General features: G+C 68.8%; 57 protein-coding genes and 1 riboswitch (2 of these 58 running past the window's edge). Of the genes, 34 read left to right on the forward strand and 23 right to left on the reverse strand.

Annotation, left to right across the window (positions count from 1 at the left end; translation table 11 throughout):
- Nucleotides 1–1,618, forward strand: the 3' portion of a protein-coding gene (gene clpB, locus QRN16_RS13100) for an ATP-dependent chaperone ClpB (RefSeq protein WP_285187311.1). Its footprint begins 929 nt before the window's first position; 1,618 of the gene's 2,547 nt are visible here — the last part of the coding sequence; its start codon lies beyond the left edge, outside the window; the stop codon is at nucleotides 1,616–1,618.
- A gap of 10 nt (nucleotides 1,619–1,628) precedes the next feature.
- Here clpB and QRN16_RS13105 read toward each other — a convergent pair whose 3' ends face one another.
- The 3 genes from QRN16_RS13105 to QRN16_RS13115 form a co-directional block, all read right to left on the reverse strand.
- On the reverse strand, nucleotides 1,629–2,804 hold the full coding sequence (locus tag QRN16_RS13105; RefSeq protein WP_285187312.1) for a GTP-binding protein: 1,176 nt from the start codon (nucleotides 2,802–2,804) through the stop codon (nucleotides 1,629–1,631).
- Between the two features lie 22 nt (nucleotides 2,805–2,826).
- Nucleotides 2,827–4,599 (reverse strand): EAL domain-containing protein, encoded by a 1,773-nt coding sequence (locus tag QRN16_RS13110; protein ID WP_285187315.1) that lies wholly within the window; start codon nucleotides 4,597–4,599, stop codon nucleotides 2,827–2,829.
- Between the two features lie 65 nt (nucleotides 4,600–4,664).
- The gene (locus QRN16_RS13115) at nucleotides 4,665–6,260 is read right to left on the reverse strand and encodes an MFS transporter (protein WP_222638862.1); all 1,596 of its coding nucleotides are present in this window, start codon (nucleotides 6,258–6,260) and stop codon (nucleotides 4,665–4,667) included.
- A 280-nt stretch (nucleotides 6,261–6,540) separates the two neighbouring features.
- Here QRN16_RS13115 and QRN16_RS21845 point away from each other — a divergent pair, with 280 nt between their 5' ends.
- Together QRN16_RS21845 and QRN16_RS13120 are read left to right on the forward strand one after the other, a co-directional pair.
- Nucleotides 6,541–6,636, forward strand: coding sequence for a hypothetical protein (locus QRN16_RS21845; protein WP_502944003.1), 96 nt, complete (start codon nucleotides 6,541–6,543; stop codon nucleotides 6,634–6,636).
- A gap of 32 nt (nucleotides 6,637–6,668) precedes the next feature.
- Nucleotides 6,669–8,201 carry an HNH endonuclease signature motif containing protein gene (locus QRN16_RS13120; RefSeq protein ID WP_285187316.1) on the forward strand — a complete coding sequence of 511 codons (1,533 nt, stop codon included), beginning with the start codon at nucleotides 6,669–6,671 and terminating at the stop codon, nucleotides 8,199–8,201.
- A gap of 18 nt (nucleotides 8,202–8,219) precedes the next feature.
- Here the strand turns inward: QRN16_RS13120 and QRN16_RS13125 are convergent, their stop codons facing one another.
- The gene (locus QRN16_RS13125; protein ID WP_027506428.1) at nucleotides 8,220–9,626 is read right to left on the reverse strand and encodes an amino acid permease; all 1,407 of its coding nucleotides are present in this window, start codon (nucleotides 9,624–9,626) and stop codon (nucleotides 8,220–8,222) included.
- A gap of 118 nt (nucleotides 9,627–9,744) precedes the next feature.
- Between QRN16_RS13125 and QRN16_RS13130 the strand changes: the two genes are divergently transcribed.
- Entirely contained in the window at nucleotides 9,745–10,605 is an 861-nt protein-coding gene (locus tag QRN16_RS13130) for a hypothetical protein (protein ID WP_285187317.1), read from the forward strand.
- An 82-nt stretch (nucleotides 10,606–10,687) separates the two neighbouring features.
- Here the strand turns inward: QRN16_RS13130 and QRN16_RS13135 are convergent, their stop codons facing one another.
- The gene (locus tag QRN16_RS13135) at nucleotides 10,688–16,156 is read right to left on the reverse strand and encodes an ATP-binding protein (protein WP_222633152.1); all 5,469 of its coding nucleotides are present in this window, start codon (nucleotides 16,154–16,156) and stop codon (nucleotides 10,688–10,690) included.
- Nucleotides 16,157–16,370: 214 nt separating this feature from the next.
- On the opposite strand from QRN16_RS13135, the gene QRN16_RS13140 reads away from it, so the two are divergent.
- From QRN16_RS13140 to pyrE, 4 genes are all read left to right on the forward strand, one after another.
- On the forward strand, nucleotides 16,371–17,000 hold the full coding sequence (locus tag QRN16_RS13140) for a TtfA family protein (protein ID WP_285187587.1): 630 nt from the start codon (nucleotides 16,371–16,373) through the stop codon (nucleotides 16,998–17,000).
- Nucleotides 17,001–17,055: 55 nt separating this feature from the next.
- Entirely contained in the window at nucleotides 17,056–17,844 is a 789-nt protein-coding gene (locus tag QRN16_RS13145) for an SDR family NAD(P)-dependent oxidoreductase (RefSeq protein WP_285187319.1), read from the forward strand.
- A gap of 69 nt (nucleotides 17,845–17,913) precedes the next feature.
- Complete coding sequence (locus tag QRN16_RS13150; protein WP_222633151.1) at nucleotides 17,914–18,480, forward strand: hypothetical protein; 567 nt, start codon at nucleotides 17,914–17,916, stop codon at nucleotides 18,478–18,480.
- 24 nt (nucleotides 18,481–18,504) lie between these two features.
- Nucleotides 18,505–19,041 carry an orotate phosphoribosyltransferase gene (gene pyrE / locus QRN16_RS13155; RefSeq protein WP_037186299.1) on the forward strand — a complete coding sequence of 179 codons (537 nt, stop codon included), beginning with the start codon at nucleotides 18,505–18,507 and terminating at the stop codon, nucleotides 19,039–19,041.
- Between the two features lie 3 nt (nucleotides 19,042–19,044).
- Here the strand turns inward: pyrE and thiD are convergent, their stop codons facing one another.
- From thiD to QRN16_RS13175, 4 genes are all read right to left on the reverse strand, one after another.
- Nucleotides 19,045–19,833 (reverse strand): bifunctional hydroxymethylpyrimidine kinase/phosphomethylpyrimidine kinase, encoded by a 789-nt coding sequence (gene thiD / locus QRN16_RS13160; protein ID WP_056443661.1) that lies wholly within the window; start codon nucleotides 19,831–19,833, stop codon nucleotides 19,045–19,047.
- A gap of 75 nt (nucleotides 19,834–19,908) precedes the next feature.
- On the reverse strand, nucleotides 19,909–21,384 hold the full coding sequence (locus QRN16_RS13165) for a hypothetical protein (protein WP_285187320.1): 1,476 nt from the start codon (nucleotides 21,382–21,384) through the stop codon (nucleotides 19,909–19,911).
- Nucleotides 21,385–21,589: 205 nt separating this feature from the next.
- The gene (locus QRN16_RS13170; RefSeq protein ID WP_222638856.1) at nucleotides 21,590–22,831 is read right to left on the reverse strand and encodes an MFS transporter; all 1,242 of its coding nucleotides are present in this window, start codon (nucleotides 22,829–22,831) and stop codon (nucleotides 21,590–21,592) included.
- On the reverse strand, nucleotides 22,828–23,274 hold the full coding sequence (locus tag QRN16_RS13175; RefSeq protein ID WP_056444311.1) for a MarR family winged helix-turn-helix transcriptional regulator: 447 nt from the start codon (nucleotides 23,272–23,274) through the stop codon (nucleotides 22,828–22,830). The genes QRN16_RS13170 and QRN16_RS13175 overlap by 4 nt, the downstream gene beginning before the upstream one ends.
- 76 nt (nucleotides 23,275–23,350) lie before the next feature.
- On the opposite strand from QRN16_RS13175, the gene QRN16_RS13180 reads away from it, so the two are divergent.
- On the forward strand, nucleotides 23,351–24,049 hold the full coding sequence (locus tag QRN16_RS13180; RefSeq protein WP_285187322.1) for a lysoplasmalogenase family protein: 699 nt from the start codon (nucleotides 23,351–23,353) through the stop codon (nucleotides 24,047–24,049).
- Here QRN16_RS13180 and QRN16_RS13185 read toward each other — a convergent pair.
- Both QRN16_RS13185 and QRN16_RS13190 read right to left on the reverse strand, forming a co-directional pair.
- Entirely contained in the window at nucleotides 23,970–24,476 is a 507-nt protein-coding gene (locus tag QRN16_RS13185; protein ID WP_285187323.1) for a methylated-DNA--[protein]-cysteine S-methyltransferase, read from the reverse strand. The two genes, QRN16_RS13180 and QRN16_RS13185, sit on opposite strands and share 80 nt — an antisense overlap.
- On the reverse strand, nucleotides 24,473–24,883 hold the full coding sequence (locus QRN16_RS13190; protein ID WP_027506420.1) for a hypothetical protein: 411 nt from the start codon (nucleotides 24,881–24,883) through the stop codon (nucleotides 24,473–24,475). Before QRN16_RS13190 ends, QRN16_RS13185 begins: the two co-directional genes overlap by 4 nt.
- A 110-nt stretch (nucleotides 24,884–24,993) precedes the next feature.
- On the opposite strand from QRN16_RS13190, the gene QRN16_RS13195 reads away from it, so the two are divergent.
- From QRN16_RS13195 to QRN16_RS13205, 3 genes are read left to right on the forward strand one after another with little or no spacing between them, the layout of a single operon-like run.
- Nucleotides 24,994–25,782, forward strand: coding sequence for an SDR family oxidoreductase (locus QRN16_RS13195; RefSeq protein WP_027506419.1), 789 nt, complete (start codon nucleotides 24,994–24,996; stop codon nucleotides 25,780–25,782).
- Between the two features lies 1 nt (nucleotide 25,783).
- Complete coding sequence (locus QRN16_RS13200; protein ID WP_027506418.1) at nucleotides 25,784–26,458, forward strand: TrmH family RNA methyltransferase; 675 nt, start codon at nucleotides 25,784–25,786, stop codon at nucleotides 26,456–26,458.
- Between the two features lie 47 nt (nucleotides 26,459–26,505).
- The gene (locus QRN16_RS13205; RefSeq protein ID WP_222638853.1) at nucleotides 26,506–27,603 is read left to right on the forward strand and encodes a glycoside hydrolase family 76 protein; all 1,098 of its coding nucleotides are present in this window, start codon (nucleotides 26,506–26,508) and stop codon (nucleotides 27,601–27,603) included.
- A 10-nt stretch (nucleotides 27,604–27,613) separates the two neighbouring features.
- Here QRN16_RS13205 and QRN16_RS13210 read toward each other — a convergent pair whose 3' ends face one another.
- Both QRN16_RS13210 and QRN16_RS13215 read right to left on the reverse strand, forming a co-directional pair.
- Nucleotides 27,614–28,291: a DedA family protein gene (locus QRN16_RS13210; protein WP_051613508.1), complete on the reverse strand. Its 678-nt coding sequence runs from the start codon at nucleotides 28,289–28,291 to the stop codon at nucleotides 27,614–27,616.
- Between the two features lie 15 nt (nucleotides 28,292–28,306).
- A complete protein-coding gene (locus QRN16_RS13215; RefSeq protein WP_231476412.1) occupies nucleotides 28,307–29,140 on the reverse strand; it encodes a DedA family protein in 834 nt (277 codons plus the stop codon).
- A 191-nt stretch (nucleotides 29,141–29,331) separates the two neighbouring features.
- Between QRN16_RS13215 and fbaA the strand changes: the two genes are divergently transcribed.
- The gene (gene fbaA / locus QRN16_RS13220) at nucleotides 29,332–30,372 is read left to right on the forward strand and encodes a class II fructose-bisphosphate aldolase (RefSeq protein WP_027506415.1); all 1,041 of its coding nucleotides are present in this window, start codon (nucleotides 29,332–29,334) and stop codon (nucleotides 30,370–30,372) included.
- A gap of 51 nt (nucleotides 30,373–30,423) precedes the next feature.
- Here fbaA and QRN16_RS13225 read toward each other — a convergent pair whose 3' ends face one another.
- Nucleotides 30,424–30,951 (reverse strand): Rv0361 family membrane protein, encoded by a 528-nt coding sequence (locus tag QRN16_RS13225; RefSeq protein WP_285187330.1) that lies wholly within the window; start codon nucleotides 30,949–30,951, stop codon nucleotides 30,424–30,426.
- Nucleotides 30,952–31,008: 57 nt separating this feature from the next.
- Here QRN16_RS13225 and QRN16_RS13230 point away from each other — a divergent pair, with 57 nt between their 5' ends.
- The 8 genes from QRN16_RS13230 to QRN16_RS13265 all read left to right on the forward strand — a co-directional run bounded on the left by QRN16_RS13230 (nucleotide 31,009) and on the right by QRN16_RS13265 (nucleotide 37,482).
- A complete protein-coding gene (locus QRN16_RS13230) occupies nucleotides 31,009–31,425 on the forward strand; it encodes a DUF3151 domain-containing protein (RefSeq protein WP_027506413.1) in 417 nt (138 codons plus the stop codon).
- A 10-nt stretch (nucleotides 31,426–31,435) separates the two neighbouring features.
- The gene (locus QRN16_RS13235) at nucleotides 31,436–32,608 is read left to right on the forward strand and encodes an FUSC family protein (RefSeq protein WP_204869801.1); all 1,173 of its coding nucleotides are present in this window, start codon (nucleotides 31,436–31,438) and stop codon (nucleotides 32,606–32,608) included.
- A 154-nt stretch (nucleotides 32,609–32,762) separates the two neighbouring features.
- Complete coding sequence (locus QRN16_RS13240) at nucleotides 32,763–33,635, forward strand: type IV toxin-antitoxin system AbiEi family antitoxin domain-containing protein (protein WP_285187335.1); 873 nt, start codon at nucleotides 32,763–32,765, stop codon at nucleotides 33,633–33,635.
- 129 nt (nucleotides 33,636–33,764) lie between these two features.
- The gene (locus QRN16_RS13245) at nucleotides 33,765–34,679 is read left to right on the forward strand and encodes a cation diffusion facilitator family transporter (RefSeq protein ID WP_222633144.1); all 915 of its coding nucleotides are present in this window, start codon (nucleotides 33,765–33,767) and stop codon (nucleotides 34,677–34,679) included.
- A 57-nt stretch (nucleotides 34,680–34,736) separates the two neighbouring features.
- Nucleotides 34,737–34,883: riboswitch (adenosylcobalamin (AdoCbl) riboswitch) on the forward strand.
- Nucleotide 34,884: 1 nt separating this feature from the next.
- Complete coding sequence (locus QRN16_RS13250) at nucleotides 34,885–35,568, forward strand: energy-coupling factor ABC transporter permease (protein ID WP_204869804.1); 684 nt, start codon at nucleotides 34,885–34,887, stop codon at nucleotides 35,566–35,568.
- Nucleotides 35,561–35,887, forward strand: a complete 327-nt coding sequence (locus QRN16_RS13255; protein ID WP_027506409.1) for an energy-coupling factor ABC transporter substrate-binding protein — start codon at nucleotides 35,561–35,563, stop codon at nucleotides 35,885–35,887. Before QRN16_RS13250 ends, QRN16_RS13255 begins: the two co-directional genes overlap by 8 nt.
- Nucleotides 35,888–36,643 carry a cobalt ECF transporter T component CbiQ gene (gene cbiQ / locus QRN16_RS13260; RefSeq protein ID WP_285187339.1) on the forward strand — a complete coding sequence of 252 codons (756 nt, stop codon included), beginning with the start codon at nucleotides 35,888–35,890 and terminating at the stop codon, nucleotides 36,641–36,643.
- Complete coding sequence (locus QRN16_RS13265; protein ID WP_037186296.1) at nucleotides 36,640–37,482, forward strand: energy-coupling factor ABC transporter ATP-binding protein; 843 nt, start codon at nucleotides 36,640–36,642, stop codon at nucleotides 37,480–37,482. Before cbiQ ends, QRN16_RS13265 begins: the two co-directional genes overlap by 4 nt.
- Here QRN16_RS13265 and QRN16_RS13270 read toward each other — a convergent pair.
- The gene (locus QRN16_RS13270) at nucleotides 37,479–38,141 is read right to left on the reverse strand and encodes a hypothetical protein (protein WP_285187341.1); all 663 of its coding nucleotides are present in this window, start codon (nucleotides 38,139–38,141) and stop codon (nucleotides 37,479–37,481) included. The two genes, QRN16_RS13265 and QRN16_RS13270, sit on opposite strands and share 4 nt — an antisense overlap.
- A 292-nt stretch (nucleotides 38,142–38,433) precedes the next feature.
- On the opposite strand from QRN16_RS13270, the gene QRN16_RS13275 reads away from it, so the two are divergent.
- From QRN16_RS13275 to yczR, 3 genes are all read left to right on the forward strand, one after another.
- Entirely contained in the window at nucleotides 38,434–39,723 is a 1,290-nt protein-coding gene (locus tag QRN16_RS13275) for an adenylosuccinate synthase (RefSeq protein ID WP_027506406.1), read from the forward strand.
- A gap of 127 nt (nucleotides 39,724–39,850) precedes the next feature.
- On the forward strand, nucleotides 39,851–40,213 hold the full coding sequence (locus QRN16_RS13280) for an LGFP repeat-containing protein (RefSeq protein ID WP_051613506.1): 363 nt from the start codon (nucleotides 39,851–39,853) through the stop codon (nucleotides 40,211–40,213).
- 44 nt (nucleotides 40,214–40,257) lie between these two features.
- On the forward strand, nucleotides 40,258–41,721 hold the full coding sequence (gene yczR / locus QRN16_RS13285; RefSeq protein ID WP_285187344.1) for a MocR-like transcription factor YczR: 1,464 nt from the start codon (nucleotides 40,258–40,260) through the stop codon (nucleotides 41,719–41,721).
- Between the two features lie 32 nt (nucleotides 41,722–41,753).
- Here yczR and QRN16_RS13290 read toward each other — a convergent pair whose 3' ends face one another.
- On the reverse strand, nucleotides 41,754–41,915 hold the full coding sequence (locus tag QRN16_RS13290; RefSeq protein ID WP_155957078.1) for a hypothetical protein: 162 nt from the start codon (nucleotides 41,913–41,915) through the stop codon (nucleotides 41,754–41,756).
- 167 nt (nucleotides 41,916–42,082) lie between these two features.
- On the opposite strand from QRN16_RS13290, the gene QRN16_RS13295 reads away from it, so the two are divergent.
- Complete coding sequence (locus QRN16_RS13295; protein WP_027506404.1) at nucleotides 42,083–42,316, forward strand: DUF3072 domain-containing protein; 234 nt, start codon at nucleotides 42,083–42,085, stop codon at nucleotides 42,314–42,316.
- On the opposite strand, the gene QRN16_RS13300 is transcribed toward QRN16_RS13295, so the two are convergent.
- Nucleotides 42,313–42,711 (reverse strand): winged helix-turn-helix transcriptional regulator, encoded by a 399-nt coding sequence (locus QRN16_RS13300; protein WP_197027821.1) that lies wholly within the window; start codon nucleotides 42,709–42,711, stop codon nucleotides 42,313–42,315. The genes QRN16_RS13295 and QRN16_RS13300 overlap by 4 nt on opposite strands.
- Before the next feature lie 144 nt (nucleotides 42,712–42,855).
- Between QRN16_RS13300 and QRN16_RS13305 the strand changes: the two genes are divergently transcribed.
- Nucleotides 42,856–43,713 carry an NmrA family NAD(P)-binding protein gene (locus QRN16_RS13305; RefSeq protein WP_197027820.1) on the forward strand — a complete coding sequence of 286 codons (858 nt, stop codon included), beginning with the start codon at nucleotides 42,856–42,858 and terminating at the stop codon, nucleotides 43,711–43,713.
- Between the two features lie 9 nt (nucleotides 43,714–43,722).
- Here QRN16_RS13305 and QRN16_RS13310 read toward each other — a convergent pair whose 3' ends face one another.
- Nucleotides 43,723–45,657, reverse strand: coding sequence for an acetoacetate--CoA ligase (locus QRN16_RS13310; protein ID WP_285187348.1), 1,935 nt, complete (start codon nucleotides 45,655–45,657; stop codon nucleotides 43,723–43,725).
- A gap of 207 nt (nucleotides 45,658–45,864) precedes the next feature.
- On the opposite strand from QRN16_RS13310, the gene QRN16_RS13315 reads away from it, so the two are divergent.
- Nucleotides 45,865–46,227, forward strand: coding sequence for an STAS domain-containing protein (locus QRN16_RS13315; protein ID WP_056443708.1), 363 nt, complete (start codon nucleotides 45,865–45,867; stop codon nucleotides 46,225–46,227).
- Between the two features lie 8 nt (nucleotides 46,228–46,235).
- Here QRN16_RS13315 and QRN16_RS13320 read toward each other — a convergent pair whose 3' ends face one another.
- The 3 genes from QRN16_RS13320 to QRN16_RS13330 are packed head-to-tail and all read right to left on the reverse strand — an operon-like array spanning nucleotide 46,236 to nucleotide 49,474.
- Entirely contained in the window at nucleotides 46,236–47,417 is a 1,182-nt protein-coding gene (locus QRN16_RS13320) for a zinc-dependent alcohol dehydrogenase (RefSeq protein ID WP_027506400.1), read from the reverse strand.
- A gap of 35 nt (nucleotides 47,418–47,452) precedes the next feature.
- Complete coding sequence (locus QRN16_RS13325) at nucleotides 47,453–48,367, reverse strand: SDR family oxidoreductase (RefSeq protein ID WP_285187354.1); 915 nt, start codon at nucleotides 48,365–48,367, stop codon at nucleotides 47,453–47,455.
- Nucleotides 48,368–48,412: 45 nt separating this feature from the next.
- Entirely contained in the window at nucleotides 48,413–49,474 is a 1,062-nt protein-coding gene (locus QRN16_RS13330) for an NAD(P)H-binding protein (RefSeq protein WP_222638843.1), read from the reverse strand.
- Nucleotides 49,475–49,569: 95 nt separating this feature from the next.
- Here QRN16_RS13330 and QRN16_RS13335 point away from each other — a divergent pair, with 95 nt between their 5' ends.
- Nucleotides 49,570–50,274 carry a GAF and ANTAR domain-containing protein gene (locus QRN16_RS13335; RefSeq protein WP_285187357.1) on the forward strand — a complete coding sequence of 235 codons (705 nt, stop codon included), beginning with the start codon at nucleotides 49,570–49,572 and terminating at the stop codon, nucleotides 50,272–50,274.
- A gap of 9 nt (nucleotides 50,275–50,283) precedes the next feature.
- Here QRN16_RS13335 and QRN16_RS13340 read toward each other — a convergent pair whose 3' ends face one another.
- The gene (locus QRN16_RS13340; protein ID WP_222646742.1) at nucleotides 50,284–51,198 is read right to left on the reverse strand and encodes a DAPG hydrolase family protein; all 915 of its coding nucleotides are present in this window, start codon (nucleotides 51,196–51,198) and stop codon (nucleotides 50,284–50,286) included.
- Nucleotides 51,199–51,425: 227 nt separating this feature from the next.
- On the opposite strand from QRN16_RS13340, the gene QRN16_RS13345 reads away from it, so the two are divergent.
- The 6 genes from QRN16_RS13345 to QRN16_RS13370 all read left to right on the forward strand — a co-directional run bounded on the left by QRN16_RS13345 (nucleotide 51,426) and on the right by QRN16_RS13370 (nucleotide 54,192).
- Nucleotides 51,426–52,010 (forward strand): TetR/AcrR family transcriptional regulator, encoded by a 585-nt coding sequence (locus tag QRN16_RS13345; RefSeq protein WP_027506396.1) that lies wholly within the window; start codon nucleotides 51,426–51,428, stop codon nucleotides 52,008–52,010.
- A gap of 101 nt (nucleotides 52,011–52,111) precedes the next feature.
- On the forward strand, nucleotides 52,112–52,789 hold the full coding sequence (locus tag QRN16_RS13350; protein ID WP_027506395.1) for a methyltransferase: 678 nt from the start codon (nucleotides 52,112–52,114) through the stop codon (nucleotides 52,787–52,789).
- A 49-nt stretch (nucleotides 52,790–52,838) separates the two neighbouring features.
- Nucleotides 52,839–53,012 (forward strand): CDGSH iron-sulfur domain-containing protein, encoded by a 174-nt coding sequence (locus tag QRN16_RS13355; RefSeq protein WP_082544411.1) that lies wholly within the window; start codon nucleotides 52,839–52,841, stop codon nucleotides 53,010–53,012.
- A gap of 46 nt (nucleotides 53,013–53,058) precedes the next feature.
- The gene (locus QRN16_RS13360; protein WP_222646741.1) at nucleotides 53,059–53,517 is read left to right on the forward strand and encodes a Fur family transcriptional regulator; all 459 of its coding nucleotides are present in this window, start codon (nucleotides 53,059–53,061) and stop codon (nucleotides 53,515–53,517) included.
- Nucleotides 53,514–53,951 carry a hypothetical protein gene (locus QRN16_RS13365; protein WP_027506393.1) on the forward strand — a complete coding sequence of 146 codons (438 nt, stop codon included), beginning with the start codon at nucleotides 53,514–53,516 and terminating at the stop codon, nucleotides 53,949–53,951. Before QRN16_RS13360 ends, QRN16_RS13365 begins: the two co-directional genes overlap by 4 nt.
- Before the next feature lie 16 nt (nucleotides 53,952–53,967).
- Nucleotides 53,968–54,192, forward strand: a complete 225-nt coding sequence (locus QRN16_RS13370) for a hypothetical protein (protein ID WP_027506392.1) — start codon at nucleotides 53,968–53,970, stop codon at nucleotides 54,190–54,192.
- A 110-nt stretch (nucleotides 54,193–54,302) separates the two neighbouring features.
- On the opposite strand, the gene QRN16_RS13375 is transcribed toward QRN16_RS13370, so the two are convergent.
- A protein-coding gene (locus QRN16_RS13375; RefSeq protein ID WP_285187362.1) for a lipase family protein crosses the window boundary here: on the reverse strand, nucleotides 54,303–55,379 show its 3' portion. Its footprint extends 252 nt past the window's final position; 1,077 of the gene's 1,329 nt are visible here — the last part of the coding sequence; its start codon lies beyond the right edge, outside the window; its stop codon occupies nucleotides 54,303–54,305.

Genomic DNA, 55,379 nt, shown 5'->3' on the forward strand with positions numbered 1-55,379 from the left:
GTTGGTGGGCGCCACGACGCTCGACGAGTACCGCAAGTACATCGAGAAGGACGCCGCACTCGAGCGCCGGTTCCAGCAGGTGTTGGTCGGTGAGCCGTCCGTGGACGACGCGGTCGGCATCCTGCGCGGCCTCAAGGAGCGGTACGAGGTGCACCACGGTGTGCGCATCACCGACTCCGCCCTGGTCGCCGCCGCCACACTGTCGGATCGCTACATCACCTCACGGTTCCTGCCGGACAAGGCCATCGACCTCGTCGACGAGGCCGCGTCCCGCCTCCGCATGGAGATCGACTCGCGTCCGGTCGAGATCGACGAGATCGAGCGTGTCGTGCGCCGACTCGAGATCGAGGAGATGGCGCTGGCCAAGGAGACCGACGACGCGTCGAAGACCCGTCTCGAGAAGCTGCGCGGTGAGCTGGCGGACAGCAAGGAGAAGCTGGCCGAACTGAGCACGCGCTGGCAGAACGAGAAGAACGCCATCGATTCGGTGCGCGACCTCAAGGAGCAGCTCGAAGCGCTGCGCGGCGAGTCCGAGCGGGCCGAGCGCGACGGTGATCTGGGCAAGGCCGCGGAGCTGCGCTACGGACGCATCCCGTCGCTGGAGAAGGAGCTCGCGGAGAAGACCGCGGCCACCGTTCCCCGGGGTGACGTGATGTTGAAGGAGGAGGTCGGTCCGGACGACGTCGCGGACGTGGTCGCGGCGTGGACCGGTATCCCCGCGGGCCGGATGCTCGAGGGTGAGACGGCGAAGCTCCTCCGCATGGAGGACGAGCTGGGCAGGCGTGTCGTCGGTCAGGACGACGCGGTCCAGGCCGTGTCCGACGCGGTGCGCCGCGCTCGTGCCGGGGTGTCCGATCCGAACCGGCCCACCGGGTCGTTCCTGTTCCTCGGACCGACGGGCGTCGGCAAGACAGAGCTCGCGAAGTCGTTGGCGGACTTCCTGTTCGACGACGAGCGTGCCATGATCCGCATCGACATGAGCGAGTACAGCGAGAAGCACTCGGTGGCTCGACTGGTCGGTGCCCCGCCCGGATACGTCGGGTACGAGGCCGGTGGTCAGCTGACCGAGGCCGTGCGTCGTCGGCCGTACACAGTGGTGCTGTTCGACGAGGTCGAGAAGGCGCACCCGGACGTGTTCGACATCCTGCTCGCCGTGCTCGACGAGGGCCGTCTGACCGACGGTCAGGGCCGAACGGTGGACTTCCGCAACACGATCCTGATCCTCACCTCGAATCTCGGTGCGGGTGGCGACAGGGACCATGTGATGGCGGCGGTGCGTAGCGCATTCAAGCCGGAGTTCGTGAACCGGCTCGACGACGTGGTCGTCTTCGACGCCCTGAGCGAGGAGCAGCTGCAGTCCATCGTCGACATCCAGCTGCTGCAACTGCAGCGCCGCCTGTCGGCTCGTCGACTCACGCTGGACGTCACGCCGTCGGCCCGGTTCTGGTTGGCCGTACGGGGTTACGACCCGCAGTACGGCGCCCGGCCGCTGCGTCGCCTCATCCAGCAGGCCATCGGCGATCAGTTGGCCAAGCTGCTGCTGGCGGGCAAGGTCGTCGACGGTGACACGGTCACGGTGGACACGTCGGAGGACGGCGCGACGCTCGAGCTGAGCTGAGATCGACGCGTCAACCGTGCACGTGAACATCGATCGTCCACTCGGGCAACGGGTCCGGATAGCCCCTCCAGGCGTCCGGACCCGCTGTCACCTCCGCGTCTGTCAGCAGTGCGGTGTCGAGAAGGTCACGAACCATGTCCGGGCGTAGTCGTACTCCGATGACAACGATCTCCTGGCCGGCCGGAACGTCGATCTCCGACCACGGTTGCGCACCGTCGATGGTGAGGTTCGGGCCCGCTTGCGACCACACCGCCGCCCGGTCCGGTCGCGACGCGATCCAGCAGAAACCTTTGCTTCGCAACACATCGTGCAACCGGTCGAGTGTTCGGTTCAGGCGCGTGGGGTGGAACGGCCGGTCGGCGGTGTAGACGAAGCTCGAGATGCCGAACTCCTCGCTCTCCGGCACGTGGGTGCCGGTGAGCTCGTCGTCCCAGCCCGGGGCGAGTAGCGCGGCCTCGGGGTCGTAGAGACCGGTATCGAGGATTCGGGCGGGGTCGATGACCCCGTTGATCGTGCGCACGACCTCGGCGCGGGGATTGAGCCGTCGCACGGCGGCGTCGGTGGCTCCGGCGAGAGCGTCGGAGACGAGGTCCGTCTTGCTGATCAGCACGATGTCGGCGAACTCCACCTGGTCCACGAGGAGGTCCGAGATGGATCGCTCGTCACCCTCGGCGACATCGAGCTCACGGTCGTCGAGTGTGTCGCCGCGGGAGATCTCCGTGAGGAAGGTGGAGGCGTCCACGACCGTCACCATCGTGTCCAGGCGGGCCAGGGTGCCGAGGCTGACGGGCGCATCGCTCTGCGGCTCCAACCCTCGGGGCTCGAAGACCCAGTCGAACGACGCCGCGACGGGCATGGGCTCGGAGACACCTGTCGATTCGATCAGCAGGTAGTCGATGTCGCCTGCCGATGCCAGCGTGCCCACGGTCTCGATGAGGTCGTCGCGAAGCGTGCAGCAGATGCAGCCGTTGGTGAGTTCGACCAGCCGCTCCTCGGTGCGGACCAGCGTGGTCGACCCGGTGACCGACCCGTCGATGAGCCTCGCGTCGATGTTGATCTCGCTCATGTCGTTCACGATGACCGCGACCCTGAGACCCTGCCGGTTCGCGAGCACGTGTTCCAGGATGGTGGTCTTGCCGGCGCCGAGGAAGCCGGACAGGACGGTGACGGGGAGCAGAGGTGCCATGCCGTAATGATAATCATTGTCATCAAGAAGTCGGGTGGGGGGTGTCCCTCACGAGCAGTTCCGAGGCGGGTGCGGGGCGGCCGAGCAGGTATCCCTGCACCAGATCCGCTCCCACCTCGCGCGCCGTGGCGAGTTCCTCGGCGGTCTCCACGCCCTCGAAGATGCAGACGGCACCGATCTCCCGAGAGAACGTGACGATGCTGACGGCGGCGGCACGACGCATGGGGTCGGTGTCGATGCCGCGCACGATCGAGGCGTCGAGTTTGACCACGCCGGGACGCAGTTCCACCAGTTGGCGCAGGCCCGAGTAGCCGGTTCCCACGTCGTCCACCGAGATGAGGACGCCCGCCGAGCGCAACATCTCGACGGCGACGCCCATCCCGTCGTAGTCGTCGATGCGGTCGTGTTCGGTCACCTCCACGATCCAGCGCCTGCCCCTGTCACCGCGCCCGATCAGGTCCGCGGCGAGATCGCTGGACAGGATGGTGTCCGCCGAGGTGTTGACCGCCACGAAGGCGCCCGATGGCAGCACGCTGGACGCGGTGATCGCCGCGTGGATGGCACTGAGTTCGAGGTCCACGCGCAGGCCGACGGTCGACGCGTCGGTGAACCACGTCTGCGGTGAGCCGTACCCGTCGGGGAATCGCGACAATGCCTCGTAGCCGACGACGGCTCCCGTGTCGGTGGTGCAGACGGGCTGGAAGACGATGCTCGGGCCGCCCGACGCGATGAGCGCCGCGATGCGGTCGCGGAGGTCCGCCGACACGGACGCCCGACTGGCGTGGCGACGCTGCATCGTCGCCTCCGCGCGCGTCATCAGGTGGTGCAGGGTGGTGCCCACGTCGGCATGCGGGTCGACGGTCTCCGCCACCGAGCCCGTCAGAACCGTGACCGGTGCGCTGCGCAGAGGGGTGCTCTCGAGTCCGGTGGCCAGATCTCGCATCGCGCGATCGGCGGAACCGTCCGGACCGACGAGAAGTACACACAGGAACTGCGAGGTGCTCAACCGTGCCGCGACGGCGTCCGCCGGAGCCTCGGTGGTGAGCCGCTCGGCGATCTCCTCGAGCACCTCCCGGCCCGAGCCGCGGCCGAAACGCTGCTCGACGTCCGCGAAGTCGGCGATCTCGACGAAGACGCCGAGAGCGGTGCGGCGACTCTGCACGGACTGCGATTGCGACGTCACCCGGTTGTAGAGCCCGCGTCGCGTCAGCAACCCCGTGAGTGGATCGCGTTGCGAGGCCTCGACCTGTCGGCGGAGGTAGGAGACGTACATGCGGATGACGAAGGGCGTGGCGAACATGCTCATCAGCGCGAGCGTGCGTGACAGCACGAGCCAGATCTCCGTGCCCTGCTCCACCGAGACGGCGGCGAGCACGACGAGCAGGCCGCAAGAGAAGGCGACATGCAATGTGAGGGTGAGGGTGTCGGTGAACGCCGCTGCGAACAGGGAGACCAGCACCAGTACGGCGCATGCCGGCATCGACAGGAACGCGGAGTCGTACATCGTCACGACGGTGAGCACGCCCACGTCGGCGTAGACGACGTAGGCGGTCTCGAAGTGCCTCGGACGCGTGGTCGTGAACCAGGCGACCGCGACGGGAACGGTCGTGGCGGAGAACAGAAGTATCCACACCGCGCCGCCCGGTCGGAGGGCGTCGGAGGGCAGGAGCAGCAGGCCGGCGACGCCGACGAGCACCGTGATGCCCGCGATGACGGCGCGAGATCGTTCTGCTGGTCTCGGCGTCAACGCGAGAAACGACAGAACCGGATCAGGACTGATCCGCTGTGATCTCACGACGACTCGTTTCGACGGTCTGCGGCGCCGGAGTGCGCTGGGAATCAGCACACTCCGACGTCAGACTACCGGCGGCGAGTTCGTGCTGCGGCCAGAACCGAGTCGGCGGCGGGCTTCCACGGCATGCAGATCGCGACGGCCACGGCGCACGCCAGGCACGCGGACACCGTGACGTACGAGGCGAACTGGAATCCCTCGAGGCTTGCGGACTTCATCGCCAGAATCAGTTCCGCCTTCTGCTGTTCGAACAGCGACGGCGTGGGACGCTTCGCCATCTCGATCACCGCGATGACGGTTTCGGACGCGAAACCCTTCTCGCCGTCCGTCATCAGCGACGAGGGCACCGCATCGACCAAGGGGGTGACCCGCGCGGAGTAGACCGAGGCGACGATCGAACCCAGTACCGCCACACCGAGTGTGCCGCCGATCTCGCGTGTCGTGTCGTTGACCGCCGACCCGGCGCCGGCGCCGTCCAGGTCGACTGCGGACATGATGGAGTCGGTCGCGGGTCCCTGGACGACGGCCAGTCCCAGTCCCATGAGGACCATCGACAGCAATACCGGGCCGACATAGGGCGTGTCCACGGTGGTCTGGCCGGCTATGGCCATCCCCGTACTGACGATGAGCAGTCCCAGCACGATGACGGCGGTGGCACCGAAGCGCTGAGCGATCAGCGTGGCGATCGGTGCGCCCACGCCCACGGCCACCGCGAACGGCAGTGAGTGCAGGCCGAACTCGAGCGGTGAGTACTCACGGACGCCCTGGAAGTACTGGGTGATCATGAACAGGAAGCCGAACATGGAGAAGTAGCCGACGGCGATCGACAGGGCCGGGAGCGAGAAGCGACGGTTCGCGAACAGAGTCAGATCGAGAACCGGAGCGGCCGTGCGCTTCTCCCACGCAAGGAAGCCGGCGATCGCCACGGCGGAGAGCGCGTAGCCGGCGAGGGAGGTGGCCGACAGCCATCCGCGATGCGGGGCCTCGATGATCGTCCACACCAGTGCCGTGATCGCCACCAAGGAGGACACGAGTCCGACGACGTCGAAGCGGCCGACGTGCTCGGCGCGCGACTCCGGGACCAGAACCCGAGCGGCGAGGGCCACGACGAGTGCCACGGGCACGTTGATCCAGAAGACCGAGTGCCACGAGAAGTGTTCCAGCAGATAGCCACCCGCGGTCGGACCGATCGCGATGGCGAAGCCGGCCATGGCCGTCCAGGCGGCGATGGCCAGTGCCTTCTCACGGGGGTCGGTGAAGATGGTGATGATCATGGCCAGCGTCGCCGGGAACACTGCCGCCGCGAAGACGCCCATGACCGCGCGTGCCGCGATGACTTGACCGAGGTCACCCGACAGCGCCCCCACCACCGACAGTGCCGCCACCCCGAGCAGGCCGATGATCATGACGCGGCGGCGTCCGTACCGATCGCCGAAGTGCCCGAGCGCCAACAGGAAGCCGGCGAACGTCAGTGTGTAGGCATCGACCACCCACTGCAGGCCGGACATCGAGGTCTGGAGCTCGACGCCGATGGACGGCAGCGCGACGTTGACGATGGTGTTGTCGAGGACCACCAGCAACTCGGCCGCGCAGATGACGAGGAGCGCCAGCGCGCGGCCTCGCCCTGACAGCGAGGTGGTGGGTGGTGCCTGATGCAGTGCCATGGAACCCCGCTCCGTCGGTTCTATGCGGTAGCGCATAGAAGGTGGACAGAAGGTAACTGTGTCGCTGCGTCACGGTCAATCGAGTGTGGTGGCCGTCACGCTCGGGTCGGTCGACGGGGGCGACTCGGACGAGGTTGCCGTCCGGGTCGGCGACCTACCCGGGTCGGCGACCTACCCGGTCCGGCGTCGAGGATCGACGACGTTTTCGGCCGGACACTCGTGGTACGGCTGGTCGCAGACGTCGATCAGATACTCGACCATCGAGGGGGTACGGTAACTGCTGCAGTTCGCCGATCACCTCGAGGTGGTGGAGCCGCACGAGGCGCGGACACGCATCGCGGAACTGGCGGCAGACCTCGCTCGTCGACATTTCTGACGGTGTCGGTGGCTCCTGTTATCTTCGCACACATGTTCGAGTCGGGGTGGGCGCAGCAGAATCCGGAGGCCATGGGCCTTCCGGTGGCGCTGACCGATGCGTCGATCGAGGAGGCTCTGGACACCGTCGTTCACGCGACCGCCGGCCTCGGCTTCCTGGAGTGGACTCGCTACCGGGCGGCCGCGCACCTCCACGCCCTGATCGTCGCGCCGGTCGAGGCCTCGGACCGCCGACGCCTGGACGCGGCGACACAGTGCGCCGCCCGCATCGCCACCGTGCTGTCCGTCAGTCAGGGTGCCGCCGACGGCATTCTCTTTCGCGCCCTCGTGTTGCGCGATCGCCTGCCGCGTGTCGCAGAGTGTCTGCGGGACGGGCTGCTCGCGCCGAAACACCTGCACACCATCGTCACTCGTACCGATCTGGTGGACGGCCGCGACTACGCCGACGAGGTCGACGCCGAGATCGCTGCCGCCCTTCGGCGTCGCCGTTCGTGGTCCGACACCCGGCTGCGGGACATGATCGACTGCATCGTTCATCGTCATGATCCTGATGCGGTGCGCGAGAGGCGCATCAAGGCCAAGGAGAATCGCTCCTTCTGGGTCGAGAACGCTCCCGACGGCATGGCGGCCGTCGGTGCCACCCTGGCGGCCGAGGACGCGCTGCTCGTCGCAACCCGTGTCGAGGCTCTTGCTGCGAACGTCTGCTCGCGCGATCCGCGCAGCCGCAACGCTCGCGCGTCCGACGCACTGTTCGCACTCGTCACCGGCACCGGATTCGGTTGTCAGTGCGGCGATCCCACGTGCACACACACGGAGACCGACCCCGACTCGATCAGCGCGACCACCGTCGTCGTGCACGTGGTGGGTGACGCGGCCACCCTGGATGCGGTCACCGCAGCTGCATCGAGCCCGGAAGGTGCAGCCCCCGACACCTCCGGCCGCTCCGGCTTCCTGCACGGTCACGGTGTCATCTCGCCCGACCACCTGCGGGATCTGGCGAACCGTTCCGATGCCGTGCGTCGACGGATGGACGCGACGCCCGCAGCCCATCAGCCGGCCGACCCGTATCGGCCCAGCGCGGCACTCGAGACGTTCGTCCGTGCCCGGGACCAGTACTGCACGTGGCCCGGATGCAACAACCCGGCGGTGACGGCGGACCTCGACCACGTGACCGAGTACGACCACGACGACCCGGCCGCCGGTGGACAGACCACGGCGGTGAATCTCAACGGCAAGTGCCGTTTTCACCACACTCTGAAGACGTTCACCGACTTCCTCGACGATCAGTACCCCGACCCGGAGCTACCCGGCAGAGTCCTCTCGACCGTCACCACCCCGGAGGGTCGCACCGTTCCCGGTCCGGCTCACAACGGATACGACCTCCACCCGGAACTGGCCGACGTCACCTTAGACGACCCAGTGGTGCACCCGCCGCCCGGGACCGAGTCGCCACCGACGAGACGACGCACTCGCCTTGCGGCCGTTCATGCGCGGCGACGCGCTGAACGGGCACGCAACCGCCGAGCTCGAGAAGCCGCAGCGATCGACGACCCGCCACCGTTCTGAACGACGGTGGCGGGGCTGTCAGACGCGCGCGGATTCGGCGGCGGTCACGCGTCGCTGACGCAGCACACCGGCCACCACGGTGACCGCTGCCAGCACCGCGGAGAAGCCGATGGCCGTCCGCTGCTCCGGCATGATCACCATCATCACGAGGACGACGACGATGAAGCCGATCGCCAGATACGTCAGCCACGGATACAGCCACATGCGCACCGGAGGTCGGCGACCCTCCCGGTCGAGCGTGCGCCGCAACACCAACTGGCTGGCCGCGATGGCGAGGTACACGAAGAGAGCCACGGCACCGGTGGTCGCGAGCAGGTACCCGAACAGTTTCTCCGGCAGCGCGTAGTTGCCGACGACGGCCACGAATCCTAGTGCGGTGGAGGCCAGTACGGCGACGTAGGGCACGCCGCGGCTCGATACCTTGCGTACCGCCGCGGGGGCGTCGCCACGCTCGGACAGCGAGAACAACATGCGGCTCGCCGTGTACAGCGCGGAGTTCAGGCACGAGGCGACGGCGGTGAGGATGACGACGTCCATGATGCGGTCCGCGTGCGGAATGTTCATCTGCCCCAACACGAACTGGTACGAGCCGGTCTCGGCGTCGAGCTCCGCGGCCGGCACCAGGGCGACGACGATGAAGATCGAGCCGAGGTAGAAGATCATGATGCGCCAGATCACCGAGTTGACCGCGCGGGTGATGCCCTTCTTCGGATCGGGCGACTCCGCGGCGGCGATGGTGACGATCTCGGTGCCCATGAACGAGAACATCGTCGTGAGCATGGCGGCGATGACGGCACCGAAACCGAAGGGCATGAACCCGCCGTCCGACCACAGGTGCGATACCCCGCTGACGTCGCTGCCCGGCAGCAGACCCAGGATCGCGAGCACGCCGAGCGCGATGAACCCGATGATCGCGACCACCTTGATGAGCGCGAACCAGAACTCGAACTCGCCGTAGTTGCCCACGCTCAGCAGGTTGGTGACGGTGAGGATCAGCGTGATGGCGAGCGCCCAGATCCACTGGTCACCGCCGATCCACGACGACATGATCAGCGCACCGGCCGTGGCCTCGACCGGGATGACCAGCACCCAGAACCACCAGTAGAGCCACCCGACGGAGAACCCGGCCCAATGGCCGAGCGCGCGCGTCGCATACGTGGAGAACGACCCGGTGTCGGGGTTGGCGGTCGCCATCTCCCCGAGCATGCGCATCACCAGGACGACGAGGATGCCGGCGAACAGATACGACAACAGCACGGCGGGGCCGGCCAGGTTGATCGCGGTCGCGGATCCGACGAACAGTCCGGCGCCGATGACACCGGCGATCGAGATCATGGTGATGTGACGTGGTTTCAGGCTGGTTCCCAGAGCGCCGGGTTGTCCGGTCGCGCTGACTGGGTCCGCGTCCTTGTTGTCGATCGACATGTCAGTTCTCCTCGTGAGATGCGAACCTTCCGAGTCGATCACAACGGTCGGTTCGGTGCCCGGCGCACGGCACATCTCGTCCGATTTGCCCGGTCTTTTCGGGGACTATCCTGAGGTCATGACGACGCCGACCGGACCGCGCGACAACGACGACTCGGCTCGCGACCGCGACCAGCCGACGGAGTACCTCGGCACTCCCGGTCACACGTCGGATCCGGGCCAGGCCTACGGGCAGTCCGGCTACAACCCGACCGAGGCGCTCCCGGCAGGCGACTGGTACGCCCAGCAACCGCCGTACGAGCAGGGCTACCCCCAGCAGCAGCAGTATCCGACTCAGGGCTACCCGACACAGCAGGGTCATCCGCAGCAGCAGGGCTACCCGACGCAGGGCTATCCCCAGTACCAGCAGCCCCCGTACCAGCAGCCCCCGTACCAGCAGAACCAGTACCAGCAGAACCAGTACGGCGAGGCGCCCTTCCTCGAGAACGGCGACAGCAAGCCCCCGCGCGGTCCGAAGACCGCACTCATCGTCGTGGCGGCGCTCGTCGTGATCGCACTCATCGGCACCGGGGCCTATCTGCTGTACGACTCGACGTCGTCCTCGCGCACCGCGGCGCCGGCCATCACGCCGCGCTCCGCCCCGCCCACGACCACGGCGCCGCCGTCGACGAGCGTCCCGCCGCTGGGCTCGCTGCCGGGTCTGGAGCAGATTCCCGGGGGAGTGGGGGAGGCGCTGGGGTCCCAGGGGGCCTCCGTGGGCACGATCATCTCGAACGACGGCACCACCATCGTCATGGACGGGATCGGCGGGTCCACCGTCACTGTGGTGACGAACGCGAACACGCAGATCCTCGCGCTCGGTGCCGCCACGGTGGCGGACCTCGCGCCCGGCACCTCGATCGTGGTGCAGGGCACCCCGCTGGCCGACGGGTCCATCACCGCCGAGGTCATCGTCAGCGCCGGTATCGGCTTCAACTGACGCCGGGGCGTCGACCGACACCACCGAACGCGAGACACCCTCCCTCGCACACGCGGGGGAGGGTGTCTCTCTGTCGATCAGGTCAGGCCTGGCGGGCCATTCCGCGCTCGATCGCCGCGACAATCTGCGGGCGCAGTTCGGCGGCCGCCACGATGTGGTGCACCGAACCGACGGTCCGCGCTCGCTCGATGTTGTGCACCGCCTCGAACTCGGACGCCACCTCACCGAGCTTCTCCGAGCGCACCGCGGTGCGGGTGGCCGACAGCTCCACCTGCAACCGGGCCCGCTCCGTGTCGTCCTCGGAGGAGTTCATGCGTGCCTCGAGATCGCGGACGGACGGGTCGGATGCGGTGCGCTTGTTGACGTCTCGCGTGAAGACCACTGCCGCGGCCGGTGCACCACCGAGGACGGACGCGAACGATCCCTCGACGGCCAGCACCTCCATGTTCTCGTTGAGCGCTCCGGAGAACACCACGAACGCGCCGCCGTGATACCGGGAGACCACGCAGAACACGATCGGTCCGTCGAAGTTGACGATGGCACGGCCGATCTCGGCGCCGTACTCGAGCTGCAGGTTGCGCAGCGACTCCGGTGATCCGTCGAAGCCGGACAGGTTGGCCAGCACCACCAGCGGGCGGTTGCCGCTGGCGGCGTTGATCGCACGGGCCGTCTTCTTGGACGAGCGGGGGAACAGCGTTCCCGATGTCCACTGGTCGGGGCCGTCGGACGGGAACCATCCCTTGCGCGAGATGGCGCGCGATTCGATGCCGATCACCGACACCGGGTAACCGGCGAGGTGGGCGTCGAAGACGACGGACGTGTCCGCGTCGGCCATGTCGGCCCACCGCTCGAGCACGGCGTGGTCCTGATCGACCACGGCGCGCATGACGGTGCGGATGTCGAACGGCTTCTTGCGCTCCGGGTTGGTGGCCGAGGAGAAGATGTCGCCGACGGTCTTGAAGTCGCTCGACGGGTGGACGTGCGGGTAGGTCCGCACGTCGCGGTCGACCGGGTCGACGGTCGTCGTGCGGCGCGGGAAGCGTTCTCCCGGTGCGCGATACGCGTGATCGTAGTGCGCGAAGAGGACGTCGCACGCTGCTCCGAGGTTCGGAGCCCAGTACTGCGCCTGCCCGTTGGGGCCCATGACGCGGTCGTAGCCACCGATGCCGAAGTTGTCCTCCGCGGAGACGCCACCGGAGTAGTCCAGGGACTGCTTGCCGGTGAGCACCATCGCGCTCTCCGGCGTCATCACCAGGATGCCCTTGGTGTGCATGAGCATCGTGGCCTCGGCGTTCCAGTACGGCTGCGCGCCGACGTTGATGCCCGCGACGATCACGTTGATCTCGTGACCGGCCTGCGTGAAGGTGATGATGCGGCGCAGAGCCCGCGACACCCAGTCCATGTTCTCCGTGCCGCTGCCCATGGAGATGGTCGCGCCGGAGGAGAGCGCGAACCACTCGACCGGGACGTTCATCTCCTCGGCCAGGTCGATCGCGGCGACGACGCGCGCACACTCGGCCTCGGCCACCGTGCCCAACGCCTTGGTCGGATCGCCGAACAGGGCGACGCGGGTCATGCCCTCCGGGTAGAGCGCCGTCGGCGTGGACACCAGGCCCACGATGATGCCCGCGGTGTTCTGGCCGTACGGACGCGAGATGGGCTGCAGCGCACCGGACTCGTCCAGGTCGTACTCGACGAAGGAACCGTCGCGCTTGGTCAGCACGGGGATCAGCTCGTACGGGTAGACGGTGCCGCGTGCCTGCGAGCGCTGCACATTCTGCGTGTACGTGTCCAGCGGGCGCATGGGCTCGGTGGGCGGGTCGGTGATCTTGGTGACCACTCCGGTACCGGGTCGGTACGAGAAGCGCAGGGCCTGCATGGTGGGCTCCGCGCCGGGGCGCACCACGACGCGGGCCATCATGGTGATCTCCTCGAGACCGGCGGCCACGGTGAGCGGCGCGAGATGCCGGGCCACGATGCGCAGCTTGTCGAGCGGCAGGTTCAGCACCGGCCACACGTAGAGGACGACGCGATTGTGGTCGAGGCGGCGGTTGCCGCGGCGAGCCTGGGCGCGGCGGATGCCGTCGAGGCACGCGGAGAGCGTGCGCTCGATGGCGGGAACCGAGACCACGTTGCCCTGGGCGTCGAACTGCACTGCGGCGTCGCGGATCTCGGCCAGGGCGACCAGTCGCTCGTCCTTGGGGTTGTCCTTCGCCACCAGATCGAACAGGTACGTGCCGGGTGCGGAGGGGATGCGGGTGCCGTCGAAGTTCTTGAGGCGCCACAGGTCCAGTCGCTGACCGGTGAGCGGATGCAGGTCGCGGAGCGAGACGTCCTCTGTCAGAACGCCTGCCTGCGGCCGGAACGTCACCTGGCGCGAGATGCCGGTGCCGCGTCCGAAGACGGTGACCGTGACGCGACGCCACGACGTGGTCGCCGGGTGTGCGGCGATCTCGGTGCGCAGCTCCTCGACCACCTGGTCGCCGTCTTCGGGAGCTGTCGGCCACGAGAGGTACAGATCCACCGCGAGGTTCTCGGGTGCCGGCCCCGCGGTCTCGGTGAGCGCCACCAGCGTCGACGAGAGGCCGGCGCGATCGGTCATCGTCGAGAGCAGGTTGACCTTGCCGCCGACGAGGGTGAAGGTGCCCGAGACATAGTGCTGCCCTTCGCGATCGAAGGCCTTCACGTCCTCGAAGTCACGGATCTCGTAGTACTGGCGGGTGATCACCTCGAGCAGGGCGCCCGGGTCGGACATGCGCTGGGAGAGCAGCTCCACGAGCGGCTCCTCCGTGGCGACCAGGGCGTCGATGCGCTCCTGGTGATCGTCGGCGTCGGGCCGCTCGGCCAGGTACTGCAGACTGCCGCGGACACCGTCGTAGACCTGCTCGCGCGCCTTGCGGATCTGCGGCTCGTCGAACAACTGGAAACGGAGGTTGCGGGCGACGTCGCCGATCACCGGGTACCGCACCTGGGTCGCGACGACGAGGCGGTCGAGCACCTCACCGACGGCGCTGTCCGCGTCGGGGGCGACCGACGGGTCGGCGATCCACCGATCGAGGAGCGCCGCGATGGCCGGCACCTGGTTCTCGATGCGCTGCTGCGCCAGGAAGAGTCGGTAGACGGCCTCCTCGAGATCGGTGCCGCGATCGAGATCGTTCTTGTCGTAGTGCCGCAGTGCGCGAGCCAGCTTGTCGCGGAACTCGTCCGGCAGGCCCTGGACGTCGGCGTCGAGCGACTGCAGGAACGCGTGGAAGTGCTCGCGCGGACTGTGGACGCGCTCGTCGGTGCCCTCCTCGTCCATGGTCGGACGGTTACGCGTCAGCTCGCACATGTCGGCGAAGGTGGTGAGCAGGTCCAGCTCGGCGCGGACCAGCTCGCCGTCCTTGCGCGGGAGTGCCCCGCGCAGAGCGTCGTACTCGGCGATGGTGGCGAGCGCACGGGACGCGCTGACGTCGAATCCGCTGAGGAGGGCGCGCAGTTCGTCGAGACGGGCCAGTGCGTCGATGCGGTCGTCGCGGTCGGCGTCGCCGCACGGCGAGCGGAACTCGACCCGGGCGGTGGTGGAGGCGGCGGCCGTCTCACCGATCGGGTCGACGCGCAGCAACGCCGCGCCGTTGTCGACCTGTGCGTTGACGACGGCGAGCACCTCGCTCACCCGGCCGGCCGAGGCGGCGCGCACCGCGGTCTCCATCTTCATGGCCTCGAGGACCACGAGCGTCTGTCCCGCCTCGACCTCGTCGCCCACGGCGACCGGCACGGCGACGACGACAGCGGGGGCGGGTGCGCGCACCAGGCCGGCCTCGTCCTGGCTGATCTGGTGGCTCACGCCGTCGACCTCGACGAGATATCCGGCGGGGCCGGGCACGGTGACGACGGAGTAGCGGGTGCCGTCGATCTCGGCGCGACGCTCGAAGGTGCCGAGCCGCTCGATGTCGATGGTGATCTCGTGGTCGTCGACCGCGACCAGGTAGCGGTGCGGTCCCACCTGACCGACGGTCAGGCGGTAGCCCTGGCCCTGGTAGTTGAGCTCGACCGTGCGGCCGATGTCGTGGCTGGCGCGGGGACGGCCGCCGCGGGCGGACAGCAGGAACTTGGCGCGCTCACGGGCCTCGTCAGCGTCGTAGGCGTCGACGGCCGCGGCGATCAGTGCGACGTCGGCGACGCGGGTGGGGCCCTCCGCGGTGCCCGCGCCGGTGCGGTCGAGCCAGCCGGTGTCGGCAGTGGCGTCGATGAGCTCCTCGCGGTCGAGCAGGTCGAGCAGGAACGACTTCGTGGTGGTGCCGCCGTCGATGACGACTGTGGTCTCGCGAAGCGCCGTGCGCAGCCGGGCGAGGGCCTCGGAACGGTCACGGCCCCAGGCGATCACCTTCGCGACCATGGAATCGTAGTCGGGCGGGATGACGTCGCCCTGGGCGATGCCCGTGTCGACGCGCAGGCCCGATCCGAGCGGGAACTTCAGCAACCGGACGGTGCCGGGCGCCGGTGCGAAACCGTTGTCGGCGTCCTCGGCGTTGAGTCGTGCCTCGACGGCGTGACCGAACTCGGTCGGGCAGTCGCCCTCGAGCACGTGGCCGCCCGCGACGAGGATCTGCAGCTTGACCAGGTCGAGGCCCGTCGTCACCTCGGTGATGGGGTGCTCGACCTGCAGGCGCGTGTTGACCTCGAGGAACGTGAAGATCTTCTGCTCGGGCTGGTAGAGGTACTCCACCGTGCCGGCGCCGTGATACCCGGCGGCGCGGACCAGCTCCGCGGAGGCGGCGCGCAGCTCGTCGGCCTGCTCCCGGGTCAGAACGGCCGAACTGGACTCCTCGATGACCTTCTGGTTGCGACGCTGGATCGAGCAGTCGCGGACGCCGGGTGCCCATACGTTGCCGTGGGTGTCGGCGATGACCTGGACCTCGACGTGGCGCGCCTCGGTGACGAGCCGCTCGAGGAAGACGACCGGGTCGCCGAACGAGCGCTCGGCCTCACCCTGGGTGCGCTCGAGTGCGAGCTCGAGCTCGTCCTCGGCGAAGACCTTGCGGATACCGCGACCGCCACCGCCGCTGCGCGCCTTGATGATCAGGGGATAACCGATGGCGGCGGCGTGCCGACGTGCATCGGCGCGGGTCTCGACGGGACCACCGCTCCACGGCGCGACCGGGACGCCCACCTTCTCGGCGAGGATCTTGGCCTCGACCTTGTCGCCGAGCAAGCGCATCGAGGCAGCGGACGGACCGATGAACGTGATGCCCAGGCGAGCGCAGATGTCGGCGAAGGTCGGGTCCTCGGCGACGAAGCCCCAGCCGACCCACACGGCGTCGGCGCGGGCCTCGACGAGTGCGCGCTCGAGCTCGACGTAGTCGAGGTAGGGGTTCTGCACGCCCGTCTTGCGGAGCGTGACGGCCTCGTCGGCCTGGCGGACGAACATCGCCTTCCGCTCGGCGTCGGTGTGCAGAGCGATGACGCGCAGAGGCTCGGCGGACCGCGATTCGTTGTTCAGCTCGCGTACCGCTCGGATGAGGCGAACAGCTGCTTCGCCTCGGTTGACTACTGCTATGCGTGTGAACATGCGCTCCGCCGTCTCGAAGGGAAAGTGTCTTCCGAGCCAGTGTGACGGTCCACGAGCGTACTGGCGAGTACATCTCACCAACGCCCGAAAGGGTCGTGATCGGTCACTGACCTGTGGCGATGCGCTACCCACGGGTATACCGGCGGGTAATGACACGATGGGCCGACGACGGCGCCGTGCCCCGGGAAAAGTACAGTGGAGAGCGATGACAGCGATGTGGTTCGGCCTTGCTCTGATCGCACTCCTCGGTGCGGTGGCACTGCTGTACATCGATCGCGCCCGCCGCGGACAGCAGGGCCGGGTGCGTCAGATCTGGGCGAAAGCGCAGGGCTACCACTACGTTCCCGCCGATCCCGACCTGCCGTCGACCTTCTCGCGCGCGGCCATGGCGAACCAGGAGTTCCTCGGTGCCGTCGACGTGGTCGAGGGTGTGCGACGCGGCGAGGAGTTCGTCCTGTTCGACCTCGAGGACGCCGCGACCGTCGTGGCGGTGCGCCGCGAGGTGGGATCCGACGTCGACCTCGATCTGCGGTCCCGCACGACGCCGCCGCCCAAGGATGCCGACATGCAGCTCCTCGGCTCGCTGGGTCCGCGCATCATCTTCGCGACCGACCTCGACGTGGCACGGCGAGTCTGTGACCAGCGCATGGTCGCCTTCACGCACTCGGTGCCCGATGTGGTGCAGCTGCTGTGGAGCGAGGGTCCGTGGACGCTGGGCACCGTTCCGGTGGGCAGTTCGGGACGCGACTGGGACGCCGCGATCGACGCCGTCACCCGCCTGTCCGGCCTTCTGCACGTGTTGCCGCCCTCGCGACGCCGCGCAGCACCCGGACGCGACGACTGATCGTTTCATCAGCCACGTGCTGCCGTGAGGAACCTCACCCGTTAGTCTCGTGCGCATGTCGACTCCAACACCGCGGCCCATCGCACTCGTCACCGGTCCGACGTCCGGCATCGGCGGCGGGTTCGCCCGCCGTCTCGCCGCCAGTGGCCACGACCTCGTCCTGGTCGCCCGCGACACCGTCAGGCTCGAGGCACTGGCCGACGAGCTACGCGCGTCGTACGGCACCTCGTCGGAGATCCTGGGCGCGGACCTCGCGACCGAGGAGGGCCGCGCTGCCGTGGTCGCCCGACTGCAGGAGGGCGTGCAGGTCCTGATCAACAACGCGGGCTTCGGCACGTCCGGCGAGTTCTGGACGGCGGACCCCGCGCTGCTGCAGTCGCAGCTCGACGTCAACGTCACCGCCGTCATGCAGTTCACCCGCGCGGCGCTGCCGTCGATGATCGCGGGTGCGAAGGGCTCGGTGATCAACGTGGCCAGCGTCGCCGGCCTGCTGTCGGGTCGCGGTTCCACGTACTCCGCGTCGAAGGCGTACGTCGTCTCGTTCAGCGAGGGTCTCGCGGGCGGTCTCGCCGGCACCGGCGTCCGCATCCAGGCTCTGTGCCCGGGCTTCGTGCGGACCGAGTTCCACGAGCGCGCCGGCATCGAGATGTCGTCGATTCCGTCGTTCATGTACCTCTCCGTGGACCAGGTCGTCGACGCCTCGCTCGCCGACCTGGAGAAGAACACCGTGCTGAGTGTGCCTGGGCTTCAGTACAAGTCACTGACTTCGGTATCGCGTCTGGTGCCCCGTACCATCGCTCGCCGCGTGGTCTCCCTGGTCGGCAGCGCGCGCGGTCGCACGTAAGCTCCAACGGCCGAGACGAACCCTCGACCTCGGGTCGACGTTCATACTCGACGGCGCTATGTTTCTGGTGTGACTGTTGTGGCCCTGGTGGCGTTCGTGATGATCATCGGTATCGGCTGGATCGTGTCGGTCGTCCGGCGGACACGTCGGTCGGCCGACTCCGTCGCTGCCGGACTGAACCTGCTCGAGATCGAGCTCGATCGACGACGGGCCGTGATCCCCGATCTCGTGCGCGCTGCCGTCGACGCAGATCTCGACCGCGCCGCCGTGAACCAACTCGTCGGAGCGCGGTCGCTGTCGGCCATGATGCGGGATCGGCGCGCCGAGCTCGGCGCCCGGGCCGGCGCCGAGAACGCGCTGTCGGTCGCGCTGCACGAGGTGCTCTTCGACGGTCGGGCCAGTGGGCCTCTCGGGTGGGACTTCAGCTCGCCCGCAACGGAACTCGATCGCATCGAGCATCGCGTCGCCGGGGCCGTCCGCGTGTACAACACGCAGGCCTCGTCGTTGGCCTCGCTCGCCGACTCGCCGCTGTCCGGACCCGTCGTCCGGCTGTTGGGCGTCCGGGCGCCCGCTGTGTTCGCCGAGACCGCGGACGCCGACACGGCGTGGTTGCGGGCGCCGCAGCACGCCGCCTGAGCGCACCCGATAGATTCACTGCTCGTGGCAGCTACCGAGAAGTCCGAACTGGCAGAACTGGTCCGCGAGTTGGCCGTCGTGCACGGGAAGGTGACGCTGTCGTCGGGCACGGAAGCCGACTACTACGTCGACCTCCGCCGTGCGACGCTGCACCACCGCGCCGGTGCCCTCATCGGGCAGCTCATGCGAGAACTGGTGTCGGACTGGGATTTCGACGCCGTGGGCGGACTCACCATGGGTGCCGACCCCGTCGCCTTGGCGGTCATGCACGCGCCGGGCCGTCCCATCGACGCGTTCGTCGTCCGCAAGGCGGCCAAGGCCCACGGCATGCAGCGCCAGATCGAGGGCCCGGACATCGTGGGCAAACGGGTCCTGGTCGTCGAGGACACCACCACCACCGGCAACTCCCCGCTCACGGCCGTCGCGGCTCTGCGTGACGCCGGTGCCGTCGTGGTGGGCGTCGCGACGGTGGTGGACCGCGCCACCGGCGCCGACGCGGTCATCGCGGCCGAGGGTCTCGAGTACCGGTCCCTCCTCGGTCTGGGCGACCTGAACCTCTGAGCTCTACTGCCAGCCGACGGCGGTGAAGGGCGCGTTCGTCGTCACGCGGCCGACGATGCCGGCGTGCGCGAAGTCCTTGGCCGTGGCCACCGCGTCCTGGACCGAGGAACCCTTCGCCAGCTCGGCGGTGATGGCGGCGGCGAAGATGCAGCCGGCTCCGGAGACGCGCTCCTCGCCGATCTTCGGCGCACGGAACACCGAGACGTCGGTACCGTCGAACAGGACGTCGACGGCCTCGTCGCCGGGCAGACCCGCGCCGCCCTTGACCACCACGTAGCGCGGTCCGAGGTCCGCGATGCGGCGGGCGGCCTCCGACAGATCGTCGACGGACTCGATCGAGTCCATTCCCGACAAGGTCTGCGCCTCGAAGAGATTGGGCGTGACGACGGTCGCGAGCGGGAGGATCTCGGCGCGCAGGGCGTTGTCCGTGTCCAGCGCCGCGCCCGGCTCCTGGCCCTTGCAGATGAGGACGGGATCCACGACGACGTGTCGCCACGGCTGCTGACGGAGCGACTCGGCGACGGTGGCAACGGTCTCGGGTGTGCCGAGCATGCCGATCTTCACGACGTCCAGTGAGTGGGCAGCCGTCGCCGCCTCGATCTGGTCGGCGATCACCGGTCCCGCGATGGGGACGAAACGGTGGCCCCACCCGGCCTTCGGATCGAACGAGACGATGCAGGTGATGGTGCCGACGCCGTAGACCCCGAGCCGCTCGAACGTCTTGAGGTCGGCCTGCAGGCCGGCGCCTCCCGTGGCTTCGGATCCGGCGATGACGTAGGCGAGTGTCGGCATGTCTTCATCATCCCAAAACGCCGAGAGCGCGTGGGTGCGGGGCCGAGAGAGCCCCCGCACCCACGCGCTCGGTCGTCAGGAGCGAGTGCCCTTGCGACGCGAGAGTGCGAACGCACCGACACCCGCGACGGCGACGACGGCCACGCCGGTGCCGATCGCGGCGACGGGCAGTCCGCCCTCGTCGTTCGAGGCACTCGCCTGATCCGACCCCGCGAGGCTCGACTCGGACGACACGAGACCGATCTCCGGCAGTTCGCCGGCGACGATGACGTTGCCCTCCTCGTCGTCGGTGAAGTAGTCGACCACCTTGAACGTGCGCGTCGGGCCGTCGACGTAGAAGCCGATGAGACGGATTCCGGAGGCGGTGACCTCGACCGTGGTGGAGTCGATGGTGGCGACCTCGACGTCCTCCTTCTTCTCGTCGCCGACCTCGACCGTGACGGTCTCCTTGGCGGCGTTCTCCGCGGCAGCCTCGTCGGCGGCCTTCTTGTCCGCGGCATCCTTCGCAGCTGCGTCGGCCTCGGCCTTCGCTGCTGCGGCGGCCTCGGCTGCTGCTGCCGCCTCGGCGTCACCGGCTGCTTCGAGCCGCTTCGCGTTCTCCTCGGCGACCGTGGCGGCCACCTGCGTCGTCGCTGCCTTGACGACAGCGGCGAAGAGCGTCGACGCCTTCGCGTACGCGGCCTGGATCGCCGTGGTGACCTTGGCGGCGTCGAGCGTCGCGAACGCGTCACCGACGGCCTTCAGCGACTCCTCGGCAGCCTTCGTGGCCTCCTCCGCGGCGGTGCGCGCGGCGGCTGCGGCCTCGGCCTTCGCATCGGCGTCCGCACGCGCGGACTCTGCCTCGGTCGGATCCGCGGCAGCGTCGCCCTCGAGCTCGTCGGCCTTGTCCTTCGCAGCGTCGGCCTCGGCCTGAGCGGCGTCCGCCTTGCTCTTCTCCTCGTCCGCTGCAGCCTTGGCGGCGTCAGCCTCTTCCTGCGCCTTGGCGGCGACACCGGCGGCGACGATGCTCTCCTGCTCGGCGACCGACGCCGATTCCTCGGCCTTGGATGCCTCGAGCTCGGCCTTCGCTTCGTCGACCTCGGCCTCGGCAGCGGCGTCGCCGCCCTGCGCTGCGGCGATGGCGTCGTCGAGGAATGCCTGCGCCTTCTTGATGGCGTCGACGGCGGCCTTGGTGGCGTCCTTGGCCACCTGCAGTGCCTTCTTCTCGTCCTCGGTCAGCTTCGCGTCGATGTCGACCTTGATGGAGGAGTTGCCCTCGTCGTCGACCACGACGGAACCGGTGACCTGCGGCAGCGGCCGGGCCGGGGGAGCGGTGGTGGGCACGGTGGTGACCGGCGGCGCATCCGTCGCCGAGGGTGCCTGCTCGGTGCTCGACGTGGCGGGAGCCTCGGTGGTGGTGCTCGTGGAGGACTCGCTGCTCTCCGAGCTGTCCGGCTGATCCTGCTGGGCGACGGCCACGGCGGGTGCGGCGACAGCCAGCGACACGGCGAGCACGGCGCCTGCTGCAGCGAGCCGCGTCCTGCGGGCACGGGTGATGGACTTGTCCGACATGAATGGCCTTTCGATACCGAAGACGGCATTCCTGCCGTATCCGAGAAGCGGTGAAGAATGGTGTACGCGTCCCCCGACCGAACAGAACGTACCTTCCGGTCCGCCTAGACCTTTACTTCAGAGTTACTTCGTCATCGAAGTGTGACCTTTGGTGCAGATGGTGTTAATGCGGTGAATGTGACTGGTGTGATTCGGTTTTCCCTGGTCAGTCGCCGACGGTGAGCGCTGTCGCCTCGTCGACGCTGTGCGGAGCGGGGTCGTGGTCGTCGACGTGTGCGAGGACCTTCCGGCCGGTCGCGAGAACGCCGATGGCCAGGAAGGTACAGGCGGCGCCCACCCAGAACGGCACGTGCACATTGGATTCACCGAGCTTGCCGGCGAGGTACGGGGCGGCAGCGCCGCCGGCGAACCGCACGAAGCTGTAGGCCGCCGAGGCTGTCGACCGTTCGACCGGCGCCGAGATCATGACGGTCTCGGTGATGAGGGTGTTGTTGACGCCGAGGAACAGTCCGGCAAGGACGACGCACACGATCAGAACCGGCTTGCTCTCCGTGAACAGAGCCATCGCGGCGAGGTCGGCGGCGAAGAGGAGCAGCGCGAGCATCATCATGTTCAGCGTCCCGAACCGGCGCTGCAGGCGCGGTGCGAGGAACACCGAGGCCACCGCGAGCGCGAGTCCCCAGCCGAAGAAGATGAAGCCGATCGCGTAGGTGCCGAGGTCGAGCGGGAACGGCGTGTAGGCGAGCAGGGTGAAGAATCCGTAGTTGTACAGCAGTGCCGTGATGCCGACCGTGAGCAGCCCGCGGTGCCGCAGTGCGCGGAAGGGGTCCGCGAGAGAGGTTCGGTGCGTGGGCTTCTCGCCCTCCGGCAGCATGACGACGAGCAGCACGACGGCCACGGCCATCAGGACGGCGACGCCGAAGAACGGGCCCCGCCAGCTGATGCTGCCCAGGACGCCGCCGACCAGCGGGCCGGTGGCGATGCCGATGCCCAGTGCGGCCTCGTACAAGATGATGGCCCGCGCGACGCCACCGCTCGCGGCGCCGACGATCGTCGCCAGGGCGGTCGCGATGAAGAGTGCGTTGCCCAGTCCCCAGCCGGCGCGGAACCCGACGATCTGGGTGATGGTGCTCGACGAGCCTGCGAGCGCGGCGAACACGATGATGATCGCGAGACCGGCCAGCAGTGTCTTCTTCGGGCCGAAGCGCGACGAGACGACGCCCGTGACGAGCATCGCCACGCCCGTCACCAGCATGTAGGACGTGAACAGAAGAGACACCTGCGACGGTGTCGCGTTCAACTGTTCGCCGATGGGCTTGAGAATGGGATCGACGAGGCCGATCCCCATGAAGGCGATGACACTGGCGAACGCCACTGCCCACACGGCCTTCGGTTGCTGCAGAAGGCTCGGCTGGGACGCGTCCTTCTTCTCCTCGATCGTCGTCACGGGTGTTCCTTTCGTGCTGTGTTCTTGAGTACCGAGCGCAGGTCGTCGAGGCCCTCGACGATGCGTCGGAGTTGGTCGGGATCGGGCTCGCCCAGGTGGCGGAGCAGTCCGTCGCCGATGGCGCGACGCGAGTCGGCGAGCCAAGTGCGTCCGTGGTCCGAGATCGACACGACCACGGCGCGGGAGTCGGTCGGATCCGTCATGCGGTCGACGAGACCGTTCTCGTGGAGCGTGCGCAGCAGGGCCGTCGCCGAGGGTTGCGAGCATCGGTCGAGGCGGGCGAACTCGCTGATCCGGATCGCGCCGTACTCGTCGAGCAGGGAGAGCGCGCGCGACCACGTACGGGGATGCTCCGCGGGCGCGACCGAGGCCGCGAGCCGGGTGAAGCGCGAGGTCGTGGTGACCAGTTCGGACAGCAGTGTCCGCAGTTCGTCGGTTCGCATCGCCGTGGTCTGCACTCCCTTAACGTTACATAAGCTAACTATCGAAATCCAGTGTGGGGTCGGTTACGGTGTCCGCATGCCGTCCGGGTCGTCCGCCACGCTGGTCCGCAGGGCCACGGCCCTGGCCTACGCCGTCGCTGCGGCGGGCACCATCGTCGGTGCCGCCACGCATCGGCCCGTCGTGCAGGCGGTGTGCAAGCCGCTCCTCATGCCGATTCTCGCGGTGCGGTCCGGCGCCCACCGCTCGCCACTGCTGGCTGCGGGGCTCTCGGCGGCGACGCTCGGCGACGTCGCGATGATCGATCCGGACGACGATCGCCGGTTCACTGCGGGGGCGTCGTCGTTCGCCGTCATGCAGGGGTGCTGGTCGGTGCTGTTGCATCGCAACGGTTCTCGCGTGCGGCCGCACCATGCTCTGCTTCGAGCGGCGGGATGGGCGGGCGGCGCCGTGCTGGCCACGAGACGCGCCCCGACCATTGCACCGATCTCCATGGCCTACGGCGTCGCCCTCGGTGCCATGTCCGTTCTCGGTGCGGACGGCGACACCCGTGCCGTCGTCGGATCGACGCTGTTCACCGTCTCCGACGGCATGGTGCTCGTGCGGCGGACCACGGCCGACGCGCGCCTGCGCGACGTCCTCGAGGTCGCGGTACTCGCGACCTACATCGGCGCTCAGTACGCGCTCGTCGACTCCCTCACGAGAACAGCGTCGGGGTTCCCGACTCGAGATCGAGCAGCAGGCGTTTGCGCTCGACGCCGCCGGCGAAACCCGTGAGGCTGCCGGACATTCCGATGACGCGGTGGCACGGCACGACGATCGACAACGGGTTCCGGGCGTTGGCCGACGCCACCGCTCGCACCGAGGTGGGCCGGCCGACGGTGACGGCCAGAGCGGAGTACGTCCACGTCTCGCCGTAGGGGATCGTGCGGAGCGCGGCCCACACCTCGTTCTGGAATTCGGTGCCCACCGGGGCCAGCTCGAGATCGAAGCAGCGCCGCCGGCCGCCGAAGTACTCCGCCAACTGATCGCGGATCTCGTCGAACCCGTCCGCCCGGGCGGTGCCGATCCGGCCGGGAGCCGGTGCCGGACGGTGACCGGGAAAGTAGACGCCCGACAGCGCCGTCCCGGTGCGCACGACGGTGAGAGGACCCACCGGGGTGTCGAGAACGGTGTGGTGCCGGGTCGAGTCGGTCGGTGTCACAACCGGATCCGCGTCCGGTCGTCGGGATCGACGACGACGGGAACGGTCGCGCCGACCTCGTACCGAACGGACCCCGTGCGTCGGACAGTGCCCGGGTAGGACCCCGACCCCGGCACGGTGATCGTGAGGTCGACCTCCGTCTCGGCTCCGACCTCCCGTACCTCGTCGACGACGGCCCACCCCTCGAGCCCGTGGTCGCGCATGCGGCGTTCGTCGGCGGTGGGGCGCCCGGCAGCCATCATCGCGAGTCCGAGTGCCGCGCCGAAGCCCGCGACCAGCGCAGCGATCTGATACGGAACGGTGCCGTCCGGGGCCTTGGGGAGCAGCACGAGCGCCCAGACCGCCAGCACGACGACGTAGATGGCGGTGACCACGGCCACCGCCCGACCCACTCTCTCGTGGTCCATCGACTCGGATCCCTCCCGTGAGCGCCTCCGAGGACGCCGGAAGCTACTCGGCGGTAAGTTTTCGGCTCACCGCTCTGTTGCAGCTCAGCCCGACCCTTTACTCTTCAGACATGTCTCAACCTACTGTCTTCATCACCGGCGCAGCAGCCGGCATCGGGCGGGCCACCGCACTCACGTTCGCCGCCGCCGGGTACCACGTCGGTGCGTACGACATCGACGAGACGGGACTGGCCTCCCTCGCGAAGGAGATCGCGGCGAAGGGCTCGACGTCGACGACGGGAATCCTCGACGTCACCGACACCGCGCAGTTCACCGAGCGACTGAAGGAGTTCGACGAGGCGGCGGGCGGGCGACTCGACGTGCTCATCAACAACGCGGGCATCCTCATCGCGGGCCAGTTCGCCGAGCAGGCCATCGAGACGCACCGCAAGCAGTTCGACATCAACGTCGGCGGCGTGCTCAACGGTCTGCTCGAAGCGTTCCCGTACCTGAAGAAGACGCGCGGCGCCCAGGTGGTGAACCTGTGCTCCGCCTCCGCCATCTACGGCCAGCCCGAGCTCGCCACGTACGGCGCGACCAAGTTCGCGGTGCGCGGGCTCACCGAGGCGCTCGACCTCGAGTGGCACAAGCACGACATCGCCGTGAAGGCCATGTGGCCGCTCTTCGTGCAGACCGCCATGACCAAGGGGATCCAGACCGGTACCACCGGTTCGCTGGGCATCAAGCTGACCGCGCAGGACGTCGCCGACGCGATCTTCAAGTCGACGCAGCCCGCCAAGCGGATCTACCACAAGGTGCACTTCCCGGTGGGGCTCCCGTCCAAGGCACTGTCCATGGGCTCGCGGTTCTCCCCGGTCTGGCTGACCCGCGAGGTCAACCGCCGTCTGTCCCATTCCTGAGTTGACCGAGAACGACCGCAGCGACGAGGCGGGTGCCACCGAGTGGGGTGAGCACCCGCGCGGCGTACCCGCCTGGGACGTCGAGCGTGACGGGCCTCGGCCCACCGATCCCCGCTACGACCCGGAACTCCTCGACGAGGGGGATCGGCGCAACGTCGTCGACGCGTACCGGTACTGGACGCGCGAGGCCATCGTCGCGGACCTGGACACGCGCCGGCATCCGATGCACGTGGCCATCGAGAACTTCGCGCACGACGCCAACATCGGGACGGTCGTCCGCACGGCCAACGCGTTCGGCGCCGCCGCGGTGCACATCGTCGGGCGTCGGCGTTGGAACCGTCGCGGTGCGATGGTCACCGACCGCTACCAACACATCGAGCATCACGAGACCGTCGAGGCGCTGACGGCGTACGCGGCGGAGGCGGGCCTGACGGTGGTGGCCGTCGACAACGTGCCCGGGTCCGTCCCGCTCGAGACTGCCGTTCTCCCGCGGAATGCGCTGCTGCTCTTCGGTCAGGAGGGCCCGGGCGTGACCGACGACGCGCGCGCCGCCGCGTCGATGACGGTGTCCATCGCGCAGTTCGGCTCCACCCGCAGTATCAATGCCGGTGTCGCAGCCGGGATCACGATGCACGCCTGGATCCGGCAGCACGCGGATCCCGACCTGGCCTGGTGACCGTGCCCGACGGCTCCCGAGCCGAGGGGTACTGGCAGGATCGAATCATGCACGACACGTGGTCCTCCAGGGCGGACGCCGCCGAGGAGGCCGTCTTCTCTCGCCACGTCCGCCGTCTGTGGGGACTGCCGGGGACGGCTCTGGGTGTCGTGGCGTGGCCGCCGGTCCGACGGGAGCGGTTGTTCTTCCGCTGGCACTACTGGTGGCAGGCGCACCTCATCGACTGTGTGGTCGACGCCGAGGAGCGGGCGCCGTCGGCGCGCCGCCGACGACGGCTGGCCCGGATCGCGCGCACCCACCGGCTGCGCAACCTCACCGGCTGGACCAACTCGTACTACGACGACATGGCGTGGCTGGGGCTGTCCCTCGAGCGAGCGCAACGTCTGCACCTCGTCGACAATCGCACCGCGATCGCGGCCCTGGAGTCGGAGCTGTTCGACGCCTGGGATCCGGCGCACGGGGGCGGTATCCGCTGGTCCAGGAAGAGCGACTTCTTCAACGTGCCGGCCAACGGCCCGGCGGCGGTGCTGCTCGCACGGACCGGCAAGCTGTGGCGCGCCCAGGCCATGGCCGACTGGATCGACGCGACTCTCGTCGATCCGACGACCCATCTCGTGCTCGACGGCATCCACGCAGACGGCCGCGTCGAGACGCCCATCTACTCCTACTGCCAGGGCGTCGTGCTCGGCGCCGAGACCGAACTCGCGATCAGCCTCGGTGACGACAAGCACCGCGAGCGCGTGCATCGACTCGTCGCCGCCGTGCAGCAGCACCTCACGAAAGATGGCGTGATCATCGGCGGCGGGGGAGGGGACGGCGGCCTGTTCAACGGGATCCTCGCCCGGTACCTCGCACTGGTGGCGACGTCGTTGCCCGGAGACGACGACGAGGACCACGAGGCGCGCTCGGTCGCCGCCGACATCGTGCTGGCGTCGGCGGAGGCCGCGTGGGACAACTGCCTGTCCATCGAGGGCCTGCCGCTGTTCGGCAGCGACTGGTCCGCCATCGCCAAGCTGCCCTCGTTCGGTGCGTCGATCGCCCGGTTCAGCGCCGGCACCGTCACGTCGTCGTCCGTGCCGGAGCGCGACTTCTCCGTCCAGCTCGGCGGCTGGATGTTGATGGAGGCGGCGCACAGCCTCGGCTGAACGTCAGCCGTCAGAGATCGTGCACTTCGGTGGTCTCCACCGGCTTCTTCATCTCCTTGCGGTACTGGTACAGACCGAAGATGGTGCCGACCACGATCGAGACGATCATCAGCGTGAGCACGGTGGGGAACAGCCACGACACCTTGTCGAGCACCGCTCCGAAGTAGAACCCGATCAGCAGCAGCACGGGTGCCCAGATGAGCGCACCCAGCGTGCTGGCGATGGTGTAGCGGCGGTGGTTCATCCCACCGGCACCGGCGACCATCGGGCACAGGGTCCGCACCCACGGGATCCAGCGCGCGACGAGCACCGCCCAGAAGCCGTGCTTCTCGAGAAGTCGGTTGACCTTCTCCAGATTCGCGGTGTTGACGTACTTGCCGTTCTTGCGCGCCACGAGGCGATGACCGGTGCGTTTACCGATCATGTACCCCACCTGATTACCGGCGATGGCGGCCAGGAACGCGCCCGCGGACAGCGCCCACACGTGCGAGGTGCCCGAGGCGTGGGCGGCCAGTCCGATACCGGCGGTGATCAGCAGCGAGTCGCCGGGAAGGAAGAGGCCCACGATGACGGCGCACTCGAGGAACACGAAGGACACCACGATGAGCCAGACCAGGGTGGGCCCGGCCGATTCGAGGAATCCCATCGCGCCGCCTTCGGCGAGCACGGTGCTACCGGCGAGAAGCATGAACGGGGGACCGATCTACGAGGACGAGTCGCGCGGAGCGGGCTCGGTGCGCTGGACGGGCTCGGACCACTGAGCTGGTTCCGACCGCTGAGCAGTGTCCGACCTCTGGGCCGGCTCGGACCACTTGGACGGCTCGACCTTGCCGTCGAGCTTGCCGTCGAACGCGTCGACGGCCTCACCGAGCGGGGTGCGGCGCGAGGAGACAATCCGCTTGCCGACCTCCCAGGCGATGGGCAGGACGGACACGGCGACGATGAGCAGGAAGATGATGTCGACGTTGTCGCGGATGACGGCGATCTGGCCCAGCAGGTAGCCGAGCAGCGTGACGCCCGAGCCCCAGACGATGCCGCCGACGACGTTGTAGGTGATGAACGTGCGGTAGCGCATGCCCGAGGCGCCGGCCACGACCGGCGCGAACGTACGCACGATGGGCACGAAGCGCGCCAGGAAGATGGTGATGGGACCGTGCTTCTCGAAGAACGCGTGCGACTCGTCGATGTAGCGCTTCTTCAGGAAGCGGGCGTCGTCCGTGAACAGGCCCGTGCCGGCCTTCTTGCCGATCAGATATCCCGCCTGATCACCCAGCACCGCGGCGATCGGAATGGTCACCAACAGCACCCACAGCGGCGCGAACGGCTCGATCTCCGCGCTCTTCGACGCGGCGATCAGACCGGCCGTGAACAGCAGCGAATCGCCCGGGAGCAGCGGGAACAGCAGGCCCGACTCGATGAACACCACCAGCAGCAGACCGACCAGGACCCAGGTGCCGAACGAGTTCAGCAGGTTGACGGGATCGAGGAACCCCGGCAGCAGGGCGAGGTCGGTCACGGAGGCGGCCACGGTAGTCACAAGCGCCCACAGTACCGGCGAGAGCAGCCGATACCCGCACGCCGAGTGGCGGGTAGTACAACTCACGAGCAACTCTCAGCAACTACCGGCGAGTAGATCGGGCAGGGCGCGACCGGCGTCACCTCGGTTGACATACTGCTAGTGACCGCACCTGATCGGGTGCCCCGTTCGCTCACCGTGGAGGTTTCTTCGTGCCGATCGCAACTCCCGAGGTGTACGCCGAGATGCTCGGCCGCGCCAAGGAACACAAGTTCGCTTTTCCCGCCATCAACTGCGTGGGATCCGAGTCCGTCAACGCGGCCATCAAGGGCTTCGCCGACGCGGGCAGCGACGGCATCATCCAGTTCTCCACCGGTGGCGCGGAGTTCGCGTCCGGCCTCGGTGTGAAGGACATGGTCACCGGCGCCGTCGCGCTCGCCGAGTTCGCCCACGTCGTCGCCGCGAAGTACGACGTCACCATCGCGCTGCACACCGACCACTGCCCCAAGGACAAGCTGGACACCTACGTGCGTCCGCTCCTCGCGGTGTCGCAGGAGCGCGTCGACGCCGGGAAGAACCCCCTCTTCCAGTCGCACATGTGGGACGGCTCCGCGGTGCCGATCGACGAGAACCTCGAGATCGCCAAGGATCTGCTGGCCCGGGCCGCCGCGGCGCGCATCATCCTGGAGATCGAGATCGGCGTGGTCGGCGGCGAGGAGGACGGCGTCGAGGCGGAGATCAACGACAAGCTGTACACCTCGAACGAGGACTTCCTGAAGACGGTCGAGGCGCTCGGTGCCGGCGATGCCGGATCGCGCTACCTGTTGGCCGCGACGTTCGGCAACGTCCACGGCGTCTACAAGCCGGGCAACGTCAAGCTCAAGCCGTCGGTGCTCGCGGACGGCCAGCGCGTCGCCACCGAGAAGCTCGGACTCGCTGCCGGCTCCAAGCCCTTCGACTTCGTCTTCCACGGCGGCTCGGGCTCGGCCAAGAGTGAGATCGAGGAGGCCCTCGAGTACGGCGTCGTGAAGATGAACGTCGACACCGACACCCAGTACGCGTTCAGTCGGCCCATCGCCGGCCACTTCTTCAGCAACTACGACGGCGTGCTGAAGGTCGACGGCGAGGTGGGTAACAAGAAGGCCTACGACCCGCGCAGCTACCTCAAGAAGGCCGAGGCCGGTATGACGGCGCGCGTCGTCGAGGCGTGCAACGACCTGAAGTCCGCCGGTCGGAGTGTGTCAGCGGGCTGACCCGTGAGCCTCTTGCGCATCCCCGGATGCGCAAGAGGCGCACGAGCGCGGTCAGGCGCAGACCTTCCAGGTCTCGCCGTCCAGCGCGAGGTCGAACGTGCGCGCCGAGGGCTCTGCGCCCTCGGTGCGCGCGGTGACCTGTGCGATCGCCGTCGTCTGATCCGGCGGTTCCGCTTCGGTGATCTGAATGGTGTCGACGCTCTCTACCACCGGCACCGTTCCGGATGCGACGGCGGCGTCGTGCGTCGCGGCGAAGTCGACCTCGGAGATGCCGCCGTAGAAGGACGCCAGCGCGCCGCACGTGACGCCGCGCAGAGCGGTCAGGTCGCCGTCACGCAACGCCGTGGTGAAGGTGTCGATCGAGGTGCGGATCTTCTCGTCGTCGCTCGGACCCGTGACGCTCGTGCCGCCACGCAGCAGTGCGAACGCCACGACACCCGCGATCGCCAGCAGGGCCACGAGGGCCGCCGCGATCCACGGTCCGCGCCGCCGTCCTCCGGAGCGCGTCGACACCTTCTTCGGTGCGGCGCTGGGTTCGATGCGGCGCGGTGCGGCGGGGCGCGAGTTATCCGGAGACACGCGTGCACCTTATCCAGCGCCCGACGTCTCCCGCGCGCTCCGTGGGAGACTGTCGTCATGACTTCCTTCGGTGATCTCCTCGGTCCCCAGCCCACCCTGCTGCCCGGCGACGACGAGGCCGAGTCCGCTCTGCTGAACCACACGGCGCCCGAGGAGGTGGCCGCGGCGCACCCCACCGCGTCGATCGCGTGGGCCTACCTCGCCGAGGCCGCCCTGTCCGACGGCCGCACCATCACCGCGTACGCCTACGCACGCACCGGCTACCACCGCGGGCTCGACCAGCTGCGTCGCAACGGCTGGAAGGGCTTCGGACCCGTGCCGTACAGCCACGAGCCCAACCGCGGCTTCCTGCGCTGCGTGGCCGTCCTGGCCCGCGCCGCGCAGTCGATCGGGGAGACGGACGAGTACGCCCGCTGCCTCGACCTGCTCGAGGACTGCGATCCGCGCGCCGCGGACGAACTCGGCGTCGGCTAGCACCAGCTTCATGGGCCGATTCGGGAGCTACCCACGATTCACGGCCCCGCATCTCGGCCTGCGCACCCGCGGCTCCGCGCGGATCGACGCGTCGCTGCGCCGACTGAGTGTCTCCGGGTTGCCGATCATCCAGTGCGCGCTCGCCGCGGGCATCGCGTGGTTCGTGGCGACCGACGTCGTCGGGCACGTCACGCCCTTCTTCGCACCGATCGCGGCCGTCGTCTCGCTCGGTGTGTCCCTCGGGGCGCGGATGCGACGTTCGGCCGAACTCGTCGTCGGCGTCACGGTCGGCATCGGTGTCGGTGACGCGATCATCGCCCTCATCGGGACCGGCCCGTGGCAGATCGCCTTGGTCGTCGCGCTCGCGATGTCGACCGCGGTCTTCCTCGACAGCGGCGCCATCATCGCGATGCAGGCGGGATCGTCGGCCGTGCTGGTGGCGACGCTCATCCCGCCGGGCAACGCCGGCGGACTCAACCGCATGGTCGACGCGTTGATCGGCGGTCTGGTGGGACTCGCCGTCGTCGCCGTCGTGCCGACGCACCCCGTGCGCCGCGCACGCAAGGACGCGGCCACCGTCATCGCCACGTCGGGCCGGGTACTGCAACTCGTCGCGGACGGTCTCCTGGCCAACGACGCGGAACCGATCGCCAAGGCGCTGAAGGCTGCGCGCGCCACACAACCGGCCATCGACGCGATGCGCACCGATCTCAAGGGCGGGCGCGAGATCAGCCGCATCTCCCCGCTGTACTGGAACAGCAAGCAGCGCTTGGCCGAGCTCGCCGCGACGGCGGATCCGCTGGACAACGCGGTGCGCAACATCCGGGTTCTCGCCAGGCGCTCCCTGTCCCTGGTGCGCGACGACGAGATTCTCGACCCCCGACTGGTCGACCTCGTCGAGAAGCTCGCGCAGGCCACCGAGGTGGTGCGGAAGATGATGCTCGCGGATCCCGGCGAGCAACCCGACCGAGCCGAGGCAGCGCGGGTTCTCCGGCACGTGGCGGTCGGTGCGAAGGCGGAGCTCATGCAGGACGCCGGCCTGTCCGCGGTGGTGGTGCTCGCGCAGATCCGATCCATCGTCGTCGACCTGCTCCAGGTGGCAGGGCTCTCGCGGATCTCCGCGCTGGCGACCCTGCCCCCGACCGTCGACCACCCCGCCGTGCCGCCGGAGCTCGACTACTAGGGTTCCCGCTGCCGTTCCATGTTCCCGCGGACGCTGCAACCCCTCCTCGAGTACGGAAGCCCTGCGGGAGCTGCCGGTACACAGGACGAGGGTGCTCCACAGGCGGGCGCCAGGAAGGCGTGTCCCCGTCCGCGCGTGATCGACACTCACCGCCATGGACCTGCACCGCCGCGCGACCGGTGACGTGACAGATGCGGCGCTGCGCGGTCTGGTGAGGCGCGGCGAACTGGTCCGCGTGAGCCGCGGCTCCTACGGCCCCGGCTCGGAGTGGGCGTCGGCATCACCAGACGAGCGCTACCGCCTGCGCGTGCTCGGAGTCATGGCGGGACGCACCGCGGTGGCCGTCGCCAGTCACGAGTCCGCGGCGGCGCTGCATCGGCTCCCCCTTCTCGCTCCCGACCGAGACCGGGTGCACGTGAGCGTCGACGGTCGAGGAGGTGGTGCGTCGACGAGGAGGGTCGCCGAGCACCGGGTCCCGCTGTCCCCGCTGGACGTCACCACCGTCGACGGTGTGCAGGTCACGACGCCGACGCGGACGGCGCTCGACATCGCGTGCACAGTGGGACTCGATCGTGCGCTGTGCGCTGTCGAGTCCGCACTCCGCACGGAGGCGCCGGATCTGCAGGAGTGCCTCGCACGGCTCGGGCGCCGTCGCGGCATCGCCACCGCCCGCCGCGCGGTGGACCTCGCGAGCCCTCTCACCGAGAGCATCGGCGAATCGTGGAGCCGAGCCCTGATGATGCAGTGGCCCGAGATTGCCTCGACGAGGCTGCAGCATCGCTTCCTCGACGATCGTGGTCGCATCGTGGCCCGCACCGATTTCGACTGGGACGGTCGGCTGGTGGGCGAGTTCGACGGGCTGATGAAGTATCGCGGCGGAGCACAGTCGGTGATCGACGAGAAGCTGCGCGAGGACGCCCTCCGCGCGCTCGGCTGCCATGTGGTGCGGTGGACGTGGGACGACCTGCGTCATCCCGAACGGCTACGGCGTCTGCTCGCGGCCGGGATGGCCATCGCGTTCCGCTGACGCCGGAGGTCTCTGGGTTCCCGCTGCCGTTCCGTGTTCCCGCGGACGCTGCAACCCCTCCTCGAGTACGGAACCCCCGCGGGAAGCGTGACTCACCATATGCACACATTCGCATGTATGGTCTCGATCATGGGAGCGGGGCACGGACATGCGCACACACCGGCGGCAGGTGAGGCCGGCACCGGGCGGCTTCGACGCATGGGGATCGCGTGGTTCGTGCTCGTCGCGTTCTTCGCCCTCGAGCTGACTGTCGGCCTGATCATCAACTCGCTGGGCCTGCTCGCCGATGCTGGGCACATGCTCACCGACATCATCGGCATGTCGATGGGCCTCGTCGCGCTCACGATGGCCCGGCGCGGATCGAGTTCCGCTGCACGGACATTCGGGTGGCACCGGGCCGAGGTCCTCACCGCTGTCGCCAACGCGGTGCTGCTGCTCGGGGTAGCGGTCTTCATCTTCGTCGAGGCGATCCGCCGCATCGGGGACCAGCCGGACATCCCGGGCCTCGCGATGGTGCTGACGGCCGCCGCGGGACTCGTCGCCAACATCGTCGTCATGCTGCTCATCCGCGCCGACGCGAAGGACTCCATCGCGGTACGCGGGGCCTATCTCGAGGTGCTCGCGGACACCGTGGGCAGCGTCGGGGTGCTCGTCGCCGGTGTGCTGCTCCTGGCGTTCGACTGGACGTGGGCGGACATCGTCGTGGGTATCGCCATCTCGCTGTGGGTGGTGCCGCGGGCACTCTCGCTCGCCGGCCAGTCGTTGCGCATCCTCACGCAGGCCAGCCCGTCGTCGGTGGACATCGGTGCGCTCGAGGCCGATCTGCGGGCGTTGCCCGGAGTCGTCGACGTCCACGACCTGCACGTCTGGACCCTCACCACCGGCATGGACGTCGCCACGGTGCACATCACGTCGGACGGTTCCGGATCGGTGATGCTGGCCCGCGGGAAGGAAGTGCTCTCGGCCTACGGCCTGGACCACGCCACCGTGCAGGTCGAGCCCGCGGTGCACGGTGCCACCTGCCGCGACGAGCTCACCTGGTAGCAGGCCGGCCGGGATGGTGACAGGCATCGGAACACCTGTGCGACCATGACACGGCAGGTCAGTACCTGCGACGTGCTGGCGAGGGGAATCCGGTGAGAATCCGGAACGGTCGCGCCACTGTGAGCGGGCCTCGTCGTCCGTGAGTCAGATCGCCGATCCGGCACGTGAGACTCGAATCGGACGCGCAATCTGAGGAGTTCCACTCGTGCACATCGCCGAGGGTTTTCTGCCACCCGTTCACGCGGCAGTCTGGACGTGCGCCGCGGCGCCGTTCGTCGTTCACGGCGCTCGCGCCGTCGTCGTCCAGGTCCGGGAGAACCCCCGCAGCCGTCTGCTGCTGGGTGCTGCCGGTGCCTTCACCTTCGTTCTCTCCGCCATCAAGCTGCCGTCCGTCACGGGCAGCTCGAGTCATCCCACCGGAACTGGGCTGGGGGCGGTGTTGTTCAAGCCGCCGGTCATGGCGTTCCTCGGCACAGTGGTGTTGCTCTTCCAGGCGTTGCTGCTCGCGCACGGCGGCCTGACGACGCTGGGCGCCAACGCGTTCTCCATGGCGATCGTCGGCCCGTGGGTGGGGTACGCCGCGTTCCGTCTCACCGGCCGGCTGGGCGGTGGTCTGTCGCTGTCGGTGTTCTTCGCGATGATGCTGGCCGACCTGTCGACGTACTGCACGACGTCGGTGCAGATCGCGCTCGCGTTCCCGGATCCGCAGAGCGGCGTACTCGGAGCGGTCACCAAGTTCCTGTCCATCTTCGCTGTCACCCAGATTCCGCTCGCCATCGCGGAGGGCCTGCTGGGTGTGCTGGTGTTCCGCGTTCTGCGGACCGTGGCGACGCCGGAGCTGCGGGACCTCGGAGTGCTCCGCCGCGAGAAGGGTGCCGTCGATGCGTAGGAACGTCGTGATCAACCTGCTGCTCGTCCTCGGGATCGTCCTCATCGTCGGCGCCGCGCTGATGCTCGACGCGGGACGCAGCGGCGACGAGGAGCGGTTCGTCGGTACCGATTCGGCCGCCACGTCGCAGATCGAGGAGGATCACCCGGACTACGTGCCGTGGTTCGAGTCGGTGTTCTCGCCGACGTCGGGCGAGGTGGAGTCGGGACTCTTCGCGCTGCAGGCCGCGCTGGGTGGGCTCGTCCTCGGGTACGTGCTGGCGGCGCTGCGCGGTCGGCGCAAGCTCGACGCGCTCCGCACCGAACTCGAACGGACGTAGGTGCAGGGTCTCGCGGTCGACGACGCGGCCTGGGCCAGTCCGTGGCGCACGCGCGCGGTGGGGGACAAGGCGGCACTGTCGCTGGGTCTCGTGCTGTGCGCGCTGCTGCTCCCGCCGTGGCCCGGCGCGCTGATCGTCACGGTGGTCGCGCTCGGTGCGGCCGTCGGGGCTGCCCGCACACCGCTCCGGCCGGTGCTGCGTGCGCTCACCGCGCCCGCAGCCTTCATCGCCCTCGGCGCCGTCTCCGTCGCCGTCACGGTGACCGCCACGCCGGACTGGAGTGTCGGGGTCACGGCCGACAGCGCGCGACGAGCGCTGGAGGTGTCCGGTCACGCGATCGCCGGGACGTCGGCCGTGCTCCTGCTGGCCGTCACGACACCGATGATCGACATCCTGACCGGGTTGCGACGGCTGCGGGTACCGCAGGCATGCATCGACGTCGCCGCCGTGATGTACCGCTTCCTGTTCGTGCTGCTGTCGTCGGTACGCACGATCCGCCAGTCGCAGACCGCCCGCCTCGGCTACTCGTCGCCGCGCCGGTCACTGCATTCCGCGGGTCTGCTGACGGCCGCTGTGCTGATCAAGTCGTGGGACCGGGCCTCGCGGCTCGAGGCGGGGCTGTCGGGTCGCGAGTTCGGCGACGCGGTCTCGGCGGATCCGGTCGACCGGCAGCGCAGTTCGCCGAGCTTCCTGGTGACCGTCGTGGCGGTGCTGGGAGCCGTGGTGGCGCTGTCCCTGCTGGGACATCGCGCATGAGCCACCGCACTCTCACCGCCCGCGACCTCGAGGTGCGGTATCAGGGCGGGCCGCCGGTGTTGGCCGGCGCGAGCCTGAGCGTTCCCGCCGCGGCGAGGGTGGCGCTCCTGGGCGCCAACGGCTCGGGCAAGACGACCCTGCTGCGGTGCCTGTCCGGAGCGATCGTTCCCGATGGCGGCCGGGTGGAGATCGACGACGTCGCACTGCGCCACAGCCGGTCGGGCCTGCGGGCGCATCGCCAGGAAGTGCAACTGGTGCTGCAGGATCCGGACGATCAGTTGTTCTCGGTCGACGTGTACCGAGACGTCGCCTACGGTCCGGTGAACCTCGGCCTGGGGCCCGACGAGGTGCGCGAGCGCACGGAGGCGGCGCTCGAGGTGATGGGCATCGACCATCTGCGGTCCCGGCCGACGCACCAGCTGTCCTACGGTGAGCGCAAACGCGTCGCGACGGCCGGCGCCGTGGCCATGCGGCCGTGCATCCTGTTGCTCGACGAACCGACGGCCGGGCTCGATCCGCAGGGCGTCGACGAGATGTTCGCCGCGCTGCACCGCCTGGAGAATCACCACACGACCGTGGTGCTGTCGACACACGACGTGGCCCTGGCGCTGGAGTGGTCGCACTCGGTCGCCGTGGTCGTGGACGGCGCTGTGGTGCAGGGGGATCCGGTGACGTTGCTGTCGGACATCGACCTGCTGGGACGGGCCAGGTTGCGGACACCGTGGCCGTTGGCGCTCGCAGCGGACCTCGTCCGGGACGGAATGCTCGAACCGGGATCGCGACCACGGGACGCCGAAGAACTACGAAAGATGCTGAGCAGCAGTATCAGTCGGCGCTAACGTACGAGCAACCACTGCTTGTCGTGGCGGTAGATGGTGGACCGGGTGGTCTCGCGGGGGATGTCGATGCCGTCCTTCGTCAGACGCGCCGCCGTGGCTCCGAGTTGCATCGCCCGGCCGGTGATCCAGCGGCGGCGGAACAGTCCGCGCTTGCCCTGCACCCGAGCTCGGAGTCCCGGCATCTCGAGCGTCGGGGTGACCTCGATGCCCGGCACCTCACCGGAGAAGAGCTTGGTGTCGTCGACGTAGGCCTCGCCGACGAGGTGGCCCGACGGCCCCGAGACGGTGGCGAGTCCGACGACGGCCGATCCGGCGTCGTCACGGATGAGGGGAGTGGGGGAGGCGGTGCCGGACAGCGCGACCTTGGCGGCGCGCGATCCGGTGCCGACGCGGAAGAGGTGGCTGGCCTCGCTGGCGGTCTCGGCGACGTAGGCGAGCTCGATGTCGAGTCGGTCGCGCCGCATCAACCGGGTGAGGACGGCGGCGAGCGAGGCGTCGGTGCCGAGCACGATCAGCCGGGGGTCGTGTACCGCGTCGAGTTCGGCGAGCAGGGCGTCGCACTCCTCCTTCGACGGCACCTCGGGTACCGCGGTGAGCGGTAGCGAGGACAGCGCGATGGGCAGCAAGGGCCTGCCGCACTGCAAGACGAGCGGAGTCACGCGAATTCCTTCTCAGCCGGACGGGTCTGCCCCACCCTAATCAGGACACGGTCGTCGTGGACCCCGGGAAGGCGCTTGCCCGGTCTCGATTTCGCGTCGCTTTGACCGTGCCGCCGCGACAGAAGACCAGGCAGTACGGTGTGCGGTCGGCTGTGAGCGGCACGTGTCGTCTCGGGCGGTACACTGTGTCACCGGTCATGGTCGGTGCGCGTTCCGCACGTCACGAAGTGCGTTCCGACACGTGCCACAGCCCGGGATGGTCCGGCTGTCCACCCGAGTGATGGAGCAACACATGCCGGCAATCGTCCTCATCGGCGCCCAGTGGGGCGACGAGGGCAAGGGCAAGGCCACGGATCTGTTCGGCGAGCGACTGCAGTGGGTGGTGCGCTACCAGGGTGGCAACAACGCCGGCCACACCGTGGTGCTGCCGAACGGCGACAAGTTCGCGCTTCACCTCATCCCGTCGGGCATCCTCTCGCCCGGTGTGAACAACGTGATCGGCAACGGCGTCGTCGTGGATCCGGGTGTGCTGCTCACCGAACTCGACGGCCTCGAGAAGCGCGACGTGGACACGTCGAAACTGCTGCTCAGCGCCGATGCGCACCTGATCATGCCGTACCACGTGGCCATCGACAAGGTCACCGAACGCTTCCTCGGTGCCCGCAAGATCGGCACCACCGGACGCGGCATCGGCCCGTGCTACCAGGACAAGATCGCCCGTGTCGGAGTGCGCGCGGCGGATGTCCTCGACGAGAAGATCCTGACCCAGAAGGTCGAGGCCGCACTGGAATTCAAGAACCAGGTGCTCGCCAAGATCTACAACCGCCGCGCGCTCGAGTCGGAGAAGGTGGTGGAGGAGGTGCTCGGCCAGGCCGAGGGCTTCAAGCACCGCATCGCCGACACCCGGCTCGCGTTGAACCAGGCGCTCGAGCGCGGCGAGACGGTGCTGCTCGAGGGTTCGCAGGGCACGCTCCTCGACGTCGATCACGGCACCTATCCGTTCGTCACGTCGTCCAACCCGACGGCGGGCGGCGCGGCCGTGGGTTCGGGCGTCGGCCCGGGTCGGATCACCACCGTCCTCGGCATCCTGAAGGCGTACACCACGCGCGTCGGCTCCGGCCCGTTCCCGACGGAGCTGTTCGACGAGTCGGGCGAGTACCTGGCCAAGCAGGGCGGCGAGGTGGGTGTCACCACAGGCCGCGCCCGGCGCACCGGCTGGTTCGACGCCGTCATCGCGCGGTACGCCACGCGCGTCAACGGCATCACCGACTACTTCCTCACCAAGCTCGACGTACTGTCCTCGCTCGACACCATCCCGATCTGCGTCGCGTACGACGTGGACGGCGTGCGTCACGACGACATGCCGATGACGCAGACCGGGTTCCATCACGCGAAGCCGATCTACGAGGAGATGCCCGGGTGGTGGGAGGACATCTCGGGGGCGCGGACCTTCGAGGAGTTGCCCGTCAACGCCCAGAGGTACGTGCTGCGTCTCGAGGAGCTCTCGGGGTCGTACATGTCGTACATCGGCGTCGGTCCGGGCCGTGACCAGACCATCGTGCGGCGCGACATCCTGTCCTGACACGGTCGAGATATCACAAATGGCGTGACGATAACGCCAGGATGGCTCATACTGTGGCTCAGGTTCGCTATGAGGTGGAACAACACGGATCCCCCTCTCGGCGAGAGCAGGTCAGTGGAGGACCGCTATGGACAGCACCTACGTCGGGCTCGAGGTCTTCCAGTGCCAGTTCGAGCGTTTCAGCTTCGAGCACTCGTGGATCGGTGACCGTGTCGGCGAGCTGATGCTGGGGCCGCGCGGCGGCGGCATGCTCGAGTTCCAGCACGCCATGGTCTTCGCGCTCCCCGAGGGCGGCGCGCACGAGGTGCACGGCGACATCCTCGCCTGGTACCTCGCGCACGGCGGCCCGAGTGGATCGCTCGGCTACCCGCTCACCGACGAGAAGCGCACTCCGACGGGCCACGGCCGCTACAACGTGTTCGAGAACGGCACCGTCGGATGGCTCCCGGGTACCGGGGCATTCCTCATGGGATCCGTCCGCACCGCCTGAACTGGACTGCACCCCGGTGTCCACCGAGGTGGATACTGGACCTCATGGTGACTCGCGTGATCGGTGCCTCGACTCTCTCGCGGGACCTCGGGCACTGGCGGCCGTCGGGGCGGCACCGGCCGGTCTACCGGGCACTCGCCGACGGGATCCGGCTCCTGGTCCACGACGGCCGCATCCCCCTGGGCGTCGCCCTGCCCAGTGAGCGCGATCTGGCGGGAGCCCTGTCGCTGTCCCGCACCACCGTCACCAACACGTACGCGGCACTGCGTGACGAGGGGTACCTGTTGAGCAGGCAGGGTTCCCGCAGCACGGTCGCACTGCCGCGGACCACCCTGGCGGGGCGGCCGGCCCGCGCGGCGGCGTCGGTGATCGATCTGACCCATGCCGCCGTCACCGCCCCGTCCGACGAGGTGACACAGGCGTACGCCGCTGCGCTGGAGGCACTTCCGGCCTACTACACGGGTCACGGTATCGAGCCGGTCGGTCTCGCGACACTGCGGCAGGCCCTGGCTCGCCGGTACGACGAGCGGGGGCTGCCCACGTCGCCGGACCAGATCATGGTGACGTCCGGCGCGCAGCAGGCCTGGCGGCTGCTGCTCGAGGTGCTGGTGTCGCCAGGTGACCGGGTGGTGGTCGATCACCCGACGTATCCCAATGCGCTGGAGGCGATTCGACGAACTGCGGCGCGCGCGGTGCCCGTTCCGTTGAGGCCGCGGGAGTACTCGACCCCTGGATCGGCGCGTTCGTCGAGGCGATGGGACCTCGACGCGATTCGCGACGCGACGGTGCAGACGGGGGCGCGAATGGCGTACGTGCTGCCCGACTTCCACAATCCGACGGGTGCTCTGCTCGATGTCGCCGGCCGCGCGGAACTGGCGTCGAACGCCCGCCGGACCGGCACCACGTTGGTGGTGGACGAGTCGATGGCCGACCTGTGGCTGGACGAGGCGCCGCCCGCTCCGGTCGCGGCGGTGGGGCATCCCGGCACCGTCGTCACCGTGGGGTCCGCGTCGAAGGCGTATTGGGGTGGTCTGCGGGTCGGCTGGATCAGGGCGTCGCCGTCGCTGATCTCTCGCTTGGCGACATCGCGGGCCGCCGTCGACATCGGCACGCCGATCATGGATCAGCTCGCGTGCGCGGCACTGATCGAGCGGCACGAGGAGATCTTGGTTCCCCGCCGCGCGGAACTCCGTGGTAACCGCGATGCGCTGACGGCGGCTCTGGCGCGGCACCTTCCGGACTGGTCGTACGACCCGGCGCCGGGCGGCCTGTCGTTGTGGGTTCAGATGCCTGCCGCGGCGTCCACGGCTCTCGCCGCGATCGCGCCGGCCCACGGGGTGGCGCTGGCGGCGGGGCCGCGGTTCGGGGTGGATGGGGCGTTCGAGCGCCACGTGCGCCTGCCGTACACGGAGGGTGCCGATCGCTTGGAGGCTGCGATCGACCGAATTGCGTTCGCGTACCAATCCCTGAAACCGACCGACGGGGATTATTCTGCCGTCGTGCTGTGAAGTGGGGCGACCGACGGAGAATGGTCGGCCAGTCAGCGGGAGCCGAAGACCTCGTGATCGAGTTCGGCCATGTCCCACTGGAGCTCGGAGCCGAGTTCCTCGTGGTCCGCGCGCGATGCGGCGCGTCCGAGCAGCACTGCGGCACCCGCGGCAACCAGCAGCCACACCACTCCGACGACCACGACGACTATCACGATTCCGTTTGTAGCACCTCGAACTGAAAACATTCTGTGAAACGCGAGACTTGGATCGGTTTCTTACGGAGTAAACCGGAATGAATCTCGATCGGCGCGCTCGGCGGCTGCCTGCTCGCCGATTCGCGTCGGTTTGCGCGGAGGTACTCGTGGGTACAGTCGAACGTATGAGCGATGCGAATGACACCACCAAGACAGGCAATGCGGACGTCGACCAGAGCGCGGAGAAGGATCCGTCCGACTGGGTCACCGGCGACGAGCCGCCCACCGGCCCCCAGTTGAGCTACCTCGAGACGCTGGCCCGCGAGGCCGGCGAAGAGGTGCCGTCGGACCTGACCAAGGCGCAGGCGTCCGAGATGATCGACAAGCTGCAGTCCGAGACGGGCCGCGGAACCAGCTAGACCCCGTCCGTGCCGCGCGCGTCGTACTCGGCGCGCGCGGCCGTCACGGTCGGAAGCGTCGATTCGACGAACTCGATGAGGCCGACGAGCCGGGTCGCCGTCTCGCGCCCGAGGTCGGTGAGTGCGTACTCCACCTTCGGCGGAATCTGTTCGAGCACGGTGCGGGTGATCAGCCCGTCACGCTCCAGCCGCTGCAGTGTCTGCGACAGCATCCTCTCGCTGACCCCGTCCACGCGCCGCCGCAGAGCCCCGAACCGGTACGGCCCCTCGTGCAGCGCGGCGAGCGCCAGCAGGCCCCAGCGACTGGTGATGTCCTGCATCGTGTCGCGGGACGAGCAGTGGCGAGAGAACACGTCGGCTTCGAGTGTCGGGTCGGTGTCGGGCACGAGTGCCATCCTACCAGCTGGTCCGTAAGTGATTACGAGGAATGTTGCACTGCACGAACAGTAAGTGCATAGTGGTGCCGACGGCCGGATCGGTCGCAGCGGCACACCCTCGTGGTGCGCCGGACGACGCTCACTCTCCAGGGAGACATGCTCATGACCACGACAGCGGTGACCGGCGCGACCGGACAACTCGGCAGCGCAGTGATTCGATCGCTCCTCGATCACGGGGTCGCCGCGGGCGACATCGTGGCCGTGGTGCGCGACGAGGCCAAGGCCGCCGACCTGGCGGCGCGCGGTGTCGTCGTCCGCGTCGCCGATTACGCGGATCCCGCTGCGTTGCGCGCCGCTCTCGACGGGGTGGACAAGCTCCTGCTCGTGTCGGGTTCCGAGCCCGGGAAGCGAATCCCGCAGCACACCAACGTCATCGAGGCCGCCGAGGCGGCCGGTGTCTCGCTCATCGCATACACCAGTGTGCTGAAGGCGCCGACGAGCGGCATCAGTCTCGCGCCCGAGCACGTCGCCACCGAGGAGCGCCTCGCGTCGTCCTCCGTGCCGTCCGTGCTGCTGCGCAACGGGTGGTACTGGGAGAACTACGCGGCGTCGATCGGCCAGGCACAGCACACCGGCGCCATCATCGGGAGCGGCGGGTCGGGTGTCGTGGCCGGTGCTGCTCGGGCCGACTACGCGGCGGCCGCGGCCGCGGTGCTGATCGCCGACGACCAGGCGGGCGCCGTGTACGAGCTGGGCGGCGAGCGTCTGACGTACGAGGGTCTGGCGGGTGCGATCTCCGAGATCATCGGCGCGCCGGTGGAGTACCAGGATCTGAGCACCGACGAGCACATCGGCGCGCTCGAGGGTGCGGGACTGCCCGCGCCCGTCGCGCAGATGCTGGCGAGCGCCGACGCGGGCATCGCCCGCGGCGACCTCGACACCGAGTCGGGAGATCTGACTCGACTGCTCGAGCGTGAGCCGGTCTCGGCCGTCGACGCGCTGCGCGCCACGCTGAGCTGAGCCGACAGGTCAGGACCCCGGCGCCAGCGCCGCGAACCAGCGCAGCGCGTCGGGGTCGTCGACCGACTCCGGATCGGCCACCGTCGACGGGTCCGCACCCGACAGGATCTTCTTGACCGGGATCTCGAGCTTCTTCCCGGTCCGCGTGTGCGGCACGGCGCGGATCTCGATGATGTCGTCCGGCACGTGACGCGGCGAGGCCTCCCTCCGCAGCGCCGCCGAGATGTGTTCGCGCAGATCGTCGTCGAGCTCCACGTCGTCGGACGTGACGACGAACAGCGGCATCCAGTAGCTGCCGTCCGGGCGTTCGAGACCCACGACGAGACTCTCTGCGATGCCGGGCAGACGCTCGACCACGCCGTAGATGTCGGCGCTGCCCATGCGCACACCGTTGCGGTTGAGCGTGGCGTCCGATCGTCCGTGGATCACCACGCTGCCCCTGCTGGTCACGGTGATCGAGTCGCCGTGCCGCCAGACGCCGGGGAACGTGGAGAAGTAAGCGTCGGCGTAGCGGTCACCGCTCGGGTCCTTCCAGAACCCGACGGGCATGGACGGCATCGGCGCGACGATGACCATCTCACCCGGTTCGTCCACCAGCGGGGTCCCGTCGTCGCTCCACGCCTCCAGAGCGACACCGAGATTCACGGCAGGAATCTCGCCGGGGACCACGGGCACCCCGGTGGGCGCTCCCACGAATCCGCTGACGACGTCCGTGCCGCCCGACACCGGCGCGAGGTGCACCGACCGCCCCACGTGCTCCGCCACCCAGCCGTGCGCCGCGGCGGGGAGGACCGACCCGGTGACCCCGAGAATGCGCAGTGCCGAGAGGTCCTGTGCCCGAGCCGGTTCGACCCCGACACTCTCGCAGTGCAGGAGGTACCCGGGACTGGTGCCGAGCACGGTCACGCGGTGCCGCGCCGCGAGCTCCCACAGTGCGCCGGCGTCCGGATGGCCGGGGCTGCCGTCGTAGCAGACGACGGTCGAGCCCACGAGCAGCCCGGCGAGCAGGTAGTTCCACATCATCCAGCTGGGTGAGGTGTACCAGAGGAACACGTCGTCCTCGGTCATGTCCGACTGCAGCGCAGCAGATTTGAGGTGCTCGAGCAGCACACCGCCGTGTCCGTGAACGATGCCCTTGGGGCGCCCGGTGGTGCCGGAGGAGAACAGCACCCACAGTGGGTGGTCGAACGGGACAGGCTCGGGGATCACCCGTGGGCCACCGCGCCCCTCGTCGAGCAGATCGTCCCATCGGACGGCTCCGGGTACGTCGGTGCCGCGTCGGGAGAAGGCGATCACCGCCCGCAGGGAGGGAATCGAGGCCTGCAGTACCGCCACCTGGTCCCGGCGGTCGCGGTCCACACCGGCGAAGCGGTAGCCGTCGGCGGTCACCAACACCGTCGGTTCGAGCTGTCCGAGCCGGTCCACCGCGGCGGCCGCGGAGTAGTCCTGCCCGCACGAGGTCCAGACGGCGCCGAGTGCGGCGGTGGCGAGGAACGCGACGGCGGCCTCGGTCGTGTTCGGGACGTAACCGGCCACCCGGTCGCCGCTCCGCACGCCGAGGCGGTGCAGCGCGGCGGCGATCGAGGAGATCTGCTCGGCCAGTTCCGCGTACGACGATGTGCGGGTGCCGAGCCCGCCCGGTTCGGTGTCGTCGATGATCGCCACGGACTCGGGTGACCGGTCGCACCACGCCAGTACGCGATCCACGTAGTTCACGCGGGCACCCCGGAACCACTGCCGCCCGCTGAACACGCGGGGGTCCTCCGAGGGGGACAGGACGGACTCGTGACCGGTGAGCGGCACGTCGAAGAAGGTGCTGACGCCGGCCCAGAACTGTTCCGGCTCGTCGACCGACCAGCGATGCAGTGCGCCGTAGTCGGAAGACGAGCGTCCCGTGAACGTGACGACCGAGTCCGAGAACCGGGCGAGAGGGCGGGGGTTCATGAGGACAGTCTGATGAACCCGCTCGGCGAGCCCGGCGCCGTGATCATTCCGTTACCCGCCGTGACCTGATCGTGATGTTCCGGTTCGCCGAACCGCGATGTCGATCGATCAGAGTTGTCTGCAAGGCGGTCCAGCCCAGGGCCCTTCGCTACACCCTCGGTACCGGTGCGAGACACCGCGTCCGAGCAGCGCCGCAGAAGGAACATGATGACCACGGTTGCTCCTTCCCACCACTCCTCCAGCCCGTTCGACGTCGTCGTCCACGCAGGCCACGACGGCCGCCGCATCGTCGCCGTCCGTGGCGACGTCGACCTCGTCACCGCGCGCGACCTGACCCGCTGCCTCCGAGCGGCCGTCTCGGACGGCCCCGTCACGGTCGACCTCACCGACGTCCGGTTCTTCAGCTCGGCCGGCGTGACCGCGATCGAGGACGTCCTGTCGGACGCCCCGACCGCGATCGACGTCGTGATCTCGCCGTCACCTCGGGTGCGGCGCACTCTCGGTGTCCTCGGCCTCACCCGTCTCGTGCCGGTCGTGGCTTCGGTGGAACCGGAGCCGCTCGCGAGCTGACCCGCTCGTCACGGACGCAGGATGATCTTCACGGCTCCGTCCTGCTTCTTCTGGAAGATCTCGTAGGCGTGCGGCGCCTGCGTCAACGGCAGGGTGTGGGTCGCGAAATCGTCCACGCCCAACGGATCGTCGTCCGTCAGCAACGGCATGATGTCGTCGACCCACCTCTTGACGTTCGCCTGACCCATGCGCAGTTGGATCTGCTTGTCGAACATGGTCATCATCGGCATCGGATCCGCCGCGCCGCCGTACACGCCGGACAGTGAGATCGTGCCGCCCCGGCGGACGATGTCGACCGCCGAGTACACCGCGTCGAGGCGGTCCACTCCGGCCTTCTCCATGAACGGTTTCGCGAGGGCGTCCGGGAGCAGACCGGCCACCTGCTGCGCAGCCTTGGCCACCGGTGAGCCGTGGGCCTCCATTCCGACCGCGTCGACGACCGAGTCGGTACCGCGGCCGTCGGTCAGTTCGCGGACGACGTCCCCCACCTGCCCGCCGTGGGCCCGGAGATCCACCGTCTCGATGCCGCGAGCGCGGGCACGCTCGAGCCGTTCGGGTACGCGGTCGACGCCGATGACGCGGTATCCGAGATGGGTGCCGATGCGTGCCGCCATGTCGCCGATCGGACCGAGGCCCAGCACGGTCAGCGAGCCGCCCTCGGGCACCCCCGCGTACTGCACGGCCTGCCACGCGGTGGGCAGTACGTCGGACAGGTAGACGAATCGCTCGTCGCTCGGGCCCTCCGGGACCTTGATGTGGGTGAAGTCGGCGTGCGGCACCCTCAGGTACTGCGCCTGGCCGCCCGGCACCGATCCGTAGAGCTCGGAGTAGCCGAACAGTGCTGCGCCCATACCGGTCTCGCGTACCTGGGTCGTCTCGCACTGGGTATACAGCGACTGATCGCACATGAAGCACGAGCCGCACGAGATCTGGAACGGGACGACGATGCGGTCTCCCACCGCCAGCGTCGACACGGCGCTGCCGACCTCGCGCACGATGCCCATCGGTTCGTGGCCGAGGATGTCACCGACGTTCATGAACGGCCCGAGCACCTCGTAGAGGTGCAGATCGGAGCCGCAGATGTTGGTGGACGTCACCTCGATGATGGCGTCCGTCGGATCCTGGATCGTCGGATCCGGGACGTTGTCGACGCGGACGTCGCGCTTGCCGTGCCAGGTCACTGCTCTCATGATGTGCCTTTCGTGTCGTGCGGATGCGGGAATGCTCAGGTGATCGGGGAACCGCCGGTCACGCCGATGACCTGCCCGGTGATGTAGCTGGACTCGCCCGAGGCGAGGAACACGTACGCGGGTGCGAGTTCCGCGGGCTGTCCCGGACGTCCGAGCGGCACCTGGTCGCCGAAACCGTCGACACTGTCCGACGGCATCGTGGCCGGGATCAGCGGTGTCCAGATGGGTCCGGGTGCCACGACGTTCACGCGGATGCCCTGTTGGGCGACGTCGCTCGCGAGCCCCTTGGAGAAATTGATGATGCCGGCCTTGGTGGTGGCGTAGTCGAGCAGTTCGGGTGAGGCGCTCACGCCCTGGACGGAGGAGGTGTTGACGATGGTCGAGCCCGGATCCATCACGGCCACAGCCTTCTTGGACAGCCAGAACAACGCGTACAGGTTGGTCTTCAGTACGCGGTCGAACTGCTCGGTGGTGATGTCGGCGATACCGCCGCTCTGGGCCATCTGGAACGCCGCGTTGTTCACGAGAATGTCGAGACCACCCAGTTCGCGCACCGCGGTGTCGATCAGGGCGTCGCAGTGCGCCTCGTCGCGGATGTCACCGGGGACGCTGACGGCCCGGCGGCCGGCCTCCTCGACGAGCCGCACCGTCTCGCGCGCATCGGGCTCCTCGGACTCGAGGTACGACAGCACGACGTCGGCGCCCTCGCGCGCGAACGCCAGGGCGACGGCGCGGCCGATGCCGCTGTCCGCTCCGGTGATCAGTGCCTTCCGACCGGTGAGCCGCCCCGATCCGCGGTAGGTGAACTCCCCGTGGTCGGGGGTGGTCCGCATGTCCTCGGTCAGCCCGGGATGCGAGATCGGTTGCTGCCCCTCGCGATCCGGCGTCGCATAGGCGGTACGCGGGTCTCTCTTGGTGTACTGGTCGATCGAGCCGTTCGAAGAAGTCATACCGGCCGGGTACCCGCGTACCCGACCGGGAATCCTGGTCCCGCCTCAGGAACGCGGGTGCAACAGCGCTCGCGAGAATCGTCCGGACACGTCGTGACGCACCCGTCCGTCTCGGCCGATCGACACGACGCCGCCGGCCCACGAGGGGTCGGTGTCCGCCGCGGACTGCGGGTCGGTGGTGCCCTCGGCGTCGGTGCCGTCGTGCGAGCTGACCGTCAGCGACCGCCTGATGGACTCGTCGATACCCACGAGAGAGTCGACGGCGTGCGCGAACGTGTCCGTGGCCGCGTTGCCGCGACGGACGATCATGTCGTGATGCAAGCTGTCCACCAACGAGATCACGGTGCCGGGCGGCATCTGTGTGATGGCGGCGACGGCTCGCCCGACGATCGGTGTGGGAACCAGCGGCACGCGGAACTGGGGCCGCGACAGTTCGGCGATGGTCGCGTAGCGGGTGAGCAACTCGGGGTAGGTGAGCACCTCGGTCCCGCCGATGTCGTACGACCCCGGAATGGGCTCGTCACCGAGAGCGGCGGCGATGATGTGCAGGACGTCGGTCGTCGCGATCGGCTGCACCTTCTTCACCATCCAGCTCGGCACGGGGGTGACCGGGAGCCGTTCGACCATCCTGCGTACGAGCTCGAACGAGGTGGAGCCGGACCCGAGGATGATGGCCGCCCGGAACACCGTCGCCGGAACGGACGAGTTGAGGAACACCTCCTCGACCTGCAGGCGGGACGTGATGTGGTCGGAGAGGTCCTCGTCGTCGTCGGGCACGTGGCCGGACAGGTAGACGATGCGGCCCACGCCGTGCTTCTCCGCGGCGCGCGCGACGGCCTGCGCGGCCTCTCGATCCTTGGTCACGAAGTCGCCGTCGTCCATCGAGTGCACGAGGTAGACGACCGCGTCCGCACCCTCGAGCGCGGCATCGATGGACTTCTCGTCGGTGATGTCGAAGTGGACCGGCGTCACGTCGTCCTCCCAGCTGAAGGAGGACGCCTTGCTGTCGTCGCGCATGGCGGCGAGCACGTCGTGACCGTCGCCCAGCAGGATGGGAACGAGACGTGAGCCGATGTAGCCGGTGGACCCGGTGACCAGGATGCGCAAGACATGCCTTTCGAGTGAGTGGTCCTGGTTTACCCGTCCCCGGTCGCGGTCAATCTGTGCCGAGTGTCATGCCCGCTGCTGCTCGAGGAGGTCGGATGAACGCGTCTCGAGAACGGGAGCCGTCGGACATCGCGTCGGCGCTGGCGGCGTTCGCTCGCGACCTGACGGCGCACACCGATCTCGACGACACGTTGCGCAGGGTCACCGAGGCGGCCCTCGATCTGGTTCCCGGAACGGACGCCGCCGACGTGGTGGCGATCTCGGGCAGGTCGTCGTTCACCTCGCACGGGTCCACGTCGTCTCTTCCGCCGCGGCTCGACGCAGCTCAGATCGAGTTCGGGGAGGGCCCGTGCCTGGACGCGGCGACCACCACCGCGGTGGTGCGGGCCGATGATCTGACCACCGACACCCGGTGGCCGAAGTACGCGCCGATCGCCCTGGCGGAGGGCGTGCGGAGCTCGCTCTCCTTTCAACTCTTCACCCACCGCGACACCTTCGGTGCCCTGAACCTGTTCGCGTTCGAGCCCCGAGCCTTCACCGACGACGCGATCATGGTCGGGGAGGCGCTCGCCACCCACGCCGCGATCGCTCTGACAGCGGGTCGGGTCGAGGATCAACTGCATTCGGCCCTGGCGTCCCGAGACGTCATCGGGCAGGCCAAGGGCATGATCATGGAGCGTTTCGGCGTCGACGCCCAGCAGGCCTTCACCCTGCTGACCAGGCTGTCCCAGGACTCCAACACCCCGATCGGCCGGTTGTCGGTCCAACTGGTGGAGAAGGGGTCGGAGTCGGCTCGCTGAGGTGCCGGGTCACGAGAACTCGGCGTGCAGTTCGGGGAGGAACGCCGCGAGGTGGTTCATCTCCTGCCCGCAGTGCATCAGCAGATCACGACCGAGGTCGAGGCTCAGCTGCAGATCGGTCGGATCGACCGACGCACCACGGGCCACCGCACACGCGGCCTGCGTCACGTTCGGTACGTGCAGGCCGCGGAGGTTCAGGTGGAACCGGCTGCGCATCTCGGCGCCGCCCTCGATCGGGCGGACCTGGTGGGCGAGCCACCCCAGGTCCACGGGGGCGATGCTGCTCCCGACGCGGCCGAAGACGATGGTCTGATCCGACGGCACGGTGAACCCGTGCGCCACCGGGTCTCGGAAGTTGATCCCGAGCTGCTGCAGTTTCGGCCCCACGTACTCGTCGACGTAGGTGGTGTTGCCGATGTACTTCTGCCGGTCCGGGAGGTCGGCGGTGGTGAGGTCGGTGTCCAGGGCGGCGAACTGGTGCGCGTCGGGATGCCACAGCTTGTAGCGCGCGGCCTCGCTGGAGTGCCACCCGAACCACCAGTCCCACATGGCCGCAGTGACTCTCGGCATGACGGTGCGCACTGCCACGAAGACCACCCCGTCGGCGCCCTGGCCGTACCCGGTCTCCACGGCGGACGTCCCGGTCGGGCCGAGATCGCGCGTGATGTCCTCGAACCGAGGCACTGCTCCCGCCGGTAGCGCCGGGCCGGCGAAGGCGTCGGCCACGATCTGCGGCGCGGGGGCGGTCCGGGCCTGCATGTAGCGGGCGTACGGGAGCGCGAAGTCGGCGCCGCGGTAGCCGGGATAGCGAACGGCGCAGGCCGCCGAGGGGAGTGTCGGCGCTGCGCGGACGCGCGGGGCGATCCCCACCGTGACCGCTCCCGCGGCGACGGCGGCCGCTCCCAACATCCCGCGACGACTCATGGCCCGATTCCTCAACATCTGTACAGAAAAGACGCCGGCGACCCCGGTGTCAAGCACGAGCGGACGTGCCGAGACGGGTGTACCCTCAACGCCTGTCATGATCGTGACGCGGCAGTCGGGGGACGGTGGAGCGGGCTCGATCAGCCCGTTCCGCCGGCGCGATCATCGTGAGCCGACCGTGACCGGTGATGGTGGTACCGGCACGTCAGGGCCGTAACATCTCACCAATGAGTGATGGTGAGACGGTGGAGAAGCCCAGAAGTCGGCGCTCACTCATCTCTGCCGCCGCGGTGCAGGTGCTCGCCGAACGCGGTCCCCGTGGGTTCACTCATCGTGCGGTCGATCAGGCAACCGGTCTCGGTGCCGGCGCCGTCAACTATCACGCGCCCGATCGAGCCACCCTGCTCTCGCTGGCGCTCGACGAGGTGTTCCGGAGAGATCTCGAGGTCGCCGGTCGGCACTTCGCACTCGACACCTGGCATCACGACGCCGTGGTCGACGCCGTCGTCGGGTTCGTCCGCGACATGTGCAGCGAGGAGCATCGCGGCCGCGTCGTCGCACGGCACCACCTTCTCGGCGAGGGTCTGGTGCGGCCCGAACTCAAGGCGGCGTTCGACGCCCAGTTGGCCGCGTTCGTCGGCCTGGTGTCGTCCAAGATGAGCGAGGCGGGCTACCCCGCGACCGTGGCGTCGGCGGAACTGTTCGCCATGTCCGTGGACGGTCTGCTCACCCGCCAGGTGGTCATCGGGGTCGAACCGCTTGCCGACGAGGAGATTCCGCGCATCGTCTCCATCATCGCCCGGAGGTGGTGACGCGCCGGTCCCGCGTTTGAATCGCGTCCGTTCGGGAATGCCATTCCTGAAGAAAGGCGGCAGATGCTGCCAGCGCATCTGCGCCGACGGAAGGTTCTCGTGTGACGACGATTCATCGCGACACGATCAGCATGGTGCGTGCACACCCCGGTGTCTACGCCCCCCAGGACGATTCGAGACTGCTCTGCGAGGTCATGCCGGTGGCGGCGTCGCCCCTGGGTGCGCGTGCCCTCGATCTGTGTACGGGTACTGGAGTGCTCGCGCTCCAGGCTGCGTGTCTCGGTGCACGTGAGGTGCTCGCCTACGACCTGGATGCTCGCGCCGTCGCGTGCGCCCTGGACAACGCCGAGCGCATCGGTGTCGAGGTCGATGCGCGACAGGGCACGCTCATCGACGCCCTCGCCGAGGCGCCGTTCGACCTCGTGGTCTCCAATCCGCCGTACGTACCGTCGCCGACCGCGCCGGAGGGGCGCGGTGTGCACCGTGCGTGGGACGCCGGCGCCGACGGTCGTATCGTCCTGGACCCGTTGTGCGACAACGCATTCGATCTCCTCACTCCGGGCGGCACCATGCTGATCGTGCAGTCCGAGTTCGCCGGTGTGGACCGCACGATCGAGCGTCTGATGCGGTCCGGCACCACGGTCGACGTGGTGGCTCGCCGTCGGATCGCGTTCGGTCCCGTCATGCACGCGCGCGCCGAGTGGCTCGAGGCCACGGGCGCCCTGCAGCCGGGTCGGCGCTCTGAGGAACTGGTGGTCGTCCGTGCCCGACGCGCCTGACGCTGCTCCCGCAGCACGGCTCGTCCGTGTTGTTCCGGGCGGGCCGGTGATGGTGGAGGGGCCCGTCGACGTGGAGATGGAGGACGGCACCCGCGTGCGGTCCGACCGCTTCATGGTGGCGCTCTGCGCGTGTCGACGCAGCAAGAACTACCCCTTCTGCGACACCAGCCATCGCCGCAAGATCCGTGCGTCCACCACCGAGGACCGGGGTCGCGACGACTGACACGGCCCGGACGTTTCACGGCGCCCTGCGGGGGCACTCCGGCGTCGTGGACACCAGGGAACAGCCGACGGTCGTCTCGTCGGAAGAGCAGTGGCGTCGGGTACTGCGTGAGCGCGGGCTGCGCGTGACCCGCCCGCGCCTGCGCGTGCTGAACGTCGTGGCGCGGCACCCACACGTCGACGCCGGCTACGTGGCCCGCACGCTGAAGAGCCAGGGGATGTCGCGGCAGACCGTCTACGGCAACCTCGACGCACTCGTGTCGGTGGATCTCCTGCGCCGGATCGAGCCCGCCAATTCGCCCGCGCTGTACGAACTTCGGGTCGACGGCGACGACCACCACCATCTGATGTGCCGGCAGTGCCGCCGAGTGTTCGACACGGCCCTCACCTCCGATGTGCGTCGACGCGCTCCCGAGCCGGAGGACGACGACTTCGACATCGACGGCGTCGACGTCTTCTTCTGGGGTGTGTGTCGTGACTGCCGGACGGGTAACCAGCAGGTATGAGCGATGATCGCGAGAAGATGCTGACGGACCACCACCGTCCGGACGGGTCCGACGATGCCACGGTGTCCGCCGTCGGTTCGGTCTCGGAGGCCCTCGAGTGGGTGGAACGCGCCCGCGGCCACCTGTACACGTTCCACCAGCTGATGGGCCACGCCGATCTCCAGTTCGGCTCTGCCGCGGACGAGCTCCGCGACGCAGGGCACGGTGACGCAGCGGACGCACTGGAGCGAGAGGTGATCGGCCGCAACGTCATCGAGGGTCGGTGGACGTTCCAGATGGTCGAGGACTTCGACGACGGGTACTGGACCACCGCGCGTGAGCACGAACGCCGGATCCGCGACGACCTGATGGACGGCCGCCGTCACGTCTTCGAGGCGGAGATGAAGGAGGACCGGCGCACGCACGGCAAGCGCGGTCACGAGGCAACACCCTGACAGGAGGATCGACACGATGACGATGACGAGCGACACGGTGCGCGGCGTGCTCGACGCACCCGACGGAACGCTGCTGGTGATGCGGGACGGTGAACTGACGATGACCGACGACGATTCGGGTGCCGTTCTGGTGACCACCAAGGCGGCACTCGTCGAGCAACTGGGAGACGACAGGTCACCCGAGCGACTCGAGACGGCGGCCACCGCGCTGAACGACATGATCGACAAGCTCGGGGCGTGATCATGTCGACGTCCGACGAGAAGCACTCGGAGCCGTCCGGTTTCGCGGAGGCGTCGGGGCCACCCGACTTCGGGATCGAGCCGACGCGCCGCGACTCCGGCGACGACCGCCTAGCGGACCCGGCCGACCAGAGCGCGACCGGTCGAGACGGTGAGCCCGAGCAGCCCTCGGACACCTGACACCGACAGGGCCGAGGACCACACGGTCTCGGTGGTGTTCGGGGGCACCGGGCGGTCGGCGATGCGATCGGCGAGCCAGTTCAGCGTCGCAGGTGCGGCGATGGGATGCAGCGACAGGTGCTCGCTGAGCCGGTCGCGCACGTACGTCACGTGGGCGCCGGCGGTGCGGTACCGCTCCACCTGCCCGTCCACGTCGTCGACGGCGATGATGGGGTCGTGCACCGCCTGCATGATGAGGAGCGGGAAGCTCGGTGCGGACTTGCCGGGCTGGATGTCCTGGAAGATCTGCACCAGCTCGGGGGTCGCCATGACGTCGGCGAGCGGGATGTCCGTGTAGCGCTCGAGGTCGTGCATCAGCAGCGTCAGAACGGCGTGCACCGTGGTCTTGCGCTCGAGTGAGGACAGAATGGTCATGCCGGGCTGCGCGACGTGATCGCGGATCGTCCGGTCCAGATCGGGGTAGGTGCGGCGCAGACCCTCGACCACCATGGTGGGCAACGCGGCGAAGATCGTGCCGTTGAGGCGGGAGAACGCCGACGCCGGATCACCGACGGGCGAGCCCAGCGCGGCACCGACGACGTTCAGCTCCGGCGCGTACTCGTCGGCGGCCTCGGCGGCCCACGACGTGGCCAGGCCGCCGCCCGAATACCCCCACAGTGCGACGGGCGCCGAGTCGTCGAGCTCCAGAGGTGCGAAGGACAGGGCGGCGCGGATGCCGTCGAGAGTGCAGTATCCGGGTTCGATCGGTGCACCCCAGCGGCCGTCCATGCCCTCGTGATCCGGCAGGGACAGCGCCCACCCGCGGCGCAGCGCGTACAGGATGATGAGCAGCTCGAACTGGGGCACGGCGCCGTGGGCGTGTGCTCCGTCCCGCAGCGCGTACGACGGGAAGCAGCGGTCCGAGACGGCGTCGATGGCGCACTGGTAGGACAGCAGCGGCCTGCTCCGACCCGGAACCGCGCCGGCCGGCAGCAGGACCGTGGTGACACCCGTGCGCGGTTCGCCGTG

This window comes from Rhodococcus sp. MEB041 (assembly GCF_030208955.1).
Taxonomy (GTDB): Bacteria; Actinomycetota; Actinomycetes; order Mycobacteriales; family Mycobacteriaceae; genus Rhodococcoides.

Bases quoted from the DNA above. Each gene is read 5' to 3' on its own strand.
- QRN16_RS13105 (WP_285187312.1), bottom strand. From the start codon at position 2,804: ATGGCACCTCTGCTCCCCGTCACCGTCCTGTCCGGCTTCCTCGGCGCC.
- QRN16_RS13115 (WP_222638862.1), bottom strand. From the start codon at position 6,260: ATGGCACTGCATCAGGCACCACCCACCACCTCGCTGTCAGGGCGAGGC.
- QRN16_RS13120 (WP_285187316.1), top strand. From the start codon at position 6,669: ATGTTCGAGTCGGGGTGGGCGCAGCAGAATCCGGAGGCCATGGGCCTT.
- QRN16_RS13125 (WP_027506428.1), bottom strand. From the start codon at position 9,626: ATGTCGATCGACAACAAGGACGCGGACCCAGTCAGCGCGACCGGACAA.
- QRN16_RS13130 (WP_285187317.1), top strand. From the start codon at position 9,745: ATGACGACGCCGACCGGACCGCGCGACAACGACGACTCGGCTCGCGAC.
- QRN16_RS13135 (WP_222633152.1), bottom strand. From the start codon at position 16,156: ATGTTCACACGCATAGCAGTAGTCAACCGAGGCGAAGCAGCTGTTCGC.
- QRN16_RS13140 (WP_285187587.1), top strand. From the start codon at position 16,371: ATGTGGTTCGGCCTTGCTCTGATCGCACTCCTCGGTGCGGTGGCACTG.
- QRN16_RS13145 (WP_285187319.1), top strand. From the start codon at position 17,056: ATGTCGACTCCAACACCGCGGCCCATCGCACTCGTCACCGGTCCGACG.
- thiD (WP_056443661.1), bottom strand. From the start codon at position 19,833: ATGCCGACACTCGCCTACGTCATCGCCGGATCCGAAGCCACGGGAGGC.
- QRN16_RS13165 (WP_285187320.1), bottom strand. From the start codon at position 21,384: ATGTCGGACAAGTCCATCACCCGTGCCCGCAGGACGCGGCTCGCTGCA.
- QRN16_RS13175 (WP_056444311.1), bottom strand. From the start codon at position 23,274: ATGCGAACCGACGAACTGCGGACACTGCTGTCCGAACTGGTCACCACG.
- QRN16_RS13180 (WP_285187322.1), top strand. From the start codon at position 23,351: ATGCCGTCCGGGTCGTCCGCCACGCTGGTCCGCAGGGCCACGGCCCTG.
- QRN16_RS13190 (WP_027506420.1), bottom strand. From the start codon at position 24,883: ATGGACCACGAGAGAGTGGGTCGGGCGGTGGCCGTGGTCACCGCCATC.
- QRN16_RS13195 (WP_027506419.1), top strand. From the start codon at position 24,994: ATGTCTCAACCTACTGTCTTCATCACCGGCGCAGCAGCCGGCATCGGG.
- QRN16_RS13205 (WP_222638853.1), top strand. From the start codon at position 26,506: ATGCACGACACGTGGTCCTCCAGGGCGGACGCCGCCGAGGAGGCCGTC.
- QRN16_RS13210 (WP_051613508.1), bottom strand. From the start codon at position 28,291: ATGCTTCTCGCCGGTAGCACCGTGCTCGCCGAAGGCGGCGCGATGGGA.
- QRN16_RS13230 (WP_027506413.1), top strand. From the start codon at position 31,009: ATGACTTCCTTCGGTGATCTCCTCGGTCCCCAGCCCACCCTGCTGCCC.
- QRN16_RS13235 (WP_204869801.1), top strand. From the start codon at position 31,436: ATGGGCCGATTCGGGAGCTACCCACGATTCACGGCCCCGCATCTCGGC.
- QRN16_RS13240 (WP_285187335.1), top strand. From the start codon at position 32,763: ATGGACCTGCACCGCCGCGCGACCGGTGACGTGACAGATGCGGCGCTG.
- QRN16_RS13245 (WP_222633144.1), top strand. From the start codon at position 33,765: ATGGGAGCGGGGCACGGACATGCGCACACACCGGCGGCAGGTGAGGCC.
- QRN16_RS13255 (WP_027506409.1), top strand. From the start codon at position 35,561: ATGCGTAGGAACGTCGTGATCAACCTGCTGCTCGTCCTCGGGATCGTC.
- QRN16_RS13265 (WP_037186296.1), top strand. From the start codon at position 36,640: ATGAGCCACCGCACTCTCACCGCCCGCGACCTCGAGGTGCGGTATCAG.
- QRN16_RS13275 (WP_027506406.1), top strand. From the start codon at position 38,434: ATGCCGGCAATCGTCCTCATCGGCGCCCAGTGGGGCGACGAGGGCAAG.
- QRN16_RS13280 (WP_051613506.1), top strand. From the start codon at position 39,851: ATGGACAGCACCTACGTCGGGCTCGAGGTCTTCCAGTGCCAGTTCGAG.
- yczR (WP_285187344.1), top strand. From the start codon at position 40,258: ATGGTGACTCGCGTGATCGGTGCCTCGACTCTCTCGCGGGACCTCGGG.
- QRN16_RS13295 (WP_027506404.1), top strand. From the start codon at position 42,083: ATGAGCGATGCGAATGACACCACCAAGACAGGCAATGCGGACGTCGAC.
- QRN16_RS13300 (WP_197027821.1), bottom strand. From the start codon at position 42,711: ATGGCACTCGTGCCCGACACCGACCCGACACTCGAAGCCGACGTGTTC.
- QRN16_RS13305 (WP_197027820.1), top strand. From the start codon at position 42,856: ATGACCACGACAGCGGTGACCGGCGCGACCGGACAACTCGGCAGCGCA.
- QRN16_RS13310 (WP_285187348.1), bottom strand. From the start codon at position 45,657: ATGAACCCCCGCCCTCTCGCCCGGTTCTCGGACTCGGTCGTCACGTTC.
- QRN16_RS13315 (WP_056443708.1), top strand. From the start codon at position 45,865: ATGACCACGGTTGCTCCTTCCCACCACTCCTCCAGCCCGTTCGACGTC.
- QRN16_RS13320 (WP_027506400.1), bottom strand. From the start codon at position 47,417: ATGAGAGCAGTGACCTGGCACGGCAAGCGCGACGTCCGCGTCGACAAC.
- QRN16_RS13325 (WP_285187354.1), bottom strand. From the start codon at position 48,367: ATGACTTCTTCGAACGGCTCGATCGACCAGTACACCAAGAGAGACCCG.
- QRN16_RS13335 (WP_285187357.1), top strand. From the start codon at position 49,570: ATGAACGCGTCTCGAGAACGGGAGCCGTCGGACATCGCGTCGGCGCTG.
- QRN16_RS13340 (WP_222646742.1), bottom strand. From the start codon at position 51,198: ATGAGTCGTCGCGGGATGTTGGGAGCGGCCGCCGTCGCCGCGGGAGCG.
- QRN16_RS13345 (WP_027506396.1), top strand. From the start codon at position 51,426: ATGAGTGATGGTGAGACGGTGGAGAAGCCCAGAAGTCGGCGCTCACTC.
- QRN16_RS13355 (WP_082544411.1), top strand. From the start codon at position 52,839: ATGGTGGAGGGGCCCGTCGACGTGGAGATGGAGGACGGCACCCGCGTG.
- QRN16_RS13365 (WP_027506393.1), top strand. From the start codon at position 53,514: ATGAGCGATGATCGCGAGAAGATGCTGACGGACCACCACCGTCCGGAC.
- QRN16_RS13370 (WP_027506392.1), top strand. From the start codon at position 53,968: ATGACGATGACGAGCGACACGGTGCGCGGCGTGCTCGACGCACCCGAC.